Annotated in this window: 52 protein-coding genes (1 of these 52 only partly in view); 19 read left to right on the forward strand and 33 right to left on the reverse strand. The window is 66.4% G+C overall.

Translation table 11 applies throughout. From position 1 onward, the window contains the following. Positions 1 to 185: 185 nt before the first annotated feature. On the reverse strand, positions 186 to 1358 hold the full coding sequence (locus H5U26_RS09045) for an acyl-CoA dehydrogenase family protein (protein WP_290618842.1): 1173 nt from the start codon (positions 1356 to 1358) through the stop codon (positions 186 to 188). Positions 1359 to 1655: 297 nt separating this feature from the next. Between H5U26_RS09045 and H5U26_RS09050 the strand changes: the two genes are divergently transcribed. Then, a complete protein-coding gene (locus H5U26_RS09050; protein ID WP_290618844.1) occupies positions 1656 to 2561 on the forward strand; it encodes a GGDEF domain-containing protein in 906 nt (301 codons plus the stop codon). Between the two features lie 6 nt (positions 2562 to 2567). Here H5U26_RS09050 and H5U26_RS09055 read toward each other — a convergent pair whose 3' ends face one another. The 10 genes from H5U26_RS09055 to aceB all read right to left on the reverse strand — a co-directional run bounded on the left by H5U26_RS09055 (position 2568) and on the right by aceB (position 13752). After that, complete coding sequence (locus H5U26_RS09055) at positions 2568 to 3128, reverse strand: isochorismatase family cysteine hydrolase (protein WP_290618846.1); 561 nt, start codon at positions 3126 to 3128, stop codon at positions 2568 to 2570. 13 nt (positions 3129 to 3141) lie between these two features. Beyond that, complete coding sequence (locus H5U26_RS09060) at positions 3142 to 4596, reverse strand: amidase family protein (protein ID WP_290618848.1); 1455 nt, start codon at positions 4594 to 4596, stop codon at positions 3142 to 3144. After that, the gene (locus H5U26_RS09065) at positions 4593 to 5612 is read right to left on the reverse strand and encodes a Gfo/Idh/MocA family oxidoreductase (RefSeq protein WP_290618850.1); all 1020 of its coding nucleotides are present in this window, start codon (positions 5610 to 5612) and stop codon (positions 4593 to 4595) included. The genes H5U26_RS09060 and H5U26_RS09065 overlap by 4 nt, the downstream gene beginning before the upstream one ends. Before the next feature lie 105 nt (positions 5613 to 5717). Further along, positions 5718 to 6785 (reverse strand): LLM class flavin-dependent oxidoreductase, encoded by a 1068-nt coding sequence (locus tag H5U26_RS09070; protein ID WP_290618852.1) that lies wholly within the window; start codon positions 6783 to 6785, stop codon positions 5718 to 5720. A 62-nt stretch (positions 6786 to 6847) separates the two neighbouring features. After that, positions 6848 to 7336 (reverse strand): nuclear transport factor 2 family protein, encoded by a 489-nt coding sequence (locus H5U26_RS09075; protein ID WP_290618854.1) that lies wholly within the window; start codon positions 7334 to 7336, stop codon positions 6848 to 6850. Positions 7337 to 7346: 10 nt separating this feature from the next. Continuing rightward, on the reverse strand, positions 7347 to 7718 hold the full coding sequence (locus H5U26_RS09080; RefSeq protein WP_290618856.1) for a hypothetical protein: 372 nt from the start codon (positions 7716 to 7718) through the stop codon (positions 7347 to 7349). Between the two features lie 41 nt (positions 7719 to 7759). Continuing rightward, complete coding sequence (locus H5U26_RS09085) at positions 7760 to 8950, reverse strand: aromatic ring-hydroxylating dioxygenase subunit alpha (RefSeq protein ID WP_290618858.1); 1191 nt, start codon at positions 8948 to 8950, stop codon at positions 7760 to 7762. A gap of 55 nt (positions 8951 to 9005) precedes the next feature. After that, the gene (locus tag H5U26_RS09090) at positions 9006 to 10280 is read right to left on the reverse strand and encodes a DUF1329 domain-containing protein (protein ID WP_290618860.1); all 1275 of its coding nucleotides are present in this window, start codon (positions 10278 to 10280) and stop codon (positions 9006 to 9008) included. 56 nt (positions 10281 to 10336) lie between these two features. Continuing rightward, on the reverse strand, positions 10337 to 11851 hold the full coding sequence (locus tag H5U26_RS09095) for a DUF1302 family protein (RefSeq protein ID WP_290618862.1): 1515 nt from the start codon (positions 11849 to 11851) through the stop codon (positions 10337 to 10339). 281 nt (positions 11852 to 12132) lie between these two features. Then, the gene (gene aceB, locus H5U26_RS09100) at positions 12133 to 13752 is read right to left on the reverse strand and encodes a malate synthase A (protein WP_290618864.1); all 1620 of its coding nucleotides are present in this window, start codon (positions 13750 to 13752) and stop codon (positions 12133 to 12135) included. 211 nt (positions 13753 to 13963) lie between these two features. Between aceB and H5U26_RS09105 the strand changes: the two genes are divergently transcribed. Continuing rightward, a complete protein-coding gene (locus H5U26_RS09105) occupies positions 13964 to 14809 on the forward strand; it encodes an IclR family transcriptional regulator (protein ID WP_290618866.1) in 846 nt (281 codons plus the stop codon). 198 nt (positions 14810 to 15007) lie between these two features. Here the strand turns inward: H5U26_RS09105 and H5U26_RS09110 are convergent, their stop codons facing one another. From H5U26_RS09110 to H5U26_RS09130, 5 genes are read right to left on the reverse strand one after another with little or no spacing between them, the layout of a single operon-like run. Then, positions 15008 to 16360: an ATP-binding protein gene (locus tag H5U26_RS09110; RefSeq protein ID WP_290618868.1), complete on the reverse strand. Its 1353-nt coding sequence runs from the start codon at positions 16358 to 16360 to the stop codon at positions 15008 to 15010. Then, complete coding sequence (locus H5U26_RS09115; RefSeq protein WP_290618870.1) at positions 16361 to 17038, reverse strand: response regulator transcription factor; 678 nt, start codon at positions 17036 to 17038, stop codon at positions 16361 to 16363. It abuts the gene before it with no gap. 12 nt (positions 17039 to 17050) lie between these two features. Continuing rightward, entirely contained in the window at positions 17051 to 17551 is a 501-nt protein-coding gene (locus tag H5U26_RS09120) for a hypothetical protein (protein WP_290618872.1), read from the reverse strand. Between the two features lie 28 nt (positions 17552 to 17579). Then, positions 17580 to 18119, reverse strand: coding sequence for a glycine zipper 2TM domain-containing protein (locus H5U26_RS09125; RefSeq protein ID WP_290618874.1), 540 nt, complete (start codon positions 18117 to 18119; stop codon positions 17580 to 17582). 26 nt (positions 18120 to 18145) lie between these two features. Beyond that, positions 18146 to 18487 carry a hypothetical protein gene (locus H5U26_RS09130; protein WP_290618876.1) on the reverse strand — a complete coding sequence of 114 codons (342 nt, stop codon included), beginning with the start codon at positions 18485 to 18487 and terminating at the stop codon, positions 18146 to 18148. A gap of 128 nt (positions 18488 to 18615) precedes the next feature. Here H5U26_RS09130 and H5U26_RS09135 point away from each other — a divergent pair, with 128 nt between their 5' ends. Together H5U26_RS09135 and H5U26_RS09140 are read left to right on the forward strand one after the other, a co-directional pair. Continuing rightward, positions 18616 to 19410, forward strand: coding sequence for a M48 family metallopeptidase (locus tag H5U26_RS09135; RefSeq protein ID WP_290618878.1), 795 nt, complete (start codon positions 18616 to 18618; stop codon positions 19408 to 19410). A 55-nt stretch (positions 19411 to 19465) separates the two neighbouring features. Next, positions 19466 to 21067, forward strand: coding sequence for a GMC family oxidoreductase N-terminal domain-containing protein (locus H5U26_RS09140; protein ID WP_290618880.1), 1602 nt, complete (start codon positions 19466 to 19468; stop codon positions 21065 to 21067). 135 nt (positions 21068 to 21202) lie between these two features. Here the strand turns inward: H5U26_RS09140 and H5U26_RS09145 are convergent, their stop codons facing one another. Genes H5U26_RS09145 through H5U26_RS09160 form a run of 4 tightly spaced genes read right to left on the reverse strand, consistent with a single transcriptional unit; the run spans position 21203 to position 24330 of the window. Beyond that, positions 21203 to 22021, reverse strand: coding sequence for an NAD(P)-dependent oxidoreductase (locus H5U26_RS09145; RefSeq protein ID WP_290618882.1), 819 nt, complete (start codon positions 22019 to 22021; stop codon positions 21203 to 21205). 5 nt (positions 22022 to 22026) lie between these two features. Beyond that, positions 22027 to 22959, reverse strand: coding sequence for a DMT family transporter (locus tag H5U26_RS09150; RefSeq protein ID WP_290618884.1), 933 nt, complete (start codon positions 22957 to 22959; stop codon positions 22027 to 22029). A gap of 4 nt (positions 22960 to 22963) precedes the next feature. Continuing rightward, positions 22964 to 23917 carry a homoserine kinase gene (locus H5U26_RS09155; RefSeq protein ID WP_290618886.1) on the reverse strand — a complete coding sequence of 318 codons (954 nt, stop codon included), beginning with the start codon at positions 23915 to 23917 and terminating at the stop codon, positions 22964 to 22966. A 23-nt stretch (positions 23918 to 23940) separates the two neighbouring features. Further along, positions 23941 to 24330 carry a DUF2782 domain-containing protein gene (locus tag H5U26_RS09160; protein ID WP_290618888.1) on the reverse strand — a complete coding sequence of 130 codons (390 nt, stop codon included), beginning with the start codon at positions 24328 to 24330 and terminating at the stop codon, positions 23941 to 23943. 155 nt (positions 24331 to 24485) lie between these two features. On the opposite strand from H5U26_RS09160, the gene polA reads away from it, so the two are divergent. From polA to H5U26_RS09180, 4 genes are all read left to right on the forward strand, one after another. Beyond that, positions 24486 to 27230, forward strand: coding sequence for a DNA polymerase I (gene polA / locus H5U26_RS09165; protein WP_290618890.1), 2745 nt, complete (start codon positions 24486 to 24488; stop codon positions 27228 to 27230). A 49-nt stretch (positions 27231 to 27279) separates the two neighbouring features. After that, entirely contained in the window at positions 27280 to 28743 is a 1464-nt protein-coding gene (locus H5U26_RS09170) for an aldehyde dehydrogenase family protein (protein ID WP_290618892.1), read from the forward strand. 106 nt (positions 28744 to 28849) lie between these two features. Then, positions 28850 to 29632, forward strand: a complete 783-nt coding sequence (locus tag H5U26_RS09175) for an SDR family oxidoreductase (RefSeq protein ID WP_290618894.1) — start codon at positions 28850 to 28852, stop codon at positions 29630 to 29632. 133 nt (positions 29633 to 29765) lie between these two features. Beyond that, positions 29766 to 30719, forward strand: a complete 954-nt coding sequence (locus tag H5U26_RS09180) for a MoxR family ATPase (RefSeq protein WP_290618896.1) — start codon at positions 29766 to 29768, stop codon at positions 30717 to 30719. Positions 30720 to 30806: 87 nt separating this feature from the next. On the opposite strand, the gene H5U26_RS14915 is transcribed toward H5U26_RS09180, so the two are convergent. Next, positions 30807 to 31145: a glycosyltransferase gene (locus tag H5U26_RS14915; RefSeq protein WP_366055924.1), complete on the reverse strand. Its 339-nt coding sequence runs from the start codon at positions 31143 to 31145 to the stop codon at positions 30807 to 30809. Positions 31146 to 31193: 48 nt separating this feature from the next. Between H5U26_RS14915 and H5U26_RS14920 the strand changes: the two genes are divergently transcribed. From H5U26_RS14920 to H5U26_RS09195, 3 genes are all read left to right on the forward strand, one after another. Further along, positions 31194 to 31400, forward strand: coding sequence for a type II toxin-antitoxin system HicB family antitoxin (locus tag H5U26_RS14920; protein WP_366055925.1), 207 nt, complete (start codon positions 31194 to 31196; stop codon positions 31398 to 31400). After that, a complete protein-coding gene (locus H5U26_RS09190; RefSeq protein WP_290618900.1) occupies positions 31400 to 31621 on the forward strand; it encodes a type II toxin-antitoxin system HicA family toxin in 222 nt (73 codons plus the stop codon). Before H5U26_RS14920 ends, H5U26_RS09190 begins: the two co-directional genes overlap by 1 nt. Before the next feature lie 575 nt (positions 31622 to 32196). Then, the gene (locus tag H5U26_RS09195; RefSeq protein ID WP_290618902.1) at positions 32197 to 33165 is read left to right on the forward strand and encodes a glycosyltransferase family 4 protein; all 969 of its coding nucleotides are present in this window, start codon (positions 32197 to 32199) and stop codon (positions 33163 to 33165) included. A gap of 90 nt (positions 33166 to 33255) precedes the next feature. Here the strand turns inward: H5U26_RS09195 and H5U26_RS09200 are convergent, their stop codons facing one another. The 4 genes from H5U26_RS09200 to H5U26_RS09215 form a co-directional block, all read right to left on the reverse strand. Further along, the gene (locus H5U26_RS09200) at positions 33256 to 34380 is read right to left on the reverse strand and encodes a glycosyltransferase family 1 protein (RefSeq protein WP_290618904.1); all 1125 of its coding nucleotides are present in this window, start codon (positions 34378 to 34380) and stop codon (positions 33256 to 33258) included. Between the two features lie 19 nt (positions 34381 to 34399). Continuing rightward, positions 34400 to 35089, reverse strand: a complete 690-nt coding sequence (locus tag H5U26_RS14925) for a methyltransferase domain-containing protein (RefSeq protein WP_366055927.1) — start codon at positions 35087 to 35089, stop codon at positions 34400 to 34402. Between the two features lie 343 nt (positions 35090 to 35432). After that, positions 35433 to 36677: an oligosaccharide flippase family protein gene (locus H5U26_RS09210; RefSeq protein WP_290618908.1), complete on the reverse strand. Its 1245-nt coding sequence runs from the start codon at positions 36675 to 36677 to the stop codon at positions 35433 to 35435. Positions 36678 to 37111: 434 nt separating this feature from the next. Further along, on the reverse strand, positions 37112 to 37714 hold the full coding sequence (locus H5U26_RS09215) for an SCO family protein (RefSeq protein ID WP_290618910.1): 603 nt from the start codon (positions 37712 to 37714) through the stop codon (positions 37112 to 37114). Between the two features lie 70 nt (positions 37715 to 37784). On the opposite strand from H5U26_RS09215, the gene hemW reads away from it, so the two are divergent. The 5 genes from hemW (at position 37785) to H5U26_RS09240 (ending at position 43858) form a co-directional block, all read left to right on the forward strand. Then, the gene (gene hemW, locus H5U26_RS09220) at positions 37785 to 39023 is read left to right on the forward strand and encodes a radical SAM family heme chaperone HemW (RefSeq protein WP_290618912.1); all 1239 of its coding nucleotides are present in this window, start codon (positions 37785 to 37787) and stop codon (positions 39021 to 39023) included. Next, positions 39020 to 40948: an ATP-dependent DNA helicase gene (locus H5U26_RS09225; RefSeq protein ID WP_290618914.1), complete on the forward strand. Its 1929-nt coding sequence runs from the start codon at positions 39020 to 39022 to the stop codon at positions 40946 to 40948. The genes hemW and H5U26_RS09225 overlap by 4 nt, the downstream gene beginning before the upstream one ends. Continuing rightward, positions 40945 to 41616, forward strand: a complete 672-nt coding sequence (tsaB, locus tag H5U26_RS09230) for a tRNA (adenosine(37)-N6)-threonylcarbamoyltransferase complex dimerization subunit type 1 TsaB (protein ID WP_290618916.1) — start codon at positions 40945 to 40947, stop codon at positions 41614 to 41616. The genes H5U26_RS09225 and tsaB overlap by 4 nt, the downstream gene beginning before the upstream one ends. A 66-nt stretch (positions 41617 to 41682) precedes the next feature. Then, positions 41683 to 43347: an energy-dependent translational throttle protein EttA gene (ettA, locus tag H5U26_RS09235; RefSeq protein ID WP_290618918.1), complete on the forward strand. Its 1665-nt coding sequence runs from the start codon at positions 41683 to 41685 to the stop codon at positions 43345 to 43347. 196 nt (positions 43348 to 43543) lie between these two features. Next, the gene (locus H5U26_RS09240; RefSeq protein WP_290618920.1) at positions 43544 to 43858 is read left to right on the forward strand and encodes a pyrimidine/purine nucleoside phosphorylase; all 315 of its coding nucleotides are present in this window, start codon (positions 43544 to 43546) and stop codon (positions 43856 to 43858) included. A 15-nt stretch (positions 43859 to 43873) separates the two neighbouring features. On the opposite strand, the gene H5U26_RS09245 is transcribed toward H5U26_RS09240, so the two are convergent. The 5 genes from H5U26_RS09245 to H5U26_RS09265 form a co-directional block, all read right to left on the reverse strand. Beyond that, entirely contained in the window at positions 43874 to 44686 is an 813-nt protein-coding gene (locus tag H5U26_RS09245; protein WP_290618922.1) for an undecaprenyl-diphosphate phosphatase, read from the reverse strand. Positions 44687 to 44770: 84 nt separating this feature from the next. Then, a complete protein-coding gene (locus tag H5U26_RS09250) occupies positions 44771 to 45187 on the reverse strand; it encodes a DUF4399 domain-containing protein (protein ID WP_290618924.1) in 417 nt (138 codons plus the stop codon). Then, positions 45184 to 45915, reverse strand: a complete 732-nt coding sequence (gene metW, locus H5U26_RS09255) for a methionine biosynthesis protein MetW (RefSeq protein WP_323760023.1) — start codon at positions 45913 to 45915, stop codon at positions 45184 to 45186. The genes H5U26_RS09250 and metW overlap by 4 nt, the downstream gene beginning before the upstream one ends. Further along, positions 45912 to 47066 carry a homoserine O-acetyltransferase gene (locus H5U26_RS09260; RefSeq protein ID WP_366055928.1) on the reverse strand — a complete coding sequence of 385 codons (1155 nt, stop codon included), beginning with the start codon at positions 47064 to 47066 and terminating at the stop codon, positions 45912 to 45914. The genes metW and H5U26_RS09260 overlap by 4 nt, the downstream gene beginning before the upstream one ends. A gap of 13 nt (positions 47067 to 47079) precedes the next feature. Then, positions 47080 to 48300: an argininosuccinate synthase gene (locus H5U26_RS09265; RefSeq protein WP_290618928.1), complete on the reverse strand. Its 1221-nt coding sequence runs from the start codon at positions 48298 to 48300 to the stop codon at positions 47080 to 47082. Between the two features lie 133 nt (positions 48301 to 48433). Between H5U26_RS09265 and H5U26_RS09270 the strand changes: the two genes are divergently transcribed. Continuing rightward, the gene (locus H5U26_RS09270) at positions 48434 to 51397 is read left to right on the forward strand and encodes an EAL domain-containing protein (RefSeq protein WP_290618930.1); all 2964 of its coding nucleotides are present in this window, start codon (positions 48434 to 48436) and stop codon (positions 51395 to 51397) included. A gap of 99 nt (positions 51398 to 51496) precedes the next feature. Here H5U26_RS09270 and H5U26_RS09275 read toward each other — a convergent pair whose 3' ends face one another. The 3 genes from H5U26_RS09275 to H5U26_RS09285 form a co-directional block, all read right to left on the reverse strand. Continuing rightward, positions 51497 to 52444 (reverse strand): VOC family protein, encoded by a 948-nt coding sequence (locus tag H5U26_RS09275; RefSeq protein ID WP_290618932.1) that lies wholly within the window; start codon positions 52442 to 52444, stop codon positions 51497 to 51499. Positions 52445 to 52515: 71 nt separating this feature from the next. After that, positions 52516 to 53892, reverse strand: a complete 1377-nt coding sequence (locus H5U26_RS09280) for an MmgE/PrpD family protein (protein WP_290618935.1) — start codon at positions 53890 to 53892, stop codon at positions 52516 to 52518. Then, positions 53885 to 54667: a citryl-CoA lyase gene (locus tag H5U26_RS09285; RefSeq protein WP_290618937.1), complete on the reverse strand. Its 783-nt coding sequence runs from the start codon at positions 54665 to 54667 to the stop codon at positions 53885 to 53887. The genes H5U26_RS09280 and H5U26_RS09285 overlap by 8 nt, the downstream gene beginning before the upstream one ends. A 203-nt stretch (positions 54668 to 54870) precedes the next feature. Here H5U26_RS09285 and phaC point away from each other — a divergent pair, with 203 nt between their 5' ends. Beyond that, positions 54871 to 56655 (forward strand): class I poly(R)-hydroxyalkanoic acid synthase, encoded by a 1785-nt coding sequence (gene phaC / locus H5U26_RS09290; protein WP_290618939.1) that lies wholly within the window; start codon positions 54871 to 54873, stop codon positions 56653 to 56655. A gap of 4 nt (positions 56656 to 56659) precedes the next feature. Then, positions 56660 to 56670: the 5' end (the start) of a polyhydroxyalkanoate depolymerase gene (phaZ, locus tag H5U26_RS09295; RefSeq protein ID WP_290618941.1), read on the forward strand. 1270 nt of this gene lie beyond the right edge of the window; the window shows 11 of its 1281 coding nt (coding positions 1-11); its start codon is at positions 56660 to 56662; the stop codon falls past the right edge of the window.

The raw sequence follows: 56670 nt of genomic DNA on the forward strand, positions 1-56670 counted from the left end.
TGGCGTTTGCGGGCGCGGCACAGCCTCAGTGCGTCCTGAGGGAGCCCAAAACCCGAAATACCCGGCTGAAACGCGTACATTTACCCAATCCACATCCGAAAACGGGCCGTTTTTCCCCCAGCTCGGTCACGCGTTGGCGCCGTCATGTCCACGGCGCCGGTTTCGGTGGATTGATCAGCGATTCCCTAACGGCTGCCCTTGGCCGCCTCGCGTAGCAGGCGGATGCCGATGCTGGCGCGGTGCACCTCGGTGGCACCGTCGTAGATGCGAAAGCCGCGAATCTCGCGATAGAAATTGGCCAGCGGCAGGTACTCGCTGATGCCGCGCGCCCCGCACATCTGCACCGCCCGATCAACGATGCGATTGACGGCCTCGGCCACGAACACCTTGGTCATGCTGGTCTCGTGCAGGGCCTGCTGGCCGCGGTCCAGGCACCAGGCGGCCTGCCAGATCATCAGCCGCGAGGCGTGCATCTCGATGGCCGATTCGGCCACCAGGCGCTGCATTTCCTGGTGCTGGGCGAGGCGCTTGCCGAACGACTCGCGCCGGTTGACGTAGTCCATGGCGATGTCGAGCGCGCGTCCGGCGATGCCCAGCCAGCGCATGCAGTGCGTCAGGCGCCCAGGCCCCAGGCGCAGCTGAGCGTAGTCGTAGCCCTTGCCGATCTCGCCCAGCACCGCATCGGCACCGACCCGGCAATCGGCGAAGCGCATCTCGCAGTGGCCGCCGGGGAAGGCGTGGTCGAGCGTTGGCGTGAGCGCGGTGATCTGGTAACCGGGGTTGTCGGCGTCGACCAGGAACAGGGTCGGGCCGTCGTCGGTACGCGCCATGCAGATGGCAAATGCCGCGCCTTGCGCGCCACTGATGAACCACTTGTCGCCGTCGATCACCCAGCCGTCGCCATCGCGCACGGCGCGCGTGAGCAGCATGGCCGGATCGGAACCGGCACCCGGTGCCGGCTCGGTCATGGCAAAGCAGGAGCGTATGTCGCCGCGCGCCAGCGGCGCGTAGTAACGGGCCCGCTGCTGGGCCGTACCGACGGCATGCAGCAGGTGCATGTTGCCCTCGTCCGGCGCCGCGCAGTTGAGCGCCTGCGGTCCGAGCAGGCTGCGCCCGGCGGCCTCGAACACCAGCGCGCTGTCGCGCCAGTCCAGACCCAGGCCGCCGTATTCGACCGGCACGCGCGGCGCGAACACACCGGCCGCGCGCGCCGCCTGTTGCAATTCGGCGCGGACGCTTTCCAGCCGGCCCGGTTCGGCAGCGACATCGGCTTCGCGCGGGATGACGACCGCATCGACGAAGCCTCGGACCTGAGTCACCAGCGCCTCGATCTCGGGGCGCGGGGAGAAATCGAACATCCGCGGGCCTCCTGGGTGTGCCGGCCCGGGATTCTATCCTCGCCCCGTGCCTGCGCCGGAATTTCGACGGTGTGTGTCACGCGCCGCCAGTCGGGCGTCGGAGTTCTGGCACACTGCCGCGTGTTTACATTCCGCCGCGGTCGGGCGGCAAGTCGATGGTAAATCGCGTGTGAGCAAGCAAATACAAGCCTTTGTTATTTTGGCGCCTTGTGTCTTCGGCGGTTGGCATACAAGCTGCTTTGGAAGCCCCCGACGCTGGACGGAATTCCGGCTGGCGAATCAGGGACATAACAGGACATGAAGCTGATCAATATTCTGTCCGATCACTCGCAGACGGCACCGGCGCAGGCGAAGCCGCTCCCCCGCAAACCGGTTGATCTGGCCCGTCACGCGCTCGAGCTGGCCGCGACCCTGTCGCGGCATCTCGATCTGGATGCGCTGATCGATCACTTCTCGCGTCGGCTTGGCGAGGTCTTGCCGTACGACAGCCTCAGTTTCCGGCATGAGCTTGCCGGTCAATGGCATGCCATTGCTCACGGCTCGGGTGGTCGCCATTCCTGCACCTACCAGCTGCAGGTCGAGGAAGTACCGCTGGGCACGCTGCGCATCGCCCGCCGCCAGCGCTTCGAAGAGCCAGAACTGGCGATGCTGGAGCAGTTGATCGGCGTGATCGTCTATCCGCTGCGCAATGCTCTGCTGTACCGGCGTGCCCAGCATGACGCGGCCACAGACCCGTTGACCGGGCTTTCCAACCGGGGCGTTTTCGACGACGCACTGCCCCGCGAGATCAGCCGTGCCCTGCGGTATGGCACCCATTTGACGCTGCTGATGGTCGACGTCGACAACCTGAAGCACATCAATGATCGGGCCGGGCACAGCGCGGGCGACCGGGCTCTGCAACAGGTGGCCGGCATGCTGCGGGCCGGTGTACGCGACTCGGATCAGGTGTTTCGTTACGCCGGCGATGAGTTCGCCGTGTTGTTGGTCGGCGGCGACGCGACTACGGCGCGGGAAGTCGCCGAGCGCCTGCGCAGCCGCGTCGACCAGCTGCCGGCGGATGCCGGCGCCGCCCGCCCGACGCTGAGCATTGGCCTCGCGCCCCTGCGCGACGCGGACAGCGGCCAGACCCTTTTCGAGCGAGCCGACAGGGCGCTGTACGCCGCCAAACAGGCCGGCCGCAACTGCGTGTGCAGCGCCGACTGAGTCGGTTCAGGCAATCCCCAGGAACTGCCGTGCGGTCCGGCAATCCACGCCGATGGCGGCCATGTCCGCGATATTGGCCTGCGCCACGGCGTCCGTCTGGGCGGAACACGCGTCCGTCACCAGCGTGACCGCGTAATCCAGGCACACCGCGTCCAGCACAGTGGCGCGGATGCAGTTCGGGTACTGCGTGCCGCTGACCACGAGTTCATCCACGCCCAGTCTGCGCAGCAGCAGGTCCAGCGGTGTGCCCATGAAGGCGCTGAAGCGCGGCTTGATCAGCACATGTTCGCCCGGCACAGGGGCGAGCTCGTGCACGATCTGCGCGCCCGGTGAGCCCGGCAGCAGGTACTGTGGCCCGCGCAGGAATGCGTCTCGCCGAAACGCCTCGACGTCGCTGCCATCCGCCCGGTAGGCACGGGTGATGTGCAGCACCGGCCAACTTCGCGCGCGAAACGCGTCGAGCAGGCGGCGAATGGTCGGCACCGTGGCGAGCGCCCCCGCCACCGTCACTGGGCTGTCGGGTAGCACGAAATCGTTCTGCATGTCGATGATGAGCAGTGCGCGCATGTCGGACTGGCGGTCAAAGTCCGTCCGGGATCGTCGCCAGCTCGCCGCGCGCGTGCTCGAAGGCGTGCGCCAGCGCCAGCAGCCGCCCCTCGCTGAACGCCGGGCCGATGAAGCTGATGCCCACCGGCGTGCCGTCGTCGGCAAAGCCCGCCGGTACCGTCACGGCCGGGTAGCCGGCCTTGCCGGTCAGCTTGGCGGCCACGCCACCCGGCGTCAGCAGCGCATCGAGCCCGTACTGCCGGCACACGGCGTCGACGCCGAGCTCGCGTGTGAGCGTGATATCCCGTAGGCGGTCGGTGTGGTACGCGGGGTCATCGAGGCCATTGGTGCGCTCGGCGTTCTCCGCCAGTGCCTGACCGTAGGCGAGGCACTGGCCTGGATGCGCGGCATTGAAGGCGATGATGTCGGCCAGCGTGCAGACGGGCGCTGCATCGCCTTGGCTCGCCAAAAAGGCATTCAGGCCGACCTTGAACTCGCGGGCGAACACGCTGGAGCGAAGGCGGGCGACCTCCTGAGCGGTGGGCACATCGGCCGGATCGACGATGATGGCCCCGGCCGCGCGCAACGTGGCGATGGCCTCTTCGATAATTTCCTCGGCCGCTTCCTGACCGGGTCGGCCGAAATAGACCTGTCGAGGCACACCGATACGTGCCCCACGCAGCGCATGCGGATCAAGGAATCGTGCGTAATCGGCTTGGATGTGCGGCGCCGCGCTCAGCGTGAGGCTGTCGCCCAGGTCCACGCCGGCCAGGGCTGACAGCAGCAGTGCCGCGTCCGCGACGCTGCGGGTGAGTGGCCCTGCCGTATCCTGACTCATGGCGAGCGGCACAACGCCAGTGCGACTGACCAGACCAACGGTGGGTTTGAGACCCACCACGCCGGACTGGCTGGCCGGCGTCTGGATGGAGTTCTGCGTCTCGCTGCCAATGGCCGCGGCACACAGCCCGGCTGCCACCGCGCAGGCCGGCCCGACGCTGGAGCCGCCGCCGCGGTCGTAACGCTTGCCGTAAGGATGGCGCACCACGCCACCGGCGGAACTGAACTCGGACGGCATCACGTCGCCCAGATAGTCAGCGAACTCGGTCATGTTGCATTTGCCCAGAATTACCGCGCCCGCCACCCGCAGGCGGCGCACCAGCTCGGCATCCTGACGTGGCCGCAGATCGGCCAGGGCCAGCGAGCCGGCCGTGCAGGCCATGCCGTCGCCGGTGGCGATGTTGTCCTTGAGCAAAACCGGAATACCGTGCAGTGGGCCGCGCACCAGGCCGGCGCGCCGCTCGTCGTCCAGGCTGCGGGCGGTGTCCAGCGCCTGCGGGTTGACCTCCCGCACGGCGTTCAGCGCCGGTCCGGCGTGATTCAGCGCGCCGATGCGGTCCAGGAAGTGCTGTGTCAGTTCACTCGCGCTCAGCCGGCCATCCACCATCGCCCGGCCGAGCTCGGCGATGCCTTGGGTGTGCCACATGGTCATGGCGTCTGGTCGAGGCTCAGTCGGCGACCTTCGCGGGCTGACTGGCGAATGGCGTCGATCACCCGCGCGGCGGCGAGCCCGGCCCCGCCAGGCACCGGCGGCTCGGTGCCGGCTCTCAGAGCCTCGCTGAAAGCGGCTAATTCCAAGTGATAGGGACCGGCGGCGGGCAGTTCGAGCGGGCACTCAGTTAGGCCCTGGTCGCCGCCGGCAAGCAGCCGGCCCCAGGTGCCGATGCCGATGGTGTTCTCGCCCACCACGCAGCCCTGTTCTCCGTAAAAAGCAAGTTCGCTGCGCGGGGCGGTGACGGCGGTAGAGCAGGTCAGCGTGGCCAGCGTACCGCAGGCAAAGTGCAGAACCGCCGAGCAGGTATCTTCGGTTTCGTAGCCATACGCGCCGTTATCCATCTGCGCCTGCACCCGGGACACGGGGCCCAGCAGCCACAGCAGCAAATCGACCAGGTGCGTGCCCAAGTCCGCGGTGGCCCAGCCACCGCCGGCGGTGGACAGGTGACGGCGCCATTCGGACGGTGGAAATGGATAGCGGAAACACGCTTGGACATGCGCGTAGGCAATCCGCCCCAGTTCGCCAGTGGCGATTCGGCGGGCCATTTCCTGATGCACCGGGTTGAAACGCATCTGGTAGCCCACCCCGAGCTTGACGCCCGCATCCTGGCATGCCTGCAGCGCGCGCTGCGCGTCCGCTGCGGTGGGAGCGAGCGGCTTGTCGCACAGCACATGTTTGCCGGCGGCGGCGCAGGCCAGCACGTCAGCCACGTGCCTGTCGTTGGGGGTTGCAATGAATACCGCGTCGAGTTCCGGATCGGCAAGAAACTGCTGCAAATCAGAATAAGGTCGGGCCTCGTAAGGCGCACAAAAACGCGCAGCGCGTTCCGCATCGCGGCTGCAGGCACTGTGCAAGCGCGCGCCCGGCAGCGCAGCCAGCGCAGGAGCGATCGCGTCGCTGCTTATCCAGCCGCAGCCCAGAATACCCCAGCGTACAGGTTTGGTTTGATTCACGGATTCCCCACTACGAAACTACGAATAACGACGTTCGGCGACTGACCCTTCGGGCGGGCATTGTTTCCCGCCGGGAGGGCGCCAAAAGGACTCTTCGTCTCGATATCAGAGGAAGGCTGGCATTACTGACCGCGCGAACAGTTCCTGCGTGCGATACGCCTTCCAGGGTGCGATGTCGCCATAATGGCTGACGATATTGAACTCGTTGAACTTCACCTTGGCATGGAAGTCCTCGAGCTTGCGGGTGATCTGGGCGGGCGTACCGACCCAGACCATTTCGCGCTCCAGGAGTTCCTCGTAGCTGAAATGACGCATGCCCTGCAGCAGATCACTGGCATAAAAGCCATACCCGCTGTTTTTGAGCCGCTCCTTGAGGGCTTCGTCCCCGAGCAGCGAATCGTGCGGACGGATGTTGAATTCGTAGAAATTCAGAATGGCATCGCGCGCTTCACGATGCGCGGTATTCTCGTCATCGGCAAGGAATACGCCGCGTATATAGCCGAAGTCGGGCTGGGTGCCATACTGCACGCAGGCCTTGCGGTAAGTTTCAATACTGGACTCAAATACCTCGAATGGCGCTGGCCCGCCGCAGCAGATACCCCAACCACGCTCGGCCGCCTGCGTGAAAGCCTGGCCGCTGGTGCCGGTCATATAAATTTTTGGATAGGGCCGCTGCAAGGGCTTCGGAACCACGGACACGTTATCCACGTTGTAATAGTTGCCGTGGTAGCTGAAGCGTTCCTCGCTCCACGCCAGGTGCAAAATGTCCAGTGATTCCCGGTAACGCTGCTGACTTTCTTCCATGGGAATGCTGAGCGGCTCGTAGAGCCAGCCATGTCCCCGACCAACGCCAATTTCAAGACGGCCGTCGGTGAGAATGTCTGCTTCTGCTATTTCGCCCGCCAGCACGATTGGGTTGTGCAATGGCAAGGTATGACACAGAGTCCGAAAGCGCAGTTGCCGCGTGCGCTGTGCGGCCGCGCTGAACATTGCCAATGGATTGGCGGAAATGCCAAAGCTCGGAAAACAGTGGTGCTCGATCAAGCTGAATACCGAGTAGCCTAGGCTATCGGCGTGCTCCATCAAACGAAAAACCTCCCAGATCAGATCGGCGTGGGGCTTTTCGGGCGCGGTTTGCATTTCGCAATAAATACCGAAACGTAGGTCGGACATATCGTCTCCCTTGAATTAGCGGTGCTCGGATCAGCACACGATGATTTACATGCGTAATTTGGTCAAAGCCCGGTTCGCGGATTAAGACCCCACGGCTGGTCGAACGGCGTCGCAAGTCGAACATTCAGGCGTACATGATGGAAGTACCAGCGCTCGTCGCGGCGGATGAAGGTGGCATCGTAAGTGCCACCACACCAAACCGAAGTCGGCTCGCTACCGGTGCTGGCCACCGTGGCGGTTTCCCACAGGTACCAGCTGCCCCGCGCGCAGTCGCCATCAAGATCAACGGTTGGTGAGACCATGTAGTGCAGTGTCCACAGAATCTGCTTTTGTGCGGTTTCGGACAGGGCCTTGGCTATCGTCTCGCGGCCTTCGAAACGGCCAAAGCCCTCACATTCCCACACGCCGTCTTCAGCAAACAGGGGTCCCATGATGGTCGGGTCGTTCTTGCGGTCAGCGCCGATGGCGTAGCGACCGATCAGGCCGCGGATGGCCTCCATATCCTGCAGCTGCCGCAGTTGCGCGGCCAAGGCCGCCAGTTGCTGTTCCATGGGCGGCCCCTCATGCACTGGCGTAGATATTGCCGAGGTAGTTGGGCACGGCCCCATGGTCTGCGACGAAGCGTTCCTCCTCGAAACTGTATGGCACCCTGGGGTTGCCACGATATAGCTCTACATGAGGTGCCACTTCGGCCAGCGACAAAGTCAGATAGAGCAGCCGCGCCTGCGGCGGCGGCATGTCCCCCAGCGGGAAGGTATTCAGGTGCGCGATGATGGCTTCCATCTGGCCGACCATGGCGTCGTAAAACGCCTGCAGGTCGGCACTGCTGCTGGCGCGCCTTGCAGCCTCGCGAGCGTTCTGGGTATCGAGCGCCCAGCGCTCCACCCAGCATTCGAGTTCGGAAAAAGCTTCTGGCAGTACGCTTTCGGTCATGAGAATCACTCCTTTGGTTCCGCAAACGCGCGTGTAGGCCTCTAGCCGTTGACGTAATCATCAACGGCCTTGTAGCCGTGGCGAATTAGAATTTCATGGTCCTGCAGATGCATGAATTTTTTGGCGCCGGACTTCAATGCGGCATGCGTGGCTTCCATCGTGGCGGTGTCCTCCAGCCAGGCATTGCGTTGCAACACCTGCCCATACTCGTGGCTGAAGCGTTCGCCGGCGTTTTGCGGGGGACGGAAATACTGGATTCCCTCCCACAGCGTCTTGTCGACCGCGATCGGCTCGAACTGGTGCGTGAAATACAGGCCATCCATGACGTGGACCAGAAAATTTGGAAACAACACGGCCAAGTCGAACGCAAATGTCGGGTCGCGGCGCGGATTGATTCGCGGCGGCAACTCGGTCCGTGCGCCGGGCTTGGCGATGGAAGACGTGCCTAGGCGATGGGCAAGACTAGCGACCGGCGTCGGTTTGGGGCCTTTCTCGGTCATGTATATGGCGCTGCTGCGATGAGGGCCGAACAGCTCGACGTCCCAGATCTTGGCCGCGAAGCCGTCCGGGAACGAGCCAGCGTGAATGGTGGACACGTGATAGGCCTCCGAAAAGGCATCCTGCGCCACCTTCCAGTTACAGTTCAGGACTGTGCGGTAGCTGTAGACAGCGGTCATTTCGCCAAACGGAAAGCCACTGTAGCGTGTGCCGGCCTCGCCCAGAAAATCCTCAAGCGACTGAGGCGGCTGCGGATCAAGGTGGGCGAATACAAAGCCCTCCCAGACCTGCACCGCTACCGGTGTCAAGCCGTTGTCGCAGCGCTTGAAGCTGTCAAAAAACTCTTCCTCCTGCGGCACATCGGTCAACTGACCCTGGGTGTCGTAGGTCCAACCGTGAAAGTGGCAGAAAAAGCTGCGGCTGCGGCCGCGGCCTTCTTCCGCCCATATCACGCGGTTACCACGATGCGAGCAGGTATTGTGAAACCCCCTGATTCGGTTATCGTTTCCACGCACAAGAATGATGGTTGTGTCCCAGATGGGCATCGGCTTGAGCTTCCATGAGCCAGGTCCACTGAATTCCTCTATGCGACCAACCTTTAACCACACACGCTTGAACAACTTTTCTTTCTCGCGATGAAAATATTCATCGGAAATGCAGGGATCAACTGGAACGGGGTCTGTCCCCAAGTTCGGGAAGGTGCGAGCCCAGACATGATCGGCCAATTTATTCATGATAAATCTCCTTCGGTAGGGTCAATAAGACCGATGTGATCGACATTGCGCGGGTCTAGTTCATGCCATCTTTCCCAGCTGCGAATGTAGACAGAATATTTGCACTAAAATTTTCTTCTTTTAAGGTGGGGTCGTTAATTTTATAATTCTGCGAATCAATATAGGTGGCCCTCTCAAACTGAAAATCAATTGCCTGAGTGTGAGTAAAGCCCAATCCCGGATATCCGTCAACGCTTTTAATTGGCGCATAGGATTGCCGCCAAATTCTCCAGAATTGCCCCTTCTTGTCATAAATTTCGGACAGAACGAAAGTTGGAAAGCTCGTTTCCATATAAAGAGTTTTTTTGCCGTACGGGTGCTCGGCGGGAGGAGTTGCTTCGATCACATAAACTTCCCGGGGCTCCCACTCGACGTTGATCGGGTTCCAATAGGGTGGTTGCATGTCGAGCCGATCTTTGAGTTCGTGTGGCAGATTGGGGTCGGGCGCATGCATTACGGCAAGAAGCCAGCGTTTTTCGATCAACTTAAAATCCTTATACCACAATGGCCATGCGTCAATCCCCTGATTGTCATCGTTAAGCAGGTCCATTTGCGGCTGAGGATCCATCCATACGCCACTACCGGACACTCGACGCACTCGCCGAAGGGATTTTACGTACACCCAAACATCGTCTGGGCGCCCATCCGCATATTGCATTTGGAAATTACCTATGCCGGCAACGTCGTACGGCTTGCTAAGGGCTAGTACCAATCGAATGTGCTCCAGCCCGCTGCCCAATTTGGAATCGGTGCCTGTATAACGGCCGCTCATGCGAAAACGATAGTTGCTTCCACGCAAGCTCCTGATTACGCCATCTTTTTTTGCGGTAATGGCGATTGGCGCATCGGCGATCCAGACATCTGGAATGACTGGGTTCGCAAGTCGGTGATTCCAGATCAGTTTATATGCCGCGTTGGGGTCAGTCATGTCCACGGTTGGAAATGGAATGCCGGCCACATGCCCAGTCACGGTTTTCGAAGCAGGGTCAAAGATCGCCTTCCCGGAATTCTGATTGGTTGCTGCTATGTATCTTGGGTCCAGCTCAATAGTTTCATGACGACGCAATGGCATTTTGAGGCCGTGGTTACGAACCCACATCGCCATTTGTCCGGTGAGCAAGTCCTTGATTTTATGGCCTTCAAATGTATCCTCCCAAACGGCGTCAATGTTGCTGGATTCGATAACGAATCCTGGGGGTAACTCTTTGGCATTAGCTGTCGCTGAGCTCATGCCAATCATGGCTAGGGCCAATGAAGTGGTGGTGCGGAGAGACGGCCATATCGTTTTCATGAGATATAAAACTCCAAGTCAGTGAGGTTCGGTGGTTCGCTTTGCGTGTGTGTTGGCTAGAATTGATATGTCACTCTTGCGACCAGCTGGTTGTTGTTGTCAAACGTGCCAAAGGTGTGCGTGCAACCCAGCCCCTTTCCCGAGGGCGATGTCGAGCACGTGTCCTGACTTTTGTAAAATAAATACGTTTCGCCCTTGATGCGCCAATGGTTGCCGGGCTTGTATTCGATTCCGGGGATAACCACCCCTCCACCATAGCTTACGTCATGAATCAAGACCAGTGAAGGCGATAGGGAATCATGGCGAAAATTCATGGAAAATAGCGCCGTTCCTACGATGGAATGCTCTTTCTTTCTGGCGGTGAAATCGGTGATCTGGTCGGATCGGTCGTAGTCGACAATCCAGGTATCAAAGAGCTGTAAAGTGAGCTGCGGGGGACCGCTGGTTTGCGGGCCGATAGAGCGTATGGATCGATCATATCCAAGCATGAGGCGAGCCGTGTCTTTTTCGATCACGCCGCCGGCACCGGCATTGGGCGTGCCGATCAGGCCAAAGTTATAGGGCTTGTTCGGGGTATAGGCTATCTCAGAACGCCAGACTCCGCCCCATATTGGGCCACTCACTGTTCCGCCAAAAATGTCTACATCGGGGAAAATGAATTCCCCTAGTCCGTTTTTAGGGGCGTTTCCGTATGGATTGCCAATGAAATTCAGAACCGCCTCCTGCTGCATTGTGTGATAATAGTTGAGGGAATAGGTCAGGTTGCTGATGTCGCCGACCCAGCGCGCACCGTAGGATGGATCATCCTCGTCGCCTTTTTCATGATGGAAATTGTAGGGAAAGATGCGCAAGGTGTTGGTGCCCTTGTTAGGCTGGCCAGCCCAACGGCCACCGAACAGATCATAGGTGTTTCCCATATCTGAACCACTGTCTAATCCAGGACGTATCACCGCCTGTAGTGAGCCATTCCATTCAAATATGGAGTATTCGAGATTGACTAGCCACAAGGGCTTTCGCCACTCTTCGTTTTCGGCTTGAAACTGGACGATGCTATTGTCGTAACCGTGGATTACGTCCATGGCTTGAAAGAAGTCTGTCTCGCCCCACACCACCTGTTGCTTGCCAAGACGCAGGCGGAGGCGCTCCGTGAGGTTTGCGTCCATGTAAAGCTCACGCAGTTCGTCGGCGTCGTAGTGTTCGAGCAGATCCACTGGCGTACCTTTTGCGTCGGCTGCATCCTCCAGATCATCCAAGTAGCCCGTGTTGGCCTCTCGGGAAAAACGTCCGATTGCTACCCAATTGGTTGGTCCAAGTTGCGTTTGTAACTGCAGCAAGGTGCTGAAGCGGGCCATGCTGAGGTCGCCTTTTCCGTCTACCGGTTTGCCGTCGGCGCCGAGTTCCGGATGGTCTTGCAGGTTCATGGCGAACCATCCGCGCGCATAGCCGGTGAGGTTCAGCTCGACCTCGGGAGAAAGTTCCAGGGTGATTGAATTTGCGGACGAAGACGCGGCAATCATGACTGCGCATATGGCTAGCGGACGAATGGGCGTTGCGGTCGGACCTGGCTTCATTGCTGTTCTCCCTGGAGGTCGATGGGTATGAGTCGCTACGTGGTCAAGGCAGTGTCATGTCACGCGGGGACGAAGGCCGGTTTTGGTCGAGAACTAGTCAGTAACGTGAACGATTGCATGGTGGGATAGGCCGAAGTCAATTCAAAAATGTATTTCATATTGGTTTAAGCATTTGGTGTGCCATGTTGTCGGCCGCCGCGACCGCTGGGCGGTTCGGGTCGCAACGGCCGGGTATGCAGCGCGGAAACTCAAGCGCAGGCTTACTTTTACGGAAATCGTTTTTAATTTTTATCGTTCGTTAATGCGTCGTACGCCTGCAGGGTGAGGAACTCGTGGAAGTATTGGTCGAAGACTAAGTGGTCAAAAATGGTGCGCGCTTGCCTTAGCGCGGTGCGCCCTAGTGGCGAGAGGGTGGGCGCGAGGTCCGCGCATGCGCGGTCGGCTAGTTCGGTGACCGAGGCCAGGGTTATGGGGTTGTGGGTGTCGGTCGAGGCGCCGTGATGAATCCACTGCCACAGCTGGGCGCGGGCGATTTCTGCTGTGGCGGCGTCTTCCATCAGGTTGTTGATGGCCACCGCGCCGGAGCCTTGCAACCAGGCGGTCAGGTACTGCAGCGACACATAGACGTTGTTGTGCACCCCTGCGTCGGTGATGGTGGCGCCGGGTACGTGGACGTCGAGCAGCTGTTGGGCAGTGACGGCAACCTCGGGTCTTTGGCGCCGCAATTGATTGTCTGCAGGCCCGAGCTTCGTCTCGAAGACGTCCAGCGCGACCGGAACCAGATCCGGGTGTGCCACCCAGCTACCGTCAAAGCCGTCGTCGGCCTCGCGCTGTTTGTCCGCTCGCACCGCGGCCAGGGCGCGCTCTGTGACTTGGGCGTCGCGCCGGTTCGGAATGAACGCGGCCATGCCGCCGATGGCGTGAATACCGCGTCGGTGGCACGTTTGAACCAGCAGCTCGGTGTAGGCACGCATGAACGGTACGGTCATCGTGACCTGTGCGCGGTCGGGCAACAGAAAATCGGCGCGGCTGTTGAACTTCTTGATGATGCTGAAGATGTAATCCCAGCGACCCGCGTTCAGGCCCACGATGTGTTCGCGCAGTGCGTAGATGATTTCGTCCATCTCCAGCGCCGCCAGGACGGTCTCGATCAGCACTGTTGCCCGAATGCTGCTTCGGGGCAGCCCGAGCCGGTCTTCGGTGAAGTCGAAAACCTGGTTCCACCAGGCCGCCTCGTGGTTGCTTTCAAGCTTGGGCAGGTAGAAATAGGGCCCGCTGTCCCTGGCCAACAGTTCCTGGGCGTTGTTGAAGCAGTACAGGCCAAAGTCGAACAACGCGCCTGCAACCGGTGAGCCGTCTACGAAGAAATGGCGCTCAGGCAGATGCAGCCCGCGCGGACGCACAACCAGAGTGGCTGTGCTTGGCTTGAGGCGGTATTCGGGCCCGCCTTCCTGCTGGTAGCGGATGGTCCTGCGCACCGCGTCCATGAGGTTTACCTGGCCCTGCAGGCAGTTGTCCCATGTGGGTGCGTTGGCGTCCTCGAGGTCCGCCATGAAGACTTTGGCGCCTGAATTGAGCGCGTTGATCATCATCTTGCGCTCCACCGGCCCGGTGATCTCGATTTTTCGGTTCTGCAAGTCGGCTGGCGCGGGGTTTGCTTGCCACTGTGCCGCCCGCAGGTCCTGCGTCTGCGCTGGGAAGTCCGGCAGGTAGCCTGCGTCGAACTGCTCCTGGCGTCGCGCCCGCACAGCAAGTAGTTCCAGCCGCGAGGCATCGAAACGCCGGTGTAGTTCGGCGACAAACTGCATGGCCGATGGGTTCAGGGCATCGGCATAGGAAGCCTTCCAGTCGCCGCGAAGATCGACGCCTGCCGGTACGGGCGGGATTGTAACTTTGTTCATGTTTGGCCTTTTGGTAGGGGGGCGTGTGTGGGAACTGCGGGGTACGCCCATGTTCATGACACGAGCGAGCTGAACTCTACGTCGCACTGTTTTGTTGTCAATAGGCGAAGTAATATTCCATTTGACGAAAAACTTAGCTTTGGATCGGTACCAAGGCGCGGGCCGATGCGATACTTCACAGCAGCTCGTCCGCGGATGGAGACCGCACGATATGGAAAACAATGGCCATACGGCCGAAATCCAAACCGTTTCAACGCCGTCCCGCGCCGGCCGGCGACGTAGTGCCAGTGCTGCGCAGAGGGGGAGCGTGCGGGCGCTCGAACGGGGCTTGGCTCTGCTCGAGGCCCTGGCGCAGGCACCTCATAACAACCTGAACGACCTGGCGCAGCGGGTGAAGTTGCCGGCCAGTACCGCGTTTCGTCTGCTGGATACGTTGCAGAAGCAGGGGTTCGCCACCCAGTCCGAGCAAACAGGCCAATACCAGCTGGGTGTGCGTGCGTTTGAGGTCGGCAGCGCCTTCGTGCCGCGTCTGCAACTGAATGACGTTGCGCTTCCCGTCATGAAGGCACTGATGCAGGAGGTTGGCGAGACGGTGAACCTGGCCATCCGGGATCAGGCCGACGCGGTCTATATTGCCCAGGTCGAAAGCCAGCAAATGCTGCGCATGTTCACGCGCCTGGGTGCCCGTACACCGGCTTATTGCAGCGGCGTCGGCAAGGTGTTGCTGGCGTGGTTACCGCTGACCAGCGTCCGCAGTTTGCTGGGTGTCGGCCCATGGCCGGCCTTCAGCCCCGGCACTATCACCGCGTTTGACGTCCTGGAGCGCGAACTGATCAAGATTCGGCATCTTGGTTATGGAATGGACAACGAGGAGCGGGAAGTGGGGGTGCGCTGCATAGCGGTGCCGATTACGGACGCCAGCGGCGGCGTGGCTGCCGCACTCAGCCTGTCAGCACCATCGGTGCGTTTTTCGCAGGAACGGGTGCAGCGCACCATTCCGTTGATCGTCGCCGCGGGCCAGAAGATTTCCGAGCAACTTTGTTTGGCTGCCAGGTAACGTGGTTTGGCTGCCAGGTAACGTGGGGTATTTAAAGACTCACTTTCCCGGCTTGCCGGCCGTGGGGTACATGATGAAATATTCAGCGCTCCGCTGAGCGTTACAAGCCCTCGGAAAAGCCCGCCTTTCCGAGGGCGGGCGCCGAGAAATCCAGCAGGGATTTCTCGGCGCTCCCACGACGGATCGGGCGTCGATCAGTCAGCCGGCTGGCAGACGCACCGTGACCCGCGCCCCGCCCAGGCGCGGCGAGTCGTCGATGTCGAGGCTGCCGCCGTAGGCGATGGCGATGTCGCGCACCACGGCAAGGCCGATGCCCTGGCCGGCAACGCGCCGGTCGGCGCGGGCACCGCGCTCCAGGACCGCCTCGCGCAGCGGCGGCGGCACGCCGGGGCCGTCGTCCTCGAGCGTCAGTTCCAGATTGCGCGGGGCAATCCCGTCGTCGCCGGTCGGCTGCACGCTCAGCCACACCTGCCGTTCGCACCACTTGTAGGCGTTGTCGAGCAGGCAGCCGAGCAGTTCGTACAGGTCACCCGCGTCGCCGGCGAACTGTACGCCGTGCGGGTCGTCCAGTTCCGCGGCCACGCCCTTGTCGGCATAGACCTTGTCCAGGCCGGCCATGATGCGGGCGGCTACCTGCGCCACGCCCACTGCGGCGGTGAACGCGGTGCGGCCGGAGGCAGCGGCACGCCGTGCCTGGTAGGCCAGCGAGGCGTCGATGGCGTCGACGGCGTCGGTCAGCAGGCGCTGCTGGGCCGGCGACACATCGGCCGCGGCGTTGCGTAGCACCGCCAGCGGCGTCTTGATGCTGTGGGCCAGGTCCGCCAGCGCGTTTCGCTGGCGCAACAGCTGCGCGCGTTCGTGGCGCAGCAGCGCATTCAGGCCGTCCGTGAGCGGCAACAGTTCGGCCGGATAGCGGCCGGCCAGATCGTCGCGCTCGCCGCGTTCGATGACCCGCAGGTCGTCCGCCACCTGCCGCAGCGGACGCAGGCCCCAGCGCACGATCAGCATCTGCGTCAGCAGCAGCAGGCCGGCGGCGCCGCCCAGCCACAGCATCAGCGTGGTTTCGAACTGGCCGATCTCGGCCGCCAGCTCGTCCAGGCGCGCGGCGGTGGAAAACGTGAACTGCTGCGCTGCGCCGCCCTGCACTTCCCAGCCGACGCCGAAGCTGTACGCCAGCAGCGTCTCGCCGTCGGCGCGTACGCGGGTCCAGGATTCACGTCCCGGCGCGAGGCCGCGCACGAACGGCAGATTCAGTCCCACCGACGAGGGCGAGCGCCACAGCACCTTGCCGTCGCGGGCGCTGACTTCGGCGTAGCGCCCGGAGCCGGGCACTTCGAGCCGGCTTTCGGGCAGATCCTGGGGTAGTTCCAGCGTGCCGCGCCGCAGCTCGGCGGCCGACAGTAGGGCGTAGATGTCGGTTTTCAGCCGGGCCCGCAGGGCGTTTTCGGCACTGTCGCGATAGGCCCGGTCCAGCGCCACCGCGGTGGCGCCCAGGAATACCGCCAGCACCAGCAGCGACGACAGCAGCAGGCGGCGCCGGATCGACCCCATTCAGGCCCGGCGCAGTGCCAGCCGGTAGCCGCGCCCGCGCAGGGTTTCGATCGGGTTCAGGCGCTCGTCCGGATCGAGCTTCTGGCGCAGACGGCGGATGAACACTTCCAGCACGTTGCTGTCGCGGCTGGCGTCGTCCGGGTACAGGTGTTCGGTCAGCTCGGTCTTGGACACCACCTCGCCGGCATGCAGGATCAGGTACTCGAGCACCTGGTATTCGTAGGCGGTCAGGTCGAGCTCGGTGTCGTCGATGTAGGCGCGCCGCTCGCGGGTGTCGAGCCGCAGCGGCGGGCAGGCGATGACGCTGTCGGCCCAGCCGGCGGTGCGTCGGATCAGCGCCCGCAGGCGGGCAATCAGCTCCGCCATCTCGAAGGGCTTGACCAGGTAATCGTCGGCGCCGGCATCCAGGCCGGCCACCTTGTCCTGCCAGTTGTCGCGGGCGGTCAGGATCAGGATCGGGTAGCGGCTGCCGCGCGCACGCAGGCGGCGGATAACGGCCATGCCGTCGCGCCGCGGCAGGCCAAGGTCGATGACCGCCACGTCGTAGGGAAATTCCAGGCCGTAGTACTCGGCCTCCATGCCGTCGCCGGCGCTGTCGACCACGAAGCCGGCCCCGACCAGGCCACCGACCAGTTGCTCGCGCAGCGCGACGTCGTCCTCGACCACCAGGGCACGCATGTCGGTGCTCGCTCAGCGCTGCCGGTCGTCGCGCGGGTCGACATAGCGCTCGCGCACGTAGCCGTCCGGGGTCAGCACGCGCACCCGGTAGCCGCGATCGCCGGTGGGTTCCGACGACAGCACCCGGCCGCGTTCATCGCGGCGCACGGCGTCGGCGGCACGCCGGGCCTCGCTGCCGTGGCGGTTGCGCTGGTCCGGATTGCGGTACCGGTCGTCCCGGCGTTCCCATTGATGGTCGCCGGAGCGTCCGCGGTGGTCATCGTACGAGGTGCCCAGCGGACGCTCCTGGGCCCGCGTGCGCTCGCCGGACCGTGACCGGCTCGAGCCGCGATCGCGGCTGCCGTATTCGCCCCGCCGATCATCGGACTGATAGCTGCCGCGCCGATCGTCGCCACGCTGGTAGCCGCGCCGGTCATCGGAGCCACCCAGTGCCGGACCGGCTAACAGCGGACCGCTGGCCGCCAGCACGAGCAGGCAGGTTGCGAGGCGAAGGCCATGTCGTGTGCGCTTCATGGTGCTGTCCCGCGCCCGGCGCGGGCGCTCAGTAGTCATCCTGTGGCTGCACCGCCACGCGCACGCGGATTCGGTCACCGGGCTCGTAGTCGGTGATGGTCACGTGTTCGCGGCCGGCGTAGGCGTAGGTCACCCGGTAGCCGTCAATGCGCTGCTCGGAAGTGTACTCGCGGCGTACCTCGCAGCGTTCGCGCGAGGTGTAGTAGCCCTCGTCGCTGCGGCGCCGGTTGCTCAGGTCGCGTCCCACCGAAGCGCCCAGCACCGTGCCGGCGGCGGTCGCTATCCCTTCGTGGTGACGCCCGCCAAGCTCGTGCCCCAGCACGCCGCCGACGATGCCGCCCAGGATGACGCCGGTGTGCGAGCGATAACCGGGCCGCTCGACGTACACCTCCTCGTCCCAGCACTCGCGCCGCGGTTGCTCCACGCGCACCGTGCGGTACATGGGTTCGACGTGAACCACCCGGGCGTCCACGTAGTAGTGGTCACGGTCGCCCCGATAGCCGGCCGCGGCATTGCTGGCGCAGCCGGCAGACAGGGGCAGGATCAGGAGCAGTGGTGCCAGTTTCATGTCATATCCTCCACGCACCCGTCGTCTCAGTCGTCGTAACGGCTGTAGTCGACCAGGAACCCGACCAGTCCGCTGTCGTAGTAGCCGACGTGCCCACAGCCGCGATAGTGGCGGTGGTAGTGCGACGGGTAGTAGTGGCGCGGCGGGGCGTAGTAATGACCATACGGACGATAGCCCCAGCCATGCCGATAACCATGCCCGCCGTGGTATCGATCATGGCCCCGCCAGTGGCCGCCACCGCCGTGGTGGCGATACTCGTGGTGCTGGCCGAGGTAACGCTCGCCGGCCTGGGTCGGCGCGGCGAGCAGTAACGCGCCAGCCAGGGCCGACATCAGCAGCAGATTTTTAAGTACCCTTCCGGTAGTCATGGCATATCCCTCCACGGGGATTCGCTGCGGGGCCCATCCCCGCTGCGTGAGGCCACCTTAGGACCCGTTGCCTGAACGCACGCTGAACGCCCGTTTCATCCCCGAAATCCCGGTCGGAGTCTTTGCGCATGATGCTCAAGCGTTTGTTTGTCCTGCTGCCCCTGGCCGTGCTGGCCGCCTGTACCACCTCGCCGCTGGGTCGCAGCCAGCTGCAGTTGTTCTCGGACGCGGACCTGTCGCAGATGGGCCTGGCCGCCTACGACGACATCCGGAAAAAACAGCCCACCGACGCCAATCCGGCAGCCAACGCCTACGTACGCTGCGTGGCCGATGCCATCACCGCGGTGGTGCCGGGCAACGGCCAGTCCTGGCAGGTGACGCTGTTTCGGGACGACTCGGCCAACGCCTTCGCGCTGCCGGGCGGCAAGATCGGCGTCAACAGCGGCCTTCTGAAAGTCGCAACCAACCAGGATCAACTGGCCACGGTGGTCGGCCACGAGGTGGCGCACGTGCTGGCCCGCCATTCCGGCGAGCGGCTGTCGAACCAGGCCGTCGTGGACACCGGCCTGCAGGCGGCGCAGGCCATCAGCGGCAGCATGTCGCCGGCCAAGCAGCAGCTGATGGGCCTGCTCGGCGTCGGCGCGCAGGTCGGCGTGCTGCTGCCGTTCTCGCGCACGCAGGAGAGCGAGGCCGATCTGCTGGGCCTGGACCTGATGGCGCGCGCCGGCTTCGATCCGCGGCAAAGCGTCGCCCTGTGGCAGAACATGGAGCGCGCCAACAGCGGCGGGCCGCCGGTCTTTCTGTCCACCCACCCCTCGTCTGGTGGCCGTATCGAGGCGCTGCAAAACCGTCTGCCGCAGGCGCTGGAGCTGTACCAGCAGGCACGGGCCCAGGGTCGCAAGCCGGCCTGCCGGGCGCCCTGACAACGGGGTACATCGACCGCCGAGAACGGACAACAAACCAGGGAGGAGCAATCCGTTGGACGCAGATTTCATCATCGTGGGCGCGGGTTCGGCCGGCTGCGTGCTGGCCAACCGGCTGACCGCCAGCGGCCGGCACAGCGTGCTGCTGCTGGAGGCCGGCAAGGACGACAACAGCCTGATCGTGCGCATGCCCAAGGGCTTCGGCAAGCTGCTGTTCGACCAGCACCACGTGCGCCGCTTCGACACCGAGCCGGAGCCGGGCAACGGCAACGCGTCCGAATCCTGGCCGCGCGGGCGCATGCTGGGCGGCTCCAGCGCCGTCAACGGCATGTTCTACACCCGCGGCCAGCCGCAGGATTTCGACGACTGGGCGGCGGCCGGCAACCCCGGCTGGGCCTGGGCCGACATCGCGCCCTGCTTCAAGGCCATGGAGGACCACGAACTGGGCGCCGACGAGGTGCGCGGCGCCGGTGGCCCGCTGCACATCAGCAATCACCCGAACCCGCACCCGTTGTGCGACGCCGCCATCGCCGCCGGCAGCCGGCTGGGCCTTACGGTCAAGAACGACCTGAACCGGCCCGAGCAGGAAGGCATCGGCTACGTGCAGTTCACCATCCGCAACGGCCGCCGCGAGGACGCCGCAACGGCCTTCCTGCGCCCGGTCATGAACCGTTCGAACCTGCGCGTGGTGACCGGCTTTCTGGCCGGGCGGGTGCTGTTCGAAGGCACGCGCGCGGTGGGCATCGCCGGCACGCTCAACGGCCAGCCGCAGGAATACCGCTGCGGCAGGGAAGTGATTCTGGCCGGCGGCACGCTGCAATCGCCGCAGCTGCTGCAGCTGTCCGGCATCGGCCCGGCGCAGCAGCTTTCCGACCTGGGCATCCATGTGGTCAGCGACCTGCCGGGCGTAGGCCAGAACCTGCGCGAGCACCGCATGATGATGGTGCAGTTTCGCCTGCGCGAGCCGATCAGCCTGAACGGCCAGTTCGGCGGCTGGCGCCTGGGCCGCAACCTCGTCCGGTACCTGCTCACGCGCAAGGGCCTGATGGCCACCGGCTCGCATGACGTGGTGGCCTTCGTGCGCAGCACGCCGGACCTGACCCGGCCGGACGTGGAGCTGGTCATGGCACCGTTCTCGCTCAAGCCCGGCAGGATGTCGATGGCCTTCGAGCAGGCCCACGGCATGCAGATCTTCGGCTACCAGCTGCGCCCGCAAAGCCAGGGCAGCGTGATGATCAGCAGCCGTGATCCGGCCGCCGCGCCGCGCATCCAGTCCGGCTTCTTTACCGATGCCGGCGACCGCCAGATGAGCGGGCGCATCCTGCGCTACATCCGCAATCTGGCCGCCCAGTCACCGCTGGCCGAGAAACTGGTCGAGGAAACCAGCCCCGGCGCACAGGTGCAGACCGATCAGGACGCGCTGGCCTTCCACAGCGAGTTCGGCGGCCCGGTGGCCCACCCGGCCGGCACCTGCAAGATGGGTTGGGACCCGCTGGCGGTGGTCGACGCGCGCCTGCGCGTGCATGGCGTCACCGGCCTGCGGGTGATCGACTGTTCGATCATGCCGACCCTGGTATCGGCGCACACCAATGCGGCGACGATGGCGATCGCCTGGCGCGGCGCGCAATTGATCGAGGAGGATCTGGCGGCTCGGTGAGCGGCCGGACCGCCGGGCGGCGCCCGGATGTGGGAGGCCCGCCCCGGGCCGAATGCTTGATTCGAGGATTCGCGGCGGGGCGCCGCTCCCACCGCGGCGCCGCTCCCGCAGGGCGCCGACGCTTCCGCGGCGCAATCAGTCCAGGAACAGATCCAGCAGCGGCTCGCGGGCCGGGTCCACGGCGTAGCGGTCAAAGTCGGTCACGCCGGCCTGCGCCAGCACGGCTTCGTCGATGTAGAAATTGCCGCTTACGTCGCGGCTGGGCCGGGTCAGGATCCAGTGCGCGGCGTCGGCCACGATCTCCGGTCGCCGGCAGGCGGCCGGGTCGACGTCCGGCAGCAGGTCGATGGCGGCCGTCGCGATCACCGTGCGCGGCCACAGAGCGTTGACGGCCACGCCGCGCTCGCGAAACTCCTCCGCCAGGCCGAGCATGCACAGGCTCATGCCGTACTTGCTGGTGGTGTAGGCCGGGTGCGGCGCCAGCCAGCGCGGCTCCAGATTCAGCGGCGGCGACAGCACCAGGATGTGCGGGTTCTCGGCCCGCAGCAGGTGCGGCAGGCAGGTACGCGACGCCAGCCAGGTGCCGCGCAGGTTCACGTCCATCATCAGGTCGAAGCGCTTGACCGGCGTGTCCAGCGTGCCGGTCAGGCTGATGGCGGACGCGTTGTTGACCAGGATGTCGATGCCGCCGAAGTGCGCCACGGCCTGCGCCACGGCGGCTTCCACGGCCTCCGCGTTGCGCACGTCCATGACCAGCGGCAGGGCACGCCCGCCGGCGTCCTCGATTTCCTGCGCCGCCGTGTGGATGGTGCCCGGCAGCCTGGGGTGCGGCTGGCTGGTCTTGGCGGCGATGACGATGTTGGCACCGTCCTCGGCGGCGCGCAGCGCGATCGCCTTGCCGATGCCGCGGCTGGCGCCGGTGATGAAAAGCGTTTTTCCGTACAGGCTGTCCATCGGGTTCAACTCGATTCGGTGGCCGGCGCGCGCCGCAGGCGCTGCAGCCACTGGGGTCCAAGCGCCGCCAGCAGGCTGCCGCCGACCACCAGCACCGCGCCGGCAAGCTGATAGCTGCGCATCGGTTCGTGCAGCAGCAGGGTCGACAGGGCGACAGTGTAGACGGGCGTCATGTTCATGAAGGCCATGGCCTCGGACGCGCCGACCGCCTTGACGCCGGCGTTCCACGCCAGCAGGGCGCCGACGCCGACGAACACGGCGATGAAGGCCAGCGCCTGCCACACCCACGGCGTGAACCGTGGCTCGGTGGTGGCGAATTCCCAAAGGCCCCAGGGCGCGACCATCAGCAGCGACAGTGCCGACGTGAGGACGGTCACCGACAGCACCGAGCGGCGGCGCATCACCGCGCGTCCGGCGATCGAGTAGGCGCCCCACAGCACCATAGAGCCGAGCAGCAGCAGATCGCCGCCGTTGAAGTGCAGCCTGGCGAGCCGCTCGAGGCTGCCGGCCGATAGGATCACGCCAATGCCGGCCAGTGACAGCAGCGCCCCGAACCACTGCACCGGGCGCACCACCGCGCGCAGCACCAGATAGGCCAGCGCCAGTGCCACCAGCGGACCTGCGGCATTCATCAGCGCGGCGTTGATGGCGTCCGTGTAGCGCAGGCCCAGGTAGAACACGCCCTGAAAGCCGGCCACGCCGCTGAAGGCCATGAAGCACAGGCGCCAGAAGTCCTCGCGCAGCGGCGGTTCGTCGTCGCGGCGCAGGAAGCGCAGCAGCACCGCCAGCACCACCAGCGACATCGCGCCGCGCAGGCTCACGATCAGCCCAGGCCCGAGGTAGTCGCGCAGTGCCCGGCCGATCACCATGTTGCCGGCCCAGAACACGCAGGCCAGGTTCAGCCACAGGTAGGGCAGGGCGCGGCGCAGCGCGGTCATCGCTTCAGGCCGGCCACAGCCGGGCAGTGCGCTGCGGCTGCGCGATGCGCAGGCGCAGGATGCGCTCGAAGTGGCCCGGATCCTTGACGTGGGTGATTTCGCCGGCGCGCGGGAAATGCAGGTCGTACAGGCGCGACAGCCAGAAGCGCAGCGCCGCCGCGCGCAACATCGCCGGCAGCGCCGCCGCCTCGCCGGCCACCGGCGGGCGACCGCTGACGTAGGCGGCCACGAAGGCGCGCGCCCGGGCGTCGTCGAAGTCGCCGTCCGGCACCACGCACCAGTCGTTCAGGCAGATGGCCAGGTCGTACAGCAGGATGTCGTTGCAGGCGGCGTAGAAGTCGATCACGCCGGACAGGCGCTCGCCCTCGAACAACACGTTGTCGCGAAACAGGTCGGCGTGGATCACCCCGCGGGGCAGGTGCTGGGTGTCGAAGGCCGCCTGGAAGGCGATCTCGGCGTCGATCAGCGCCATGGTGTCGGCCTGCAGCACGCCGCGCAGGGCGTCGGCGGTCACCCGCCACCAGGCCGGGCCGCGTTCGTTGCTGCGGCGCCGGTGCACGTGGCGGCCGATGCGGTGGATGCGCCCCAGGGCCTCGCCGACCGCCGCGCACTGCGCCACCGACGGCTCGTTTACCGCCTTGCCGGGCAGGCGCTCGACCAGCGCCGCCGGCCGCTGCGCCAGGCGGCGCAAATAACTGCCGTCGTCGGCCATGATCGGCCGCGGGCAGGCCAGGCCGTGGTCGGCCAGGGTGACCATCAGCTCCAGGAAATATTCGAGCTCCACCTCGGCATGGCGCTCGAACAGCGTCAGCACGAAGCGCCCGCCGCGCGTGGTGACGAAGTAGTTGGTGTTCTCGATGCCGTCGGCGATGCCCTGCAGGTCCAGCAGCTCACCGACCGCGTAATCGCGCAGGAACGCCGCGACTTCGGCCGCCTCGACCCGGGTGTATACCGACACGCCAGTCCCCGCCGGTCAACCGCCTACCAGCGCAGCAGCACCCAGCGCGGCACCGGGGGCGGGTTCTTGACGTCGTTGATCTGCTGGCTGAACTCGCCCTGGCCGGTCGGATCGACCAGGTAATAGGCGGGGCCGACGGCCGGCTTGACCTTGACCATATACACGCGGCCGTTGATCGAGTACTCCTCGCGCGTGTCCTTGCCGTCGCGCTTGATGGTGACCTCGGGCGAGGGCGCCTCGCCCTCCTGCGGCGCCACCTGCAGCTCGGGCGGCACCTCGCTGCCGGCCGGCGGGGCGTCGTCGCGACGCTCGACCTGCAGCTCCGGCAGGACTTCGCTGCCGGGCGGTGGGCCATCCTCGGCGGCCTGCGCCGCTGCGGCCAGCAGAAGACCGATAAGCAGCATGCGGCGCATGGGTTGAACTCCTGCAAAAAGGCTTGAAATGCTGGCCAAAGCATAGCATCGCCGTGCCGCCCGGCCGGCGTTGCGGCAGGCCGTCAGGGTCCTCGGGTCGCTGCGCTACACTGCCGGCCGGCCCGTCCCTGCGCCGTATGAACTTCCCGGTCAGCATGTCCGAATCACCGCTCGTCGTCCTGGTGGACGGCTCGTCCTACCTGTTTCGCGCCTTCCATGCGCTGCCGCCGCTGACCAACTCCCAGGGCCAGCCGACCGGCGTCACCTACGGCGTGATCAACATGCTGCGCCGGCTCGAGCGCGACTACCCGGACGCCCACATCGCGGTGGTGTTCGACGCCAAGGGGCCGACCTTCCGTCACGAGAGCTTTGCCGACTACAAGGCCAACCGCCCGCCGATGCCGCCCGATCTGGCTGTGCAGATCGGCCCGACACAGGAACTGGTGCGGGCGCTCGGCCTGCCGCTGCTGGTGATCGATGGCGTGGAGGCGGACGACGTGATCGGCACCCTGGCCCGGCGCGCGGCCAGTCGCGGCGAGCAGGTGCTGATCTCGACCGCCGACAAGGACCTGGCGCAGCTGGTGGATGGCCGGGTGCGGCTGGTCAACACCATGAGCAACACCGTGCTCGACGTGGCCGGCGTGCGGGAAAAATTCGGCGTGCCGCCGGAGCTGATTGCCGACTTCCTGGCCCTGACCGGCGACACGGTCGACAACATCCCCGGCGTACCCAAGGTCGGCCCCAAGACCGCTGCCAAATGGCTCACCGACTACGGCTCGCTCGACGGCGTGATCGCCCATGCCGGCGACATCGGCGGCAAGGTGGGCGAGAACCTGCGCGCCACGCTGGGGCAGTTGCCGCTGTACCGGGAGCTGGCCACGGTGCGCTGCGACGTGCCGCTGGACATCGATCCGGACAACCTGAACCGCGGCGCGCCGGACGTGGACACGCTGCGCCGGCTGTTCACGCAGCTCGAGTTCAGATCCTGGCTCAAGGAGCTGGACGGCGGCTCGGTGGGTGGGCAGGCGCTTCCCGCCACGGATAAGACCAAGCCGGAGGCGCCCGCCGTTGCGGCCGCGCAGGTGATCGACCGCGAGGCCTACGAAACCGTGCTCGACGAGACGGCGCTCGAGCGCTGGTGCGAACGCCTGGCGGCGGCCGAGGCGTTCAGTTTCGATCTGGAGACCGACCGCCTGGACGCCATCACGGCGCAGATCGTCGGCCTGTCGTTCGCGGTCGCGCCCGGCGAGGCGGCCTACGTGCCGGTCGGCCACGACTACCCGGGCGCAGCGGATCAGCTTGCCCGGGACGCCGTGCTGGCGCGCTTGAAGCCGCTCTTGGAGGCCGAATCGCCGCGCAAGATCGGCCAGGGCTTCAAGTTCGACTACACGGTGCTGGCCCGCTACGGCATCACCCCGGCCGGACCGGCCTTCGACACCATGCTCGAATCCTACGTGCTGGACAGCACCGCCAGCCGCCACGACATGGACACCCTGTCCGCCAAGCATCTTGGCCACGCCACCATCGCCTTCAAGGACGTGGCCGGCAGCGGCAAGAACCAGCTCAGCTTCAACCAGGTGGACATCGAGACCGCCACCCGCTACGCGGCCGAGGATGCCGACGTCACGCTGCGCCTGCACCGGCACTTCTGGCCGCAGATCGAGGCGGAGCCGGCGCTGCGGCGCGTGTTCGAGCAGATCGAAATGCCGCTGCTGCCGGTGCTCTCGCGCATCGAGCGCCACGGCGTGCTGATCGACGCCGCCCTGCTGCGCGCGCAAAGCGGCGAGCTGGCCGCCGCCATGCAGCGCCTGGAGGCCGAGGCCCACGAGCTGGCCGGGCACCCGTTCAACCTGGGCTCGCCGCTGCAGATTCAGCAGGTGTTGTACGAGGAACAGAAACTGCCGGTGCTGGGCCGCACCCCGACCAAGCAGCCGTCCACCGCCGAGGACGTGCTGCACGAGCTCGCCCTGCACTACCCGCTGCCGCGGGTAATCCTGGAGCACCGCGGTTTGTCCAAGCTGCGCTCCACCTACACCGACAAGCTGCCGCAGCAGGTCAACCCGGCCACCGGCCGCGTGCATACCTCGTATCACCAGGCGGTGGCCTCCACCGGCCGGCTGTCGTCGTCGGATCCGAATCTGCAGAACATCCCGGTGCGCACCGCCGAGGGCCGGCGCATCCGCCAGGCCTTCATCGCGCCGCCCGGCTGCGTGCTGCTGTCGGCCGACTACTCGCAGATCGAGCTGCGCATCATGGCTCACCTGTCGGGCGATGAAGGTCTGGTCAAGGCCTTCGCACAGGGCCTGGACGTGCACCGCGCCACGGCGGGCGAAATCTTCGGCCTGGCGCCGGAGGCGGTCGGCAGCGAGCAACGGCGCGCCGCCAAGGCCATCAACTTCGGCCTCATCTACGGCATGTCGGCGTTCGGGCTGGCACAGCAGCTGGGCATCGACCGCGGCGCCGCGCAGCGCTACGTGGACCAGTACTTCGAACGCTACCCCGGCGTGCGCGCCTACATGGACGCCACCCGCGCCGCGGCGCGCGAGCGCGGCTACGTGGAAACCGTCTACGGCCGGCGCCTGTACCTGCCGGACATCCGCGCCGGCAACAACCAGCGCCGCCAGTACGCCGAGCGCACCGCCATCAACGCGCCCATGCAGGGCACGGCCGCCGACCTGATCAAGCTGGCGATGATCCGCATCGACCGCTGGCTGCACGACAATGGCCAGCCGGCGCGCATGATCATGCAGGTGCACGACGAACTGGTGTTCGAACTGCCGGCCGAGCGCGCCGAGGCGGTGCGGGCGCAGGTCACGGCCCTGATGACCGCCGACAATCCGCTGACCGTGCCGCTGGAAGTGGAAACCGGCGTTGGCCTCAACTGGGACGAAGCCCACTGAGGCGTCCCCGAAACCAGACATTCCCGAATCCTGAAGGAGGAAACCACCCATGATCCCATTCGAGAAACTCACTGCCCCGACCCGCCTCTACATCAACGGCGAGTACCAGGACGCCGCCGGCGGCGCCCGCTTCGACAACATCAACCCGGCCACCGGCCAGTCGCTGGGCGAGGTCGCCAAGGGCGCGGCGGCGGACATCGACCGCGCCGTCAAGGCCGCCCGGGCGGCATTCGAGGCCGATTCCTGGGCCGGCATGGCGGCGGCCGATCGCGAGCGCCTGCTGCACCGCTTCGCCGACCTGATCGAACAGAACACCGACGCCCTGGCGGCGCTGGAGACCTACGACACCGGCAAGCCCTTCGGCGACGCGCGCAAGGTGGACCTGCCGCTGTCGGTGCAGACCTTGCGCTACTACGCCGGCTGGCCGACCAAGCTGCGCGGCGAGACGGTGCCGGTGCGCGGGCCGTTTCACACCTACACGCTGCGCGAGCCGATCGGCGTCATCGGCCAGATCGTGCCGTGGAATTTCCCGCTGTTCATGGCGGTGATGAAGCTGGCCCCGGCCCTGGCCGCCGGCAACACGGTGGTACTCAAGCCGGCCGAGCAGACGCCCCTGACGGCCCTGTACCTGGGCAACCTGATCAACCAGGCGGGCTTTCCGCCCGGCGTGGTGAACATCGTTTCCGGCCTCGGCACCGAGGCCGGCGAGGCGCTGATCACGCACCCGGACGTGGACAAGATCGCGTTCACCGGCAGCACCCGCACCGGCCAGCACATCATGCGCCAGGCCGCCGGCACGCTGAAACGCATCAGCCTGGAACTGGGCGGCAAGTCGCCGCACATCATCTTTGCCGATGCCGACCTCAAATCGGCCATGCGCGCCATCGGCGCGGCCATCTTCTACAACCAGGGCGAGGTGTGCATCGCCGGCTCGCGGCTGTTCGTCGAAAAGCCGCTGTACGAGCAGGCGCTCGAAGCCGCCAGTCAGTCCGCCGCGCGCATGAAGGTGGGCGACCCCTTCGCCGAGGACACGCGCGTCGGCGCGCTGGTGTCCGAACAGCACTGGAAGCGCGTGGACGAGTACGTGAAGCTGGGCGTGTCCGAGGGCGCCACGGTGGTCGCCGGCGGCGGCCCGGCGGATGTCGGCGGGCGCGGCTTTTTCTACCAGCCGACCGTGTTGGCCGGCGTCAGCAACACCATGCGCGTGGCGCAGGAGGAAATCTTCGGCCCGGTGCTGGCGGTGATTCCCTTCGAGGACGAAGCCGAGGTGCTGACCCTGGCCAACGACACCCAGTTCGGCCTGGCGGCGGGCCTGTGGACGCAGAACGTCGGCAAGGCGCACCGCGTGGCGCGGGCGATCAAGGCCGGCACCGTGTACATCAACGCCTACGGCGTGCTCGACGCTGCGGTGCCCTTCGGTGGCTACAAGATGTCCGGCCTGGGCCGCGAGAACGGCGAGGAGGGCATTGCCATGTACACCGAGCTCAAGAGCGTCTGGACCGGCCTGAAGTGAATCTGGGCATTCGCGGCGGGGGCGCCGCTCCCACGGGTACCGGACAGATGTGGGAGGCCCGCCCCCGGGCCGAATGATCTTCACCACCCATCGGCAGGAGACAGCCATGGACATCAACCTCAAGGGCAAGGTCGCCATCGTCACCGGCGGCCGGCAGGGCATCGGCCACTGCATCACGCAGACCTTTCTGGAAGCCGGTGCCAGCGTGCTCACCTGCGCCCGCGACGGCGCCGGGCTGAATGCGCAGATCGAGCAATGGCGCGCCAGCCACGGTGATCGCATCGCGGGCATACAGGCCGACGTGGGCCAGGCCGAGGACATCGACCGCCTGCTGGCGCAGGCCAAGACCCGCTTCGGCGGCGTGGACGTGCTGGTCAACAACGCCGCCACGTCCGAATCCGGCACCCTGGCCAGCCTCAGCGACGACCAGTGGCACAAGGAATTCGACGTCAAGCTGATGGCCATGATCCGCACCGCGCGCGCCGCCGTGCCGCTGATGCTGGCGCGCGGCGGCGGCAGCATCATCAACATCAACGCCATCTTCGCCCGCCAGCCGGACCTGACTTTCTACGCATCCAGCGTGGTGCGCGCCGGCTGCCTGGCCTTCACCAAGCTGCTGGCCAGGGAACATGCCGCGCAGGGCGTGCGCGCCAACGCGATCGGGCTGGGTCTGGTCGAAACCCCGGCCTGGGAGACGTGGCACGACCCGGCGCAGGGCAGCTACGAGGCCTTCCTGAAGTCCAGCGCCGAGTTCTACCGCGTGCCCATGGGCCGCGTCGGGCGCATGCAGGAAGTCGGCAACGTGGCGCTGTTCCTGGCCTCCGACGCCGCCAGCTACGTCACCGGCACGCAGCTGGACGTGGACGGCGGCATGGCGGCGTATCTGTAGGTTACGGTCTGGTCCGTGTCCGGATGGTGGATGACCGGCCGGCGGGCGTGACAAGCGCTGCGCAGGCCGCCTGCTCAACAAGTGCGCCGGGCGGCCGATAATCCAGGCAACCGTGTTCGCCCGAGGTTCGCTGATGGCGCGTGTCGTCCCGCTCGATTCCGCTTCCGAGGCCGCCGCCACGCTGTCGGGCGTGCGCGCGCAGCTGGCCACCGTCTGGCTGGGCGCAGGCGGCGTGCTGGACCTGCTGCTGATCACGGTGCTGGCCGGCGGGCACGTGCTGCTCGAGGACGTGCCCGGCGTCGGCAAGACCACACTGGCCAAGGGCCTGGCGCGGGTGCTCGGGGTGGCCTTCAACCGCGTCCAGTTCACCTCCGACCTGCTGCCGGCCGACGTGCTGGGCGGCAGCGTGTATCACCCCGGCGACGGCCGTTTCGAGTTCGTGGCCGGGCCCATCTTCACCGACCTGCTGCTGGCCGACGAGATCAACCGCGCGCCCACGCGCAGCCAGTCGGCCTTCCTGCAGGCGATGGAAGAAGGGCAGGTGACGGCCGACGGCGTCAGCCACCCGCTGTCGCCGCTGTTCACGGTCATCGCCACCCAGAACCCGATCGACTTCGACAGCACCAACCCGCTGCCGGAGGCTCAGCTGGACCGCTTCCTGATCGCCACGCGCCTGGGTTATCCGGATGCCGCCGCGGAGCGCTCGCTGCTGGGCGAGTACCGCACGGCGCCACCGCTGATGCCGGTGCTCGACCCGGCCGGCCTGCTGCGCTTGCGGGAGCAGACGCGCGAGGTTTATCTGCATCCGGACCTGGCGCACTACATCGTCGCCCTGGCCCGCGCCACGCGCGACGACCCGCGCGTGCGGTTGGGCATTTCGCCGCGCGGCGCCATGCACCTGGCCGAAGCCGCGCGCGCCCGCGCCCTGCTGCACGGCCGCAGCGCCGTGCAGGCCGAGGACGTGCGCGCCCTGATGCACCCGGTGTGGGACCACCGCCTGCTGCCGCGCCAGGGCCGCGAGCACGACCGGCGCATCACCGCCGCGCTGCTGGATGAGCTGACCGCCGGCGTGCCGCTGCCGCGTTGAGTTGGGGGAGCGCAGCGTGGCTGCGCGATTGGCTCGATGCGCGAAACACCATCGCCCGGCGCAGCCGGGCTCCTACACGGGCAATGATCAGCCGCCAATCCGCCGCACGGCAGCCTCCAACTCCGCGCCCGACGCGCCCCAGGCCGGCTGCGGGCCATAACCCACCGCGCCGAGATCCGGGGCCGACACCAGCGCCCCGGCCAGCGCCGCCGCGTCGCCGGTCGCCACCAGCCGGTCCAGAAAATCCCGCAGGCGTCTGCAAATACCGTGGGCCGTGCCGGCCGTGCGACTGGCCACCACCGGCCGGCCGCAGGCCATCGCCTCGTACCGCTTGACGGGGTAGTTGTAATCGCCGAACGCGCCCGGCGTGTTCACCACCGCCGCCACGAACGGCGCCTGGATGGGTAGAATCGCGCCGACAGCCACACCATGCAGTTTGCTGCGCAGTCGCCGGACGATTTTTGGAGCGCGAACATGAAATTCAACGTAACGATCGATCGGGACGAAGATGGCGTTTGGATCGCCGAATGCCCAGCTATTCCAGGCTGCATCAGCCAAGGCGAAACCAAAGACGAAGCGATCCGCAACATTGCAGAGGCCATTGCGCTTTGCCTGGAAGTACGAGCCGAGAAAGGGTTGCCGCTTACCCTTGAGACGCGGCAAATCGAGGTTGCTGCGTAGTGGCGGTGCTGCCCTCGCTGAGCGGCAGCGAAGTCGTTCGAGCTTTCAAAACCCTTGGCTGGAACGTGGCGCGTCAGAGCGGCAGCCACATCATCATGACGAAAGACGGAGAAATGGCGACCCTCTCCGTACCCAACCACAAGGCAGTCGCCATCGGGACACTGAGGGGGCTGATCCGCGCGGCCAATCTTACGGTCGACGAGTTTTCCGCAGCCACCTGATCTGCGGCGCAGCCTGCAAAGGAGCGAGACCCAAGTATGTTGGTCGGATTTCCGCGGTAGGTCGGTAGCCCGTATGCAGCGCAGCGAAATACGGGGAACATTCATTGCCCAACCATTCCGGATTCCGCTGCGCTCCATCCAGGGTACTTTCGCTGACCACCGTATTGACCCGGCAACACCCCGGATTCCGCTGCGCTCCATCCAGGCTGCTTTTGTTGTGGGAGCGGCGCCCCTGTGGGAGCGGCGCCCCCGCCGCGAATCTTCAATTCACCCATTCGGCCCGAGGGCGGGCCTCCCACGCCCACTGCAGAAGCGCGGCTTTGCTGCGCGATGATCGCCCGGCGTAGCCGGGCTCCTAAAAGGGCGATGATCAGCCGCCAACGCATGGCAGTCAGTGGTAGCCCGTATGCAGCGCAGCGGAATACGGGGAACATTCATTGCCCAACCACTCCGGATTCCGCTGCGCTCCATCCAGGCTACTTTTGCTACCGTTGCACCGCGTAGTCCGTCAGAATTCACACATGAATACCCCATGCGTTTGGTTCTTAGCGATCCGTGCCGGCAGCGGTGCGGACGTGTTCACGCAACGTCTGGCCGACGCGCTCAATCAGCACGGAATTCGAACCGAGATCACATGGTTACCGCATCGGGCGGAGTACGCACCGTGGTCGGTTACTGTTCCCTCGCCGCCGTCCTGGGCGAACATGGTTCATGTCAATACCTGGCTGCACACTCGCTTTATTCCGCCGAATCTTCCGGTGTTGGCCACCGTGCATCACATCGTCCATGATCCGATCCTGCGCCCCTACAAGAGCCCGGCGCAGCGGCTCTATCATGCGGCGTGGATCAAGGGGATCGAAGCGGCTGTATTGGATCGCGCGCAAGCTGTGACAGCGGTAAGCGCCTTCACCGCGGGTCAAGTACGCCGTGTGTTTGGTCTGCAAGATGTGCAGGTGATTCACAACTGGGTCGATACCGATCGCTTCCAGCCCGGCCGCGAGCGGGCGCCGCACCGCCCTTTTCGGCTGCTATTCGTTGGCAACTGGAGCCGGCGCAAAGGTGCCGACCTGCTGCCGGCCATCATGGAAAAGCTGGGGCCGGAGTTCGAGCTGTGGAGCACGGCCGGCCTGCGTGGGCGCCGCGCCAGGCGCCGACTGCCGTCGAACATACGCTTTCGGGGGCGTGTGGACGGTACCGAGGAGTTGGTTCGCCTGTACCAGGATGCGGACGCTTTGCTTCTGCCTTCCCGACTCGAGGGATTCGGGCTGGTGGCGCTGGAGGCACAAGCGTGCGGGCTTCCGGTGATCGCGACGGACGGTTCGGCGCTGCCCGAAGTGGTCAAGGACGGAAGCACCGGTCTGCTATGTCCACTTGACGACGTGAGCCGATTTGTGGCGGCCGCTAATCTGATCGCAACGGATGACGAGCTCAGAAATCGCATGCGGCGGTCCGGGCGGCAGCACGTACTCGCTGAGTTTTCCAAGGATCAAGCAGTGCTAAGGTATATTGAAATTTATTCGAGCCTTTTAGCGCCAGTCTCGTAACACGATGCCTATAAAAAAAGACTAACCCATGGGCTGGAGTCTTTATGTCTGACTCAATTTAATGAACGTCAATCCAGATACCTAGACTATTTAGGGATGATGTCCCACTTTTTTGAGTATCTCCGCCATCACAGCCCCGGCTTCATCCCAGCCCGCACTGGTAGGCGAGGGGCGCGGGCCATCGTCTTCAAGTATTCTCAGTAGCCCGCGCTTGATCCCCTCCTTGTCAGGCGTGACATATACGGCATCGGGGCCGCCAGCCTCGCGCAGTTCCGGAATATCGGAAGCGACAACTCGCGTTCCTGAAGCTCGCGCCTCTAGGACCGGAATTCCGAAGCCTTCGTACAATGATGGCATGACGAATGCGGCGGCTGCCTGATAAAGAGCGGCCAAGTCATCGTCCGCCACATAACCGAGCCAACGAACACGATCTGCGTCAGCCGCCGCAAGTTGTCGAGTGACGGGGGCATTCTTCCACCCGGGCTGCCCCACGATCACAAGTCGGTAACCCGCAATTGGATGCGATGTGCATAGCTCCAAGAAAGCAGCTATCAAGGGGCTAAGATTCTTGCGCGGTTCCAATGTTCCGACCGCCAAGAAGTAAGGCGGATGGACCCCGATGCGTTTGAGTCGAGCTTCAATATCTGATCTTTCCTGGTTGGCAAAAGCACCAGAAACCCCTGGCCTAGCGATGCCATTGGCGCGTATTCCAAGATGCGCGGTCAGTCGCGTCGCAGTGCCCCTGGAATTGGTGATCACCGCATCTGCGCGCCGCACGTCGTGATAGAAAAATAAACGATGCGCAAACCGGGTGAACGTCGGCATCGACGCAGGAACGAGTAGATGGTTCAGGTCATGTACCGTCGTCACCGTTCTTAATGTAGCTCCCGACCTGGGTAGAATTGTTCGCGTGGCCCAGAATAGCCCTACGCCATCCGCTGCACACAAGCGATGAACACGGGCTTTTAGCCACCAGTACGAGGGTACCCGGCAAGCCAAAGGATGGCTGTCGACACGTGCTATCCAACGGAGCGACGGCAAGGCGACCGTGATTGGCCTCGGGCTGTAGCAATAGAAGGTCGCGTCTGGCAAACGCGCATCCAACTCACGGCACAGTTCAAGGACATAACGTCCGATTCCAGCCCGTGAGGTAGCCAAGGGCTGGGCGTCAAGGCCTATCTTTAGGGGGGTGTCGCCGATTTCGGAACTTGGCATTGTTTAGCTCTAATCGTGCTCAGCCTGGCTTGTGGGCGATTGCGATTAGTTCTACTCCACAAGTCGGCTTGACCCAAGCAACTGCTTCGTGCATCGCGCCACGCAGCGCAATACCAGGATGTATCGAAGTGACCGATCCGGCGACCGCGCCGTTTTTAATGTTGGTACTGTCTTGCATTACCCCAGCGATACACCAGCCACGAGGTTTGTACTGCGGGGATGCTATTCCGGCGTTCCGAAAAGCGAAATCCAGCGAATCGAGGCTGAAGAGCGTGAGGTGACGAGGTATTTCAAGCATTGGCCAAAACGGACCGAACCGTGCAGCTACGGGTGGAGTCACGTTCGGCGTGCCTATCCAGAGTAGACCACCTGGCCGGACAAGCCGCCAGCACGCACGTAGGAACGCGACCGGGTCATGAACGTGCTCCACGACCTGGTTTGCCGTTACGACGTCGAAGCTTTCTTCGAGAAAGGGGCTGTCTTCGAGCGTTCCAACATACACGTCAAGACCCCGCCCCCGTGCGACACCGGCAGCGGTGGGATCGAAATCCAGTCCATGGACAGTCCATCCGGCGTGCTGCGCGCGCAGAAGAAAATCGCCATTTCCGCATCCCACGTCGAGTAGCCGATTCCGGCCGGGCACAGGGCGCGGCAGGTGTCGCATGTAATGGTCCCATTCCAAGCGCAACGGCGGGGGTAGTAAATACATCAGCAGCCACGCCCAATCGCTGGTGGGCTGGCGCCGTCCGCCATATCTCCGGTTGATGTAGCTGTTGCGTACGATGGCCGCGAAGCGGCTGAGACCACTTCGAGCGAGATCGTTCCTCTCCGACACCCTATGCGTCGGATAACGTGCGTAGGCGCGTACGACACTCTGGAGTGTTGGCCGCGGATCGAGATAGCCGCTGCCGCATCCCTGGCATTTCCAGAGTGTCCAGTGCCCGGGCGCGCACCGTTGGTTGACGTCCGTTAAATTATCGTAGATCAAAGCTCGTGCAGGATTCTCGCAGACTGGGCAGCGACCAAGGCGCTCCAGGTCTTCCGTAGGCCATTCACCGGCGGCGGACAAGCAGACCTCCCTGTACTGCAATAAGGCTGAGTTCGGTTGCGTATGCAGCCGCGATTGCGCCGGTTAGACCCAACGATGGCACCCATGCGGCGGTAGCAACCACGCTGGTGAGGGCGCCCACCGTATACGTCAGTAGGAAGTGCCGTTCGCCACCGCGAGCCGCAAGCGCAAAGGTGAGTAGTGATCGGACGACGAACGCAGCAGGCAGCAGGGCGAATGCTCGGACGAGGCTTTCTATTCCGGCAAAGCTAGGACCGAGAAGGGCCGGTAGCAGCGGTGCGCTTAATGCGAGCAGGCCGCCGCCTGCGATGCTCAATACGAGCGGGCCAGTACCGATGCGAAGCACCGTGTAGAGCGGCCGTTGCGCCCGGTATGCGCGTGGCAGCAAGGTGTCGAGAGCGGCGGTAACGGGCAGCAGGACCACGTCCATCACTCGTTGCGCCGCACTGAACGCACCGACTCCCGCTAGTGTGTCAAGCCGGGCGAGGATGGGTTTATTGGCCTCGGCCTGCACGCGCATGGCCCCCCCGGCAAATGCGAATGGAAAGCCGGCGCGCACCAGTGCTGAAAGGTTATCGCCAGACCACACGGGGCGGCCAAAGGTCATCGCCGCCGCCCAGGTCGCCAGGGCTGTGTAGCCAAGGCTCACCGCGCCGTATAGCACCGCCCATTGCGCGGGATTGGGTACAGTGAGGGTGGTCAGCATCAAGAAAGCTGCCAGCCGAGTCAGAATCAGCCCGGACATAACGGCGCCGAAACCAGCCATCCGCTGATGCGCCTGCCAGGTCCGCGCCATCAGCTCCAGCAGGCTGGCACCGGCGAGGTCCGCCAGAACGATGGCGGCGACTGCGTAGGCTGGCAGAGCGGGCGGGACCAGGAGGCGGCAGGCGACGAAGGCCGCCACGGACAGCGGCACCACGCTGATGGCCCACAGCCGCAGCGCGTCGCCGAGATGGGTCGCCAGATGTTCCGGATTACGGGCGCCGTCGCGCACCAGCAGGGCCTGCCCACCGAGGCCCGCGAGCGGGGCGAAAAGGGTGGCAATCGCCATCACCGCAATCAGCGATCCGTAGCCCTCCGCCCCCAGCGTGCGCGCCACGAGCACGAACAGCGCCATCTGCGCCACGGTGCGCAGCGCCAGCCAGCCGAACAGCACGCCGCTGGCGCGCAGATAGCCACCCGGTCGCCAGGCGCGCAGGCGTGTCAGTGTGGCGGTGGTTGCAGTCAAGGGGAGGGTGTTTCAGCAGTTGTGTTGGATGTCGAGCAGCGACGGCGCGTGATCATGGATAACGTCGCGCGCGGCGCACAGGATAACGACGCGGCCGGGGCGGCGCTTGAGCGTCGGCCGGTGCGACTGGGAATCCTCTGTCACACGAAGCTTTCGTGGGAGGTTCGCCCTTGGGCTGATTGGCCGGAACATTCGCGGCGGGGGCGCCGCTCCCACAAATTGGGAATCCTCTGTCACAAACAGCGAGGCTTTCGTGGGAGGCCCGCCCTCGGGCCGAATGATTGGCCGGAAGATTCGCGGCGGGGCACCGCTTGTATGTTGCGCGTGCCTTTACGGCAGTTAACGCTTCACGGGGGAGGCTGTTCGCTCCTGGAGGCAAGAGGGTTTCTTGACCTCGTCTGTAGAGCGGCTACAGCCGCCTGGCGGCGACGGTTCTACGGCTGGTTGGCCCAGGTGCTCAGATCGCGCAGGAGGGCGTAGTCGTCCTTCGGATCGGTGAACACGGCGTGCAGGCGCGCCTGCGGGTCCAGCACGTAAAGGGTCTCGGAGTGCGTCACCGTGTAGGCGGGGGTGCCGTGATCGGCATGGCCGGTGTGCGCGGCATGTTCGCCTGCCGGCTGCGCGGTGTAGGCATAGCTCACGCCAAGCTCGCGCAGCAGCGGTGCCAGCTCGCCCAGCGGCGCCGTGGCGCCGACGAAGCCCTGCCCGAACTGACCGACGTACTGGGCCAGCCGCTGCGGCGTGTCGCGCATTGGGTCCACCGACACCAGCATGAAGCGCACCTTCGGGCGCAGCGCTTCCGGCAGCCGCCGCTGCACGCCGGCCAGGCGCGCCAGGGTGGTCGGGCACACGTCCGGGCAGTGCGTGAAGCCGAAAAACAGCACCGTCCACCGGCCAGCCAGCGTGGAGGGGGTGATCGGTGCACCCTGGTGGTCGACGAGCGACAGGTTGGCGATTGGCCTTGGCGGGGTAATGACGGTGCCGCCTCCCGGCGCGGCCAGGCCAGGCAATGGCAGCAGCACGAGCGCCGCCAGCAAGGCTCCGAAAGGTGCCGCCAGCGGCCGGCGATATACTCCACATGCCCAGTGCCTGGGCTGGCGCATCCCCATGACCTTCAAATCCCTCACGTTCCACCGCCCGGCGGATGGCGCGGCGGCGCAGTTTAGCAGCGCCCCGCCGCTGTCCCTGTACGTGCATCTGCCCTGGTGCGTGCGCAAGTGCCCGTACTGCGACTTCAATTCCCACGCCGCCGGCGGCGAGTTGCCGCAGGGCGACTACATCGATGCCCTGCTGCGGGATCTGGAAGCCGACCTGCCGCGCGTGTGGGGCCGGCCGGTGATGAGTGTGTTCATCGGCGGCGGCACGCCCAGCCTGTTCGAGCCGCATGTCATTGCCCGGTTGTTGTCGGACCTGCGTGCCCGGCTGCCGCTGCTGCCCGCCGCGGAGATCACGCTGGAGGCCAATCCCGGCACGCTGGACACGGCGCGCCTGGAAGGTTTCAGGCGGGCCGGCGTGAACCGCCTGTCGCTGGGCGTGCAGAGCTTCCACGACCGACAGCTCAAGGCGCTGGGCCGCATTCACGACGGCGCCGCCGCCAGGCGGGCGATCGAGGTGGCGCTGTCGGTCGGTTTCGAGCGGGTGAACATCGATCTCATGTTCGGCTTGCCGGGACAGGACGTGAAGCGGGCGCTGGCCGATCTGGACGCTGCGCTGGCCTACGACACCGGTCACGTGTCCTGGTATCAGCTCACGCTGGAGCCGAACACCGTTTTCCACAGTCACCCGCCGGTGCTGCCGGAGCCGGACCTGATGGAGGCGATCTACGAGGCCGGCCTGGCGCGTCTGGCGGCGGCCGGTTGCCGGCGCTACGAGGTGTCCGCCTACGCCCGGCCGGGACAGGAGTGCCGGCACAACCTCAACTACTGGCAGTTCGGCGATTACCTTGGCATCGGCGCCGGGGCGCACGGCAAGCTGACCCTGCCGGACGGCATCCTGCGCCTGGCCAAGTACCGCCAGCCGCAGACCTATATGACCCGCGCCAGCGCCGGCGATGCGGTGGCTGACCAACGCTTTTTGAGCGCCGACGAGCGGGCCTTCGAGTTTCTGCTGAACGCGCTGCGCCTGTGCGCCGGCTTCAGCTGGACGCAGTTTCGCGAGCGCACCGGCCTGCCGCTGACCACCATCCGCCCGCGTCTCGAGCAGGCCGCGCAGCGCGGTTTGGTGACGCTGGACGGGGCGGGCGCCCGCGCCACCGAGCGCGGCTTCGATCTGCTCGACAGCGTGCTGGAGGAGTTCTTGCCCGCGGCGACGGCCGGCAGCGGCCGCGAATCGTCGGCAAGCGCATGAGCACCGCCATCGCCGAGCTGCTGGGCGCCGGCGGCCCGCTGGCGCAGGCGCTGCCCGGTTTCGCGCCGCGGCAAACCCAGCAGGCGATGGCCGAGGCGGTCGAGCAGGCCATCGCCGAACGCAGCACGCTGCTGGTCGAGGCCGGCACCGGCACCGGCAAGACCTTCGCCTACCTGCTGCCGGCGCTGCAAAGCGGGCGCAAGGTGCTGATCGCCACCGGCACGCGTGCCCTGCAGGACCAGCTGTTCCACCGCGACCTGCCGACGCTGCAACGCGCGCTGGGGCTTTCGGTCCACACCGCGCTGCTCAAGGGGCGCGCCAACTACCTGTGCCATCACCGCCTGGAGCGGGTAGCGGCGGGCGATTTTGGCGGCGATCTGGCGCTGCACCCGGTGCTGGCGGCGGTGCAGGGCTTTGCAGGTCGCTCGCCGGATGGCGATCTGGATGCCCTGGAGGAGCTCTCGCCCCAGTCCAGCCTGCGGCCCTTCGTCACGTCCAACGCCGACAACTGCCTGGGTCAGGACTGTCCGAACATCGGCGACTGCTTCCTGCTCAAGGCCCGCCGGGCGGCGCAGCAGGCGGACCTGGTGGTGGTCAACCATCACCTGTTCTTTGCCGACCTGGCGCTGAAGGAATCCGGCTTCGGCGAGGTATTGCCGGACGCCGACGTGTTCATCTTCGACGAGGCGCACTTGCTGCCGGAGGTGGCCACGATGTTCTTCGGCACCAGCCTGGGGAGTTTCCAGCTGGCCGATCTGGCGCGCGATCTGCTCGCCGAGGCGGCCCAGCTGGGCGACGTGCCGGAGCTGCCGCCGCGTGCGCAGGCACTCTCACAGGCGGCAGCCGGCCTGAACGCGGCGCTGGGCGATCCGCCGCGCCGCGAGCCCTGGCCGCTGCGGCCGATCGCCGTGTTTACCGAGGCGCTGGGGGCCGTGCGCCAGGCGCTGGCCGATCTGTCGTCCTCCTTGGAGGCGCTTTCCGGGCGCAGCAGCGGCCTGGACAACTGCCAGGAACGGGTGGCCCTGCTGGCGGCGCGTCTGGCGCCGTTTCTGGCCGACGCGCAGGCCGACCAGGTGCGCTGGATCGACGTGCGCCAGCGCTCCTGCACCCTGCACGCCAGTCCGGTGGACGTGGCGCCGCTGCTGAACGAGCGCTTCCCGCGCCATGCCCGGGCCTGCGTGTTCACCTCCGGCACGCTGGCGGTGGCGGGGCAGTTCGATCATTTCGTGCAGCGGCTGGGGCTTGCCGATGCGCGCACGCTGGCCCTGCCGGGCAGTTTCGATTACCAGACGCGGGCGCTGCTTTATCTGCCAGGCGACCTGCCGGAGCCGTCCGACCCCGGCTACACGGACGCCCTGGTGGCGGCGGCGCTGCCGGTGCTGCGCGCCAGCCGCGGGCGGGCCTTCATGCTGTTCACCAGTCACAGCGCGCTGCGGCGGGCGGCCACGCGCCTGCGCAGCTGCGAGGAATTCACGCTGCTGGTGCAGGGCGAGAGACCCAACAGCGAGCTGCTGAGCCAGTTCCGGCGCGCCCCGGCGCCGGTGTTGCTGGGCACCGGCAGCTTCTGGCAGGGCGTGGACGTGCGCGGCGAGGCGCTGTCCTGCGTCATCGTCGACAAGCTGCCGTTCGCCTCGCCGGGCGAGCCCATCGTTGCCGGGCGCATCGCCTACCTGCGCCGCGAGGGCGGCGATCCGTTCAACGACTACCAGCTGCCGCAGGCGGTGATCACCCTGAAGCAGGGTCTCGGGCGCCTGATCCGCGACGCGCACGACCGCGGCGTGCTGATGGTCGGCGATCGCCGTTTGCGCGCCAAGGGCTACGGCCGGGTGTTCCTCAAAAGCCTGCCGCAGATGCCCATCACCCAGGAACTGGCCGACGTGCAGCGCTTTTTCGACGAGCCGGCGTTCGAGCCGGCCGCGCCATGAACCTGCTGGCGCTGGAAACCGCCACCGACTGCTGCTCGGTGGCGCTGCTCACCCACGCCGGCGTGCTGGAGGACCACCGCCTGGCGCCGCGCCAGCACGCGGCGCTGATCCTGCCGATGATCGAGGATTTGCTGGCGCAGGCCGGCCTGACGCGTCAGGCGCTGGACGTGATCGCGTTTGGCCGCGGGCCGGGCGCCTTCACGGGACTGCGTATCGCCGCCGGCGTGGCGCAGGGCCTGGCGCTGGGCCTCGACCGGCCGGTGGTGCCCGTGTCCACGCTGGCGGCCCTGGCGCAGGCGAGCGGGGCGGACCGGACATTCGCCGCGCTCGATGCGCGTCTGGGCGAGGTCTATTTCGGTTACTACACGCGCGGCGCGGACGGTCTGGTGGTGGCGGATGCTGCCGATGGCCTGGCACCGCCGGAGGCGATTGCGCTGCCGGCCGATCCGGCATGGCGCGGCGCGGGCGTCGGGCCGGGCTGGGGTGCGTACGGCGAGGTACTCGGCGCCCGGCTGGGCCACTGCATCGACGCGGTGGATGCCGATGTGCAGCCGCGCGCCGGTGGTCTGGCCCGGTTGGCAGCGGCCGCGTACGCGCGTGGCGAGGCGGTATCCGCCGAGCGGGCGCTGCCGGTGTATCTGCGCGACCGGGTGACGCACGGCAGCTGACCGGCGGGCGATCCGGACGGCTTTGCTCTATCCTTGCCGGCCTTTTTCTGCACCTGTTTCTGGCAAATGGCTCAATACGTTTTCACCATGAACCGCGTCGGCAAGGTCGTGCCGCCGAAGCGGGAGATTCTCAAGGACATCTCACTGTCGTTCTTCCCGGGCGCCAAGATCGGCGTGCTGGGCCTGAACGGCTCCGGCAAGTCGACGCTGCTGCGCATCATGGCCGGCGTGGATACCGAGATCGAGGGCGAGGCGGTGCCGATGCCCGGCATCCGCATCGGCTATCTGCCGCAGGAGCCGCAGCTGGACGCCACGCAGACCGTGCGCCAGGCGGTGGAGGAGGGCATCGGCGGCGTGCTGGCGGCGCAAAAGCGTCTGGAGGAGGTCTACGCCGCCTACGGCGACCCGGATGCCGACTTCGACAAGCTGGCCGAGGAACAGGCGCGCCTGGAAGCCGAGATCGCCGCCGCCGATGGCGACAGTGCCGGTGTGCAGCTGGAAGTGGCCGCCGATGCGCTGCGTCTGCCGCCATGGGAGGCGCAGATCGGCAAGCTGTCCGGTGGCGAGAAGCGGCGCGTGGCGCTGTGCCGGCTGCTGCTGTCCAAGCCCGACATGCTGCTGCTGGACGAGCCGACCAATCACCTGGATGCGGAGTCCGTGGACTGGCTGGAGCAGTTCCTGCACCGCTTCCCGGGCACCGTGGTGGCGGTGACGCATGATCGGTATTTCCTGGACAACGTGGCCGAGTGGATCCTGGAACTGGATCGCGGGCGCGGCATTCCCTTCAAGGGCAACTACAGCGACTGGCTGGAGCAGAAAAGCCAGCGCCTGAAGCAGGAAGAATCCAGCGAATCGGCCCGCCAGAAGGCGATGGCGCAGGAACTCGAATGGGTGCGCCAGAACCCCAAGGGCCGCCAGGCCAAGAGCAAGGCGCGCCTGAACCGCTTCGAGGAGCTGTCCAGCCACGACTACCAGAAGCGCAACGAAACCAAGGAAATCTTCATCCCGGTCGCCGAGCGCCTGGGCAACGAGGTGATCGAGTTCGAGCACGTCAGGAAGGGCTACGGCGACCGCCTGCTGATCGACGACCTGAGCTTCAAGATTCCGCCGGGCGCGATCGTGGGCATCATCGGTCCCAACGGCGCCGGCAAGTCGACGCTGTTCCGGATGCTGACCGGCAAAGAGCAGCCGGACGGCGGCAGCATCAAGATCGGCCAGTCGGTGCAGATCGCCCTGGTCGACCAGAGCCGCGACGAACTGGCCAACGACAAGACGGCCTGGGAAGACATCTCCGGCGGCGCCGACATCATCACCGTCGGCAAGTTCGAGATGCCGTCGCGGGCGTATCTGGGCCGCTTCAACTTCAAGGGCGCGGATCAGCAAAAGCGGGTCGGCAGCCTGTCCGGCGGCGAGCGCGGGCGCCTGCACCTGGCCAAGACGTTGCTCAAGGGCGGCAACGTGCTGCTGTTGGACGAGCCGTCGAATGACCTCGACGTCGAGACCCTGCGCGCGCTGGAAGAGGCGCTGCTGGAGTTCGCCGGCTCCGCGCTGGTGATCAGCCACGACCGCTGGTTCCTGGACCGCATCGCCACCCACATCCTGGCCGCCGAGGGCGACTCGCAGTGGACCTTCTTCGCCGGCAACTACCAGGAATACGAGGCCGACAAGCGGCGTCGCCTGGGCGACGAAGCCGCCCGGCCGCATCGCATCCGCTTCAAGGCGCTGCGCTGACGCCGCATGGTTTCCGCAGCTAAGTTCTTGTCCGTCGACCCCTGTCGCTTGCGCTGCGGGAACCTGGCCTTCGCGGTTAGCGGGCTCATTCGGCCCGGGGCGGGCCTCCCACGAGTAGTGGGAGCGGCGCCCCCGCCGCGAACGGTGCCGGATGAGTCCAGCCGACGTCCTTAGATCTTCCGACACGAGCAATCCAATGAGCGACCGTTACCAGAACGCCACCGTCCTGAAACAGGCCAATGTCTACTTCGACGGTCAGTGTGTCAGCCATACCGTGTTGCTGGCCGACGGCACGCGCAAGAGCCTGGGCGTGATCTTCCCGTCCACGCTCACCTTCAGCACCGGCGCGCCGGAGCGGATGGAAATCCTCGCCGGCCGCTGCCGGGTGCGCCCGGCCGGTTCAGGCGACTGGCTTGAGTACGGCGCCGGCCAGGCCTTCGACGTGCCCGGCGACAGCAGTTTCGACATCCAGACGCTGGAGCGCATCGACTACGTCTGCCACTTCGGATAAGCGCCGGTCCGGCCTTCAGTAAAAGACTGCGATCAGGTACACGCCCAGCAACAGGCGGTAGACCACGAACGGCGTCATGCCGCGGCTCTGCAGCAAACGCATCAGGAAGGCGATGGCGAGGTACCCGCTGACGGCTGCCGCCGCGGCCGCAAGGAGTGCCTTGTCGAGTTCGGACGGCGCGCCGGCCTGCACCAGCTTGAGGATTTCGTAGCCGCCGGCCAGCGCGGTGATCGGGATCGACAGCAGGAACGAGAACCGCGCCGCCCCGGCGCGCGTGAGCCCGGCCAGCAGGCCGGCCGTCATGGTCACCCCGGAACGCGAGGTGCCGGGCACCAGCGCCAGCACCTGCGCGCAGGCGATCAACGCGGCATCGCGCCAGCGGAAGGTGTACTCGTCGCGCCCCTGCTTGCCGATGCGGTCGGCCAGCAGCAGCAGCAGGCCGTAGCCGATGGTGGTGGCGGCAATGACTTTCGGGCTGCGCAGCGGGCCTTCGATGAGGTCGTGCAGCAGCAGGCCGGCGATCGCCGCCGGCAGTGTGCCGAGCAGCACCGCCCAGGCCAGACGGCCGTTCGGGGTCAGGCCCTGGCCACGCAGGCTGGCGCCAAAATCCCGTGTCAGCGGCCACAGGTTCTTGCGGAAATACCACAGCACGGCGGTCAGTGTGCCGACGTGCATGGCGCCGTCGAAGGCCAGGCCCTGGTCCGGCCAGCCCAGCAGCTGCGGCACCAGGATCAGGTGCGCCGAGCTGGAAATCGGCAGGAATTCGGTGATGCCCTGCACCACGGCCAGCACGATCACTTGCAGCAGGCTCGGTTCGGCGGGCGGCATGAAGCGTCCTTGGAAAGTTCAGGGGCGGGACAGGCGCACGGACGGTGCCGCGGCGTGATGCCGCGGCCGGCGCCAGGATGGGTCTTACTCGACGGTGATGCTGATCGGCGCCGACATCACCGGCGGGTCGTGCGGGATGTGCGCGAAGTCGCCCAGCAGCAGTTGCAGCGTATGTTTGCCAGGCGGCAGCGTGATGACGGTCTCGGTCTGACCGGCGCCGAAGTGCCTGTGGTGATCGTCGTTGGGCACCGGCTGGTCGAGCGGCGGCAGCGGGGCATCGATCAGCAGGTGATGGTGGCCGGTGGCGTCCTTCTGCATGCCGGCCGGGGCCACGCCCATGCCCTTCAGGCCGAAGCGCACGGTTACCGGACTGTTCACCGTTTCGCCATCCTTGGGCGAGATGAAATAGACCTCGGCGCCCGGCGGCGCGGGCGTGGCGGCCAGTGTCAGCAGCGGACTGAGCAGCAGCGGCAGTGCCAGGTTTCGCAGCGCGGTTTTCATGGGCGATCTCCATGGAGTGATGGGGCAGCCGGATGGCCGAGGTCAGTCTTGCGCTCGAACCGATACAGCGCAACCTCGCCCAGCAGGTTGGGCAGCAGGCGCGCGCCCAGTGACCGGCGGTGCTGATGATTGACCACCGTGCGCTGCAGGATGCGGATGCCCAGCGTGGCGCACAGGGACTCGAAGTCGCGGATGGTGCACAGGTGGATGTTGTCGGTCTCGTACCAGGTCTCCGGCAGCGCCGACGAGACCGGCATGTGGCCGCCGAAGGCCAGTTGCAGGCGGCAGTTCAGGTGCCCGAAGTTCGGAAAGGCGACGATGCCCTCGCGCCCGACGCGCAGCATCTCGGCCAGCAGCCGGGCCGGAAAGTACACCGCCTGCAGGGTCAGGCTCATGATCACGTAGTCAAAGGAGGCGGTGTCGAAATCGGCCAGGCCGGCGTCGAGGTCGCCCTGGATCACGTTCACGCCGCGCTCGATGCAGCGCACCACGCGGTCGATTTCAAGCTCGATGCCGTAGCCGGTCACCGCCCGTTCGGCGCGCAAATGTGCCAGCAGGCCGCCGTCGCCGCAGCCCAGATCGAGCACCCGGCTGCCGGGCCGGATCCACTGCGCGATCAGGGCGTGGTCGCCGCGCAGGTGCCTGGTTTCATGCCGCTGGTCGGTGGCGCGGCGCTGCAGGTGCGGCTGGCCGACGGTGTCGTGGCGCCGGTCCGTGGGGGCTGTCATGCGGCCACCTCAAGTTCGGCATGGATGCGGTTCAGGAACGCCCGCAGTACGGCGAAGTAGTGGTCGTTGGGCAGCAGGAAGGCATCGTGGCCGTCCGGCGAGTCGATGGCGGCGTAGCTGACGGCGCTGCCGCCGGTGTGCAGGGCCTTGACGATCTCGCGTGAGCGTTCCGGCGCGAAGCGCCAGTCGCTGGAGAAGGCCACCACCAGAAAGCGCGCCTGCGCCCGCGCCAGGGCGCGGGCCAGATCCCCGTCGTACTCGGCTGCCGGGTCGAAGTAATCCAGCGCCTTGGTCATCAAAAGATAGGTGTTGGCGTCGAAGCGGTCCACGAAGGTCTCGCCCTGATGGCGCAGGTAGGACTCGATCTGGAACTCGACGTCGAAGCCGAAGTTCAGCTTGCCCTCGCGCAGCTCGCGACCGAATTTCTGCCGCATCAGGCCGTCCGACAGGTACGTGATGTGCCCGAGCATGCGCGCCAGCATCAAGCCGCGACGCGGCACCACGCCCTGTTCGGCATAGCGGCCCTCGTGGAAATCCGGGTCGGACATGATGGCCTTGCGCGCCACCTCGTTGAAGGCGATGTTCTGCGCCGACAGGCGCGGCGCGGCGGCAATCAACAGCGCACTGCGTACCCGGCCCGGGAACTCGATGGTCCACTGCAGGGCCTGCATGCCGCCCAGGCTGCCGCCGGCCACGGCGGCGAAGCGTTCGATGCCCAGGTGATCGGCCAGCAGGGCCTGGCTGCGCACCCAGTCGCGCACGGTGACGATGGGGAAGTCCGGCCCCCACAGGCGGCCAGTGGCCGGGTTGATGCTGTTCGGGCCGGTCGAGCCGGCGCAACCACCCAGGTTGTTGCAGGCCACCACGAAGAACTTGTCGGTGTCGATCGGCTTGCCGGGGCCGATGCAGTTGTCCCACCAGCCGGGGCGCTTGTCCTGCGCGCCGTGCCAGCCGGCGGCATGATGATCGCCCGACAGCGCATGACAGACCAGGATGGCGTTGCTGCGGGCGGCGTTCAGGCTGCCGTAGGTCTCGTACTTCAGATCGAAGCCGGGCAGCTCGCGGCCACAGTCGAGCGCCAGCGGCTGCTCGTGGCGGAAGCTGCGCGGCTCGACCAGCCCCACCGAATCCGGGCTCAGCGGGCCCACGATGTCGGCCAAGTGCTCAGCCGCCGCCACGCAGGCGCGCGGCACTGCGCAGACGCAGTGCGTTCAGGCGGATGAAGCCGGTGGCGTCGGCCTGGTTGTAGGCGCCGGCGTCGTCCTCGAAGGTGGCGATGGCCGGGTCGAACAGCGAGTCCGGGCTCTTGCGTCCGGCCACCAGCACGTTGCCCTTGTAGAGCTTGATCCGCACGGTGCCGTTGACGCGCTGCTGGCTGTCGTCGATCAGGCCCTGCAGCAGCTGCCGCTCCGGGCTCCACCAGTAGCCGTTGTAGACCAGGCTGGCGTAGCGGGGCATCAGGTCGTCCTTCAGGTGCGCCGCCTCGCGGTCGAGCGTCAGCGACTCGATGGCGCGGTGCGCGCGCAGCATGATGGTGCCGGCCGGGGTTTCGTAGCAGCCGCGGGATTTCATGCCCACGTAGCGGTTCTCGACGATGTCCACGCGGCCAACGCCGTGGCGGCCGCCGATTTCGTTCAGGCGGCGCATTACCTGGGCAGGGGTCAGCATCTCGCCATCGACCGCCACGATGTCACCGTGGCGGTATTCGAGCTCCACGTACTGCGGCGCATCCGGCGCCTGCTGCACGTCCACCGTCCAGCGCCACATGGCGTCCTCGGGTTCCTGCCAGGGGTCCTCGAGCACGCCGCCTTCGTACGAGATGTGTAGCAGGTTGGCGTCCATGGAGTAGGGCGCCTGGGTGCCGGCGCGCTTGAACTCGACCGGAATCCGGTGCTGCTGCGCGTAGGCCAGCAGCTTCTCGCGCGAGGTCAGATCCCATTCCCGCCACGGCGCGATCACGCGCACGTCCGGCATCAGCGCGTAGGCGCCCAGCTCGAAGCGCACCTGGTCGTTGCCCTTGCCGGTGGCGCCGTGGGCGATGGCGTCGGCGCCGGTCTCGCGGGCGATCTCGACCAGCCGCTTGGCGATCAGCGGCCGGGCGATCGAGGTGCCCAGCAGGTATTCGCCCTCGTACAGCGCGTTGGCGCGGAACATCGGGAACACGAAGTCGCGCGCGAATTCCTCGGTCAGGTCATCCACGTACATGGCGCTGGCGCCCATCAGCTGCGCCTTGTGGCGAGCCGGCTCAAGTTCCGCGTCGCCCTGGCCGATATCGGCTGTGAAGGTGACCACCTCGCAGTGGTAAGTTTCCTGTAGCCATTTCAGGATGATGGATGTATCGAGCCCGCCCGAGTAGGCGAGCACCACGCGTTTGACGTCGGTCATGAAGGAGTTTGCTCCGCTGGGCGGCATCGAGGGGCGCCTATTCTAGGCCAAGCCGATCCGGCGGCAGCGCGTGCCCCGGTCCGGTACGGGATGCTGCCGTCGCGGCAGACAGACACACAAACGGAGGGCTGCCATGCCCGAGCAGCTGGACAACGGGGGGCAGGAGCGTCGCCGCCTGGCGCGAACAGGCGCGAGCCTGCGCACCATCGCGTCGGTTGTGGTGTTGCTGGTGGCGCTGCCGATCGTGGCCCTGCTGTGGTGGTCGGCCGAGGAACTGCAAGTGGCGGCGCGCCAGGACACGGTTGCGCATGCCCAGGCGATGGCCGACGGCGTGGCCCGGCGGCATGCCCAGCTGGTGGCCGAGGTGCGCTCGATGTTGACGGTAACGGCGCAGCTGCCGCGCCTGGTCGACGAGCCGGCTTACTGCACTGCCCTGATGCAGCGCTTGCTGGCCAGCGACCAGGCGTTCGCCAACCTTGGCGTCATCGCCACTGACGGGCGGGTACTGTGTTCAGCCCTGCCGTTTCGCGATGGCCTGAACCTTAGCGATCGCAGCTATTTCCGGCGGGCACTCGAAACCCGCAGCTTCGCGGCCGGGACATATCAGACCGGACGCATCACCGGCGTGCCGGGCATCAATTTCGGTTTCCCGGTTACCGGCGCCGACGGCGAGGTGGTGGGGGTGGTTTTCGCCGCCATCGGCAGCCAGTGGCTGGCTGAGCTGACCGATCCGGCCGCACTGCCGGGCGGGGCCACGCTGGCCTTGCTGGACCATGAGCTGCACGAGCTGCTGCGCCATCCGGCACAGGCGCCGGATGGCCTGGTCATGCCGGTGCCGCAGGCGGCGCTGGCAGCGCTGATCCAGCGCCAGCCGCTGGGCGGCAGTATCCCCATGCAGGCGGCCGGTGCGGCCGATCCGTCACGTCATTACACCTACCTGCGCCTGGGCGGGGACGTGGTTTACGACGCGCCCTACCTGGTGCTTGGCTGGCCGCAGGATGCGCTCGCGACATCGCTCACGGCCATTGCGCGCAGGCAGCCGCTGGTGGTGTTCGGGGCCCTGTTGCTGCTGGCTGCGCTGTTCTGGCTGCTGGTCAATGCGGTGGTGATGGAGCCGGTCCGCCAGCTGGCCGCTGCCGCGTCGCGTCTGGCCAGAGGCGAGCAGGGCGTGCGCCTGCCGGCCGGTGGCAGGGTCGCCGAACTGTTTGCCATGAGCAGCGCCTTCAACCACATGGCCGACCGCATCGACGGCGCCATGCGGGCGTATGCGGTCCTGAGCAGCGGTAACCGCATCCTGCTGCGAGAGCAGGACGAGCGGTCGTTGTTGGAGGCGATGTGCAGGGTAGGGGTCGAGGTGGGCGGCTATCGTTGCGCCGGGGTGGTCTATGTCACCGAAACCGGTATCGAGACGATGGCCCGGGCGGGCGACGACGGTGGCTTTGCCGCTTACCTGCAGGCGCACTGGGACACCGCACTGGCCCACCAGACACCGACCGCGCGGGCCATCGCCAGCGGTGAGGCGGTGGTCATGAAGGACGCCACGGCGACGCCCGCGACACACGAGTTGTTCCAGGCGGCCGCCGGCCGTGGCCTGCGGTCCGGACTCGTGCTGCCGCTGCGGGTGGACGGCAGCGTCATCGGTGCTCTGACCCTTCATTCCGCCGAGGCGGATGCATTCGACGCGCGCGAAGTGGCGCTGCTGTCCGAAATGGCTGACGATCTATCGTTTGGCATCGCCACCGCCCGCCTGCGCGAGCGCGGGCGGGCGGCGGAGGTAAGGCTGCGTCACCTGGCCTATTTCGACGCGGTGACTGGCCTTCCCAACCAGGCCAGTTTTGTCGAGCACACGACCGGTGTAGCCGCCGGCAGCCCCGGTTCCCTTGCCGTGCTGGTGGTGCAGGTCCAGAACTACTGGGAAATAGCGGCCACGCTCGGACAGGCCAGCGGCGATGAGTTCCTGAACGACGTCGCCCGACGGCTGGAGGCACTGTCGCCGACGCTGCTGGCGCGTGTGGCGCAGTCCGAATTTGCGCTGCTTCTGTCCGAGGCCGACGAGTCGGCCGCGAACCGCGAGGCCAATCGGGCGCTGGCCAGCCTGGCGCCCCCGGCGCAGCTGGTTTCGATTAGTTTGGACATCCAGGCCACCATCGGCATTGCCGTCGGCGGGCGCCGGCCGGGCGATGCCGAGCGCCTGCTGCAGGCGGCGAAACTGGCCGCGCACGAGGCCGGCGATGGCGCTTCCCGGGTGTTGCTCGCCCATCCGGAGCTGGACAAGGAATGGCGCGAGCGGCTGCTTCTGGCAGGCGATTTGCGCGCCGCGATCGACATGCGGACGCTGCAAGTGCACGTGCAGCCGCAGCTCGACCTGCGGTCCGGGCGCATCTGCGGCATGGAGGCCCTGGCCCGCTGGCGTCGTCCGCTGCATGGCGATGTGTCGCCGGCCCGCTTCATCGGCCTGGCCGAGAAAACCGGCCTGATTCGGCCGCTGACCTACGCGATTCTGGACGGCGTGTGCGACCTTGCCGCGCGCCATGCCGCCGCCGGGTTGCTGCTGCCGATCGCGGTCAACGTGTCCACGCGCAATCTGCATGACCCGCAGTTCGTTGGGCGCATCAAGGAGCTGCTCGACCGCTGGCCGCTGCCGCGAAACTGCCTGCACCTGGAGCTGACCGAAACCGCCATCATGGATGATCCGGTGCGCAGTCTGAAGGTATTGCAGGACCTGCACGCCCTGGGCCTGCCGATCTACCTGGACGACTTCGGTACGGGCTACTCGTCGATGGCCTATTTGCGCGAGTTGCCCCTGAGCGGTCTCAAGATCGACCGCGCTTTCACCATCGGCCTGGCGCAGCCGGACACGCGGCGCATCGTGCAGACGATGATCGACCTCGGGCACGCGCTCGGCCTGAAAGTGGTGGCCGAGGGTACGGAGGACGAGACCACGCTGGCGATCCTGGCCGACATGGGCTGCGACATTGCGCAGGGGTATGGCATCGCCCGTCCGATGCCGAACGCCGACATGGCCGCCTGGATTGCTCGCTGGCCCGGGCGCCGGATGCCCGGCGCCTCGAACGGCGATGCATCGCCGGGACGGTGAGGTGCGGAATGATCGTGCGACAGGCGTTTTTCTGCGCCGCTTGCCCGGCCGCTGCCCCGGCGCCGCGAGGTGTCGGCATGCGGCGGGTTTCGCCCGCGGTCAGCCGTCCAGTCCCACCCGCCAGGCGTCCTGCGCGTTCATGCCCAGCGATTGCCACCAGTCCGGCCGCTGCGCCACGATGATTTCGATGCACATGCCCATCAGCGGCGTGCTGTCCAGGTAGTAATAGCTCATGGCGTCGCCGATGGCGCCTTCCAGACGCACCGCAAGTCCGGCGCGGGCCAGGCCATCGCGCACGGCGGCAAAATCGGCCGGGTCGAGGATGGTCGGGAAGTAATGTTGCGGCCCTTCGCCATGGGCCGCCAGGAAACGCTGGTACATGCCGTCTCCGCCCAGCGGTTCCATCAGCTCGCAGGCAAACTCACCGATACGACCAAAGGCCGTTCGCGCGTGATGCAGCGCCGGTTTGCCGTCTATCCACACCCGCAGGTCCTGGTCGGTGTGCAGTTCCATGCGCAGGAACCCGTCGATACCCAGCAGGCGCTGGTAGTTGCCGATGGCCAGCTCCCGGTCGCGCACCACCATGCCGATGTGGAACAGCTTCTGGGTCGGCAGCAGCGCCTCGTAGTGGAAGCTGCGCCGGCCGCTTACCGGTGACGGCGCCGACTGGGCCACCAGCGCCAGGCCGCCAAGCTGGGCGCGGCTGGCGATGGTGACCCGATCGCCGCTGATTTCCACCCCCATTCCAAGCGCCACCGCCTGCCCGGCGAGCTGCTCCCGGGCGTCGTCCCGGTCGGGCATGAACACGGCGTGACTCATGCCCTCGCCGCGACGGTCGAAGAATTCACCCAGCACATCGCCGCCGGCGCTGCCTTCGATCAACTCAAGGCGCAGGCTGCCGAAGCCACCCAGCGCCGCCGGCCGGCCATCGATCCGGCACAGCTCGAACTGGCGGATGCCGAACACCTGGGCATAGGCCTTCATCGCGGCTTCGAGATTGCCAACCACCATGCCGAAGCGGTTGAAGCGGCCAAGGCAGAGTGTCATGCGGTATTGACTCCAGTGATGACTGCGCCGCGCACGGCATGTTCGGCCGCCAGTGCGCAGCCGGTGCTCGGTCAGGGGCGCCGCGCCAGCTCGCGCAGGGGGAGCGGGTCGAATGGCTCGGGCCTGGCCAGCGCGCGCAGCCAATCGAGCAGGCGTTCGACCTGAGCGCTGTGAACCCCACCAGCGGCGGCGAGATTACGGAACTTGGCTTCCAGCTCCGGCACCGAAAGCGGATTTTCCGGATCGCCCTTCGGCCGGTCTTGCGTGGCCTTGAAGGTCCGGCCATCGGCCAGCGTGAGCTCCACGGCCGCCGACCAGCAGCCTGGGTACGCCGCCTCGCGCGCCGGATCGATGGCGACTTCGATGTGCGGCAGCAGCGCGCGCACGGCGCTGTCGGCCAGCGCCGCGTCCGAGAATTCCGCCAGGCCGACCTGGCCGCGCAGCAGGGCCGAGGCGACGCAGAACTGCAGGCTGAACTTGGCGTCCGGCGCGGTGTGCGGGTCCGGTTTGTCGCACAGGGTCAGCGCTGCCCTGTAGGTGCTGACACGCACCGCAGTGATGGTCGCGTTGGGTGGCAACTGCGCGCGCAGCGCCAATGCCGCATCGATGGGCGCATGCGTGTGCCGGCAGGACGCGTGCGGTTTGATCGAGATTTTCTGCACACGCAGCGGCTCGCCGGTTTCGCCCAGGTGCGCCACCACCTGCTGCGGGTCGCCGCGCGGCGCAAGGCCGGCGAAGAAACCGCGCTCGCCCTCCAGGATGTGGCGGGCGCCGGTCAAGCCCAGGCGCGACAAGATGGCCGCCAGCACGCCGTTGGCAGCCGCCCGGCCGGGGTGCAGCGGCTTGGTGAGCGCGCCCTCGTCGTTGAACTGCCACAGGCCGGCGGCCTGCGTGCCGGCGTTGCCCAGCGCCCATACCAGCCGGTCGCGGTCCAGGTCCAGCAGCCAGCCGGCGGCGGCGGCGGCGCCGAACACGCCGGCCGTGGCGGTGTTGTGGAAGTGGTAGTAGTGCTCGGCGCCCAGCGCCGAGCCCACGCGCACCATGAGCTCGTAACCGGCCACTACGGCGGCCAGCAGGTCAAGGCCGCTGGCGCCGACCCGCTCGGCCACCGCCAGCGCGGCCGGCACCACCACCGCGCCGGGGTGCGTGACCGACTCGCGCTCGACGTCGTCCATCTCGACGATGTGCGACAGGGCGCCGTTGACCAGCGCCGCGACTTCCACCGAGCGGCCTTCGGACAGACCCAGCAAGGTCACCTTGCCGGCCGGCTGCAGGCGCGCGTATTCCAGAAAAATGCGTCCGGTATCCGTGCCGATCCCGGCCAGGGCCGAACCGAGCCAGTCCAGCACCAGCAGGCGGGCGGCCTCGATGTCTGCGGCGGCGAAGCCGGTCTGGTGCTGGGCCAGTTGCCAGTCGGCCAGGCGCTCGGTGAGGCTGGCCTCAAGCATCGGTTTTGAGGGCGGTTCCGGAATACTCGACCGCGTGCGTGGCGGCGTCCCAGATGCCGCGGGCGGCCGGGTTTTCGAGCTCCTCCTTGACATGGCCGACCAGACCGGCGGCCCGGGTGATGACCGCAAAGCCGCGCATGACCTCCACCGGGATGCCGATTTCCGACAGCACGGCGGCGATGGCGCCGGTGGCGTTGATGGTGATGTGACGCTCATAGACGCGGTCCACGGCCTCGCCCAGCGCCAGCAGGGCGGCGATGTGCTTGCCCGGGACACCGGCGGCGGTGGCCACGGCCAGGATCTTCGGTGTGCGCGGATCGTCCGGCCGGTGCAGGTTGTGGCCAAAGCCGGGCAGGGCGGTCTTGCTCGCGCGATGCCGCTTGGCGATGCGCTCGGCGGCAGCTGGTACGCCGTCCCCGGCGGCCATCATTTCGGCAATCAGTTCGGCCGCACCCTGCATGGTGCCCAGGAACTGCCCGCCGACCCCCAGCAGACCGGCCGCGACCGCGCCTTGCAGGGACTCGGGCGCGCTCATCAGCGTCAGGCGGGTGGCGATGGCGCTGGGCGTGATGCCGTGCTCCATCAGCGTGACCAGCACCGCGTCGACGATCTTGACCTCGGCCGGCGTCGGCATGCGGCCCATGATCTGGAAGAACATCATCTGCGTGAAGGTGACCTCGCCGATCAGCTCGTCGACCAGGCTCTTGTCGCGCACGTAGATGGCGTCGCTGGTGTAGGCGCAGATGGCGGTGGTGGGCTGGCGTTGGTCGGCCATGACGGCGGTTTCTCCGGTGGTTCTGGGATGTGTTTTGGTCCGACGCGCGAAATGATGACAGTTTCGGGGCGGCCGCAACAGCAATCCGGCCGCGCGCCCACGCCGCTCGCCTTTACAGCCGATCGGCTTTTCACTACCCTTCGAGGTGTCTTTTTGCAGTGCACAATCCGCATCCGGGGGGGGGCACTCCGGGAGGCTTATTCATGCCGAATGAGAACAGCGCCACGATGGATCCGGGCGCGGTGCTGGAGGAGCTGGCGCAGGTTGCCCAGCAGATACAGGACCAGATGCAGGATGCGTGGCAGCAGCCGGTGCTGGATGGCCCGGTGCTGAACAGCATGGCAGGGGGGCTGCTGCAGGCCCTGGCGCTGTTCAACCAGTCCCTGCTCGCCGACCCCGGGCGCCTGTTGCAGGCGCAGGCCGAGCTCTGGGAAGGCTATGCCCAGCTGTGGCAACGCAGCCTGGCTGCCCTGGCCGGCCAGACGCCGCCACCTGCCGGCGTTGCGGCGGATCGCCGGTTTCGTGGCGCCGACTGGCAACTGCCAGCCTTCGACCTGATACGCCAGTGCTATCTGCTGACCGGCCAGTGGCTGCTGGAACAGGTCAGCGGCGTGGGCGACCTCGATCCGGCCACACGCCGCAAGCTGACCTTCTACACGCGCCAGTTCGCCGATGCGCTGTCGCCGTCGAACTTCGTCGCCACCAATCCGGAAGTGTTGCGCGCCACGGTGGAGTCCGGCGGACAGAACCTGCTGCACGGCCTGCGGCACATGCTGGAGGACATGCAGCGCGGCGGCGGGCGGCTGGATCCGCGCATGACCGATCCGGACGCATTCGAGGTGGGCGTCAACATCGCGGCCACGCCCGGCAAGGTGGTGTTCCAGAACGCCCTCATGCAACTGATCCAGTACACCCCGGTTACCGATCAGGTGTACCGGCGCCCGCTGCTGGTGGTGCCGCCGTGGATCAACAAGTTCTATGTGATGGACCTGCAGCCGAAGAATTCGCTGGTCGGCTGGTGGGTGGAGCAGGGCTACACGGTGTTCATGATTTCCTGGGTCAACCCGGGGCCCGAGCTGGCGGGAAAATCCTTCGAGGACTACATGCTCGAGGGCCCGCTGGCAGCGCTGGACGCCATCGAACAAGCCTGCGGTGAGCGCGAGGTGAACGCAGTCGGCTACTGCATCGGCGGCACGCTGTTGCTGAGCACGCTGGCGTACATGGCGGCCACCGAGGACGAGCGGATCAAGTCGGCGACCACCTTCGCCAGCCTGCTCGACTTCACCGAGCCGGGCGACCTGGGGGTGTTCATCGACGAGGACCAGATATCCGCTCTGGAGGGCAAGATGGCCCAGACCGGTTATCTGGACAGTGCCGACATGGCCACGGCCTTCAACCTGCTGCGCGCGAACGACCTGATCTGGTCGTTCTTCGTCAACAACTATCTGCTGGGCAAGGACCCGGCGCCGTTCGACCTGCTGTTCTGGAACGCGGACGCAACGCGCATGCCGGCGGCCATGCACAGCTTTTATCTGCGCAACATGTACCTGCACAACCGCCTGCGCGAGCCGGGCGGCATCACCCTGGCCGGGGTGCCGATCGACCTGTCGAAAATCACCGTGCCGTGCTATTTCGTGGCTACCGCCGAGGACCACATCGCGCCGTGGCGCTCGGTCTACGCCGGAGCGCTGTTGCCGGGTGGCAGGACGCGTTTCGTGCTGTCCGGCTCCGGCCACATCGCCGGCATCATCAACCCGCCCGCCGCGCACAAATACCAGCACTGGACCTGCGACAGCCTGCCGGCGAGCCCGGAGGAATGGCGCACGGCGGCGCAGGAACACGCCGGTTCCTGGTGGCCGGACTGGAAGTTCTGGCTCGGCCGGCGGGCCGGCGGCAAGGTCATGGCCCGCATGCCCGGCACGGGCGGATTGCCGGCCATCGAAGACGCACCCGGTTCGTACGTACGCATGACCAGCCACAAGGAGTGATCGGATGCTCTACCA

It is taken from the genome of Immundisolibacter sp. (genome assembly GCF_014359565.1).
Classification (GTDB): domain Bacteria; phylum Pseudomonadota; class Gammaproteobacteria; order Immundisolibacterales; family Immundisolibacteraceae; genus Immundisolibacter.

Bases quoted from the DNA above. Each gene is read 5' to 3' on its own strand.
- H5U26_RS14920 (WP_366055925.1), top strand. From the start codon at position 31,194: ATGAAATTCAACGTAACGATCGATCGGGACGAAGATGGCGTTTGGATC.
- H5U26_RS09225 (WP_290618914.1), top strand. From the start codon at position 39,020: ATGAGCACCGCCATCGCCGAGCTGCTGGGCGCCGGCGGCCCGCTGGCG.
- H5U26_RS09175 (WP_290618894.1), top strand. From the start codon at position 28,850: ATGGACATCAACCTCAAGGGCAAGGTCGCCATCGTCACCGGCGGCCGG.
- H5U26_RS09080 (WP_290618856.1), bottom strand. From the start codon at position 7,718: ATGACCGAAAGCGTACTGCCAGAAGCTTTTTCCGAACTCGAATGCTGG.
- H5U26_RS09135 (WP_290618878.1), top strand. From the start codon at position 18,616: ATGATGCTCAAGCGTTTGTTTGTCCTGCTGCCCCTGGCCGTGCTGGCC.
- H5U26_RS09095 (WP_290618862.1), bottom strand. From the start codon at position 11,851: ATGAAGCCAGGTCCGACCGCAACGCCCATTCGTCCGCTAGCCATATGC.
- H5U26_RS09120 (WP_290618872.1), bottom strand. From the start codon at position 17,551: ATGAAGCGCACACGACATGGCCTTCGCCTCGCAACCTGCCTGCTCGTG.
- H5U26_RS09085 (WP_290618858.1), bottom strand. From the start codon at position 8,950: ATGAATAAATTGGCCGATCATGTCTGGGCTCGCACCTTCCCGAACTTG.
- aceB (WP_290618864.1), bottom strand. From the start codon at position 13,752: ATGAACAAAGTTACAATCCCGCCCGTACCGGCAGGCGTCGATCTTCGC.
- H5U26_RS14925 (WP_366055927.1), bottom strand. From the start codon at position 35,089: ATGTATTTACTACCCCCGCCGTTGCGCTTGGAATGGGACCATTACATG.
- H5U26_RS09145 (WP_290618882.1), bottom strand. From the start codon at position 22,021: ATGGACAGCCTGTACGGAAAAACGCTTTTCATCACCGGCGCCAGCCGC.
- H5U26_RS09275 (WP_290618932.1), bottom strand. From the start codon at position 52,444: ATGACACTCTGCCTTGGCCGCTTCAACCGCTTCGGCATGGTGGTTGGC.
- H5U26_RS09090 (WP_290618860.1), bottom strand. From the start codon at position 10,280: ATGAAAACGATATGGCCGTCTCTCCGCACCACCACTTCATTGGCCCTA.
- H5U26_RS09105 (WP_290618866.1), top strand. From the start codon at position 13,964: ATGGAAAACAATGGCCATACGGCCGAAATCCAAACCGTTTCAACGCCG.
- H5U26_RS09200 (WP_290618904.1), bottom strand. From the start codon at position 34,380: ATGCCAAGTTCCGAAATCGGCGACACCCCCCTAAAGATAGGCCTTGAC.
- H5U26_RS09060 (WP_290618848.1), bottom strand. From the start codon at position 4,596: ATGACCATGTGGCACACCCAAGGCATCGCCGAGCTCGGCCGGGCGATG.
- H5U26_RS09250 (WP_290618924.1), bottom strand. From the start codon at position 45,187: ATGAAAACCGCGCTGCGAAACCTGGCACTGCCGCTGCTGCTCAGTCCG.
- H5U26_RS09240 (WP_290618920.1), top strand. From the start codon at position 43,544: ATGAGCGACCGTTACCAGAACGCCACCGTCCTGAAACAGGCCAATGTC.
- metW (WP_323760023.1), bottom strand. From the start codon at position 45,915: ATGACAGCCCCCACGGACCGGCGCCACGACACCGTCGGCCAGCCGCAC.
- H5U26_RS09050 (WP_290618844.1), top strand. From the start codon at position 1,656: ATGAAGCTGATCAATATTCTGTCCGATCACTCGCAGACGGCACCGGCG.
- H5U26_RS09270 (WP_290618930.1), top strand. From the start codon at position 48,434: ATGCCCGAGCAGCTGGACAACGGGGGGCAGGAGCGTCGCCGCCTGGCG.
- H5U26_RS09110 (WP_290618868.1), bottom strand. From the start codon at position 16,360: ATGGGGTCGATCCGGCGCCGCCTGCTGCTGTCGTCGCTGCTGGTGCTG.
- H5U26_RS09070 (WP_290618852.1), bottom strand. From the start codon at position 6,785: ATGTCCGACCTACGTTTCGGTATTTATTGCGAAATGCAAACCGCGCCC.
- hemW (WP_290618912.1), top strand. From the start codon at position 37,785: ATGACCTTCAAATCCCTCACGTTCCACCGCCCGGCGGATGGCGCGGCG.
- polA (WP_290618890.1), top strand. From the start codon at position 24,486: ATGTCCGAATCACCGCTCGTCGTCCTGGTGGACGGCTCGTCCTACCTG.
- H5U26_RS09170 (WP_290618892.1), top strand. From the start codon at position 27,280: ATGATCCCATTCGAGAAACTCACTGCCCCGACCCGCCTCTACATCAAC.
- H5U26_RS09265 (WP_290618928.1), bottom strand. From the start codon at position 48,300: ATGACCGACGTCAAACGCGTGGTGCTCGCCTACTCGGGCGGGCTCGAT.
- H5U26_RS09045 (WP_290618842.1), bottom strand. From the start codon at position 1,358: ATGTTCGATTTCTCCCCGCGCCCCGAGATCGAGGCGCTGGTGACTCAG.
- H5U26_RS09280 (WP_290618935.1), bottom strand. From the start codon at position 53,892: ATGCTTGAGGCCAGCCTCACCGAGCGCCTGGCCGACTGGCAACTGGCC.
- H5U26_RS09075 (WP_290618854.1), bottom strand. From the start codon at position 7,336: ATGGAACAGCAACTGGCGGCCTTGGCCGCGCAACTGCGGCAGCTGCAG.
- H5U26_RS09055 (WP_290618846.1), bottom strand. From the start codon at position 3,128: ATGCGCGCACTGCTCATCATCGACATGCAGAACGATTTCGTGCTACCC.
- H5U26_RS09245 (WP_290618922.1), bottom strand. From the start codon at position 44,686: ATGCCGCCCGCCGAACCGAGCCTGCTGCAAGTGATCGTGCTGGCCGTG.
- phaC (WP_290618939.1), top strand. From the start codon at position 54,871: ATGCCGAATGAGAACAGCGCCACGATGGATCCGGGCGCGGTGCTGGAG.
- ettA (WP_290618918.1), top strand. From the start codon at position 41,683: ATGGCTCAATACGTTTTCACCATGAACCGCGTCGGCAAGGTCGTGCCG.
- H5U26_RS09125 (WP_290618874.1), bottom strand. From the start codon at position 18,119: ATGAAACTGGCACCACTGCTCCTGATCCTGCCCCTGTCTGCCGGCTGC.
- H5U26_RS09115 (WP_290618870.1), bottom strand. From the start codon at position 17,038: ATGCGTGCCCTGGTGGTCGAGGACGACGTCGCGCTGCGCGAGCAACTG.
- H5U26_RS09285 (WP_290618937.1), bottom strand. From the start codon at position 54,667: ATGGCCGACCAACGCCAGCCCACCACCGCCATCTGCGCCTACACCAGC.
- H5U26_RS09130 (WP_290618876.1), bottom strand. From the start codon at position 18,487: ATGACTACCGGAAGGGTACTTAAAAATCTGCTGCTGATGTCGGCCCTG.
- tsaB (WP_290618916.1), top strand. From the start codon at position 40,945: ATGAACCTGCTGGCGCTGGAAACCGCCACCGACTGCTGCTCGGTGGCG.
- H5U26_RS09150 (WP_290618884.1), bottom strand. From the start codon at position 22,959: ATGACCGCGCTGCGCCGCGCCCTGCCCTACCTGTGGCTGAACCTGGCC.
- H5U26_RS09160 (WP_290618888.1), bottom strand. From the start codon at position 24,330: ATGCGCCGCATGCTGCTTATCGGTCTTCTGCTGGCCGCAGCGGCGCAG.
- H5U26_RS09180 (WP_290618896.1), top strand. From the start codon at position 29,766: ATGGCGCGTGTCGTCCCGCTCGATTCCGCTTCCGAGGCCGCCGCCACG.